Annotated in this window: 35 protein-coding genes and 1 pseudogene; 18 read left to right on the plus strand and 18 right to left on the minus strand. The window is 61.7% G+C overall.

All coding sequences use genetic code 11. The annotated features are described in order from the left end of the window. On the plus strand, positions 1 to 1165 hold a 1165-nt coding region (locus AC0L3D_RS27775), incomplete at its 5' end, for a molybdopterin dinucleotide binding domain-containing protein (RefSeq protein WP_473646469.1). A 91-nt stretch (positions 1166 to 1256) separates the two neighbouring features. Beyond that, positions 1257 to 1742, plus strand: coding sequence for a hypothetical protein (locus AC0L3D_RS27780; protein ID WP_473627021.1), 486 nt, complete (start codon positions 1257 to 1259; stop codon positions 1740 to 1742). Between the two features lie 28 nt (positions 1743 to 1770). On the opposite strand, the gene AC0L3D_RS27785 is transcribed toward AC0L3D_RS27780, so the two are convergent. Continuing rightward, the gene (locus AC0L3D_RS27785; RefSeq protein WP_473627022.1) at positions 1771 to 2802 is read right to left on the minus strand and encodes a hydroxyacid dehydrogenase; all 1032 of its coding nucleotides are present in this window, start codon (positions 2800 to 2802) and stop codon (positions 1771 to 1773) included. Between the two features lie 262 nt (positions 2803 to 3064). Between AC0L3D_RS27785 and AC0L3D_RS27790 the strand changes: the two genes are divergently transcribed. Next, positions 3065 to 4501 (plus strand): aldehyde dehydrogenase family protein, encoded by a 1437-nt coding sequence (locus AC0L3D_RS27790; RefSeq protein WP_473627068.1) that lies wholly within the window; start codon positions 3065 to 3067, stop codon positions 4499 to 4501. Positions 4502 to 4660: 159 nt separating this feature from the next. Here the strand turns inward: AC0L3D_RS27790 and AC0L3D_RS27795 are convergent, their stop codons facing one another. From AC0L3D_RS27795 to AC0L3D_RS27805, 3 genes are all read right to left on the minus strand, one after another. Next, positions 4661 to 6004: a glucoamylase family protein gene (locus AC0L3D_RS27795; protein WP_473646470.1), complete on the minus strand. Its 1344-nt coding sequence runs from the start codon at positions 6002 to 6004 to the stop codon at positions 4661 to 4663. Between the two features lie 51 nt (positions 6005 to 6055). Continuing rightward, on the minus strand, positions 6056 to 6808 hold the full coding sequence (locus AC0L3D_RS27800) for an SDR family NAD(P)-dependent oxidoreductase (RefSeq protein ID WP_473627025.1): 753 nt from the start codon (positions 6806 to 6808) through the stop codon (positions 6056 to 6058). A gap of 209 nt (positions 6809 to 7017) precedes the next feature. Then, a complete protein-coding gene (locus AC0L3D_RS27805) occupies positions 7018 to 7947 on the minus strand; it encodes a TIR domain-containing protein (protein ID WP_473646472.1) in 930 nt (309 codons plus the stop codon). Positions 7948 to 8407: 460 nt separating this feature from the next. Here AC0L3D_RS27805 and AC0L3D_RS27810 point away from each other — a divergent pair, with 460 nt between their 5' ends. Continuing rightward, positions 8408 to 9670, plus strand: a complete 1263-nt coding sequence (locus AC0L3D_RS27810) for an O-antigen ligase family protein (protein ID WP_128168407.1) — start codon at positions 8408 to 8410, stop codon at positions 9668 to 9670. A 134-nt stretch (positions 9671 to 9804) separates the two neighbouring features. Here AC0L3D_RS27810 and AC0L3D_RS27815 read toward each other — a convergent pair whose 3' ends face one another. From AC0L3D_RS27815 to AC0L3D_RS27825, 3 genes are all read right to left on the minus strand, one after another. Then, on the minus strand, positions 9805 to 10563 hold the full coding sequence (locus tag AC0L3D_RS27815) for a class I SAM-dependent methyltransferase (protein ID WP_077376849.1): 759 nt from the start codon (positions 10561 to 10563) through the stop codon (positions 9805 to 9807). Positions 10564 to 10767: 204 nt separating this feature from the next. Continuing rightward, positions 10768 to 11994, minus strand: a complete 1227-nt coding sequence (locus AC0L3D_RS27820; RefSeq protein WP_473646477.1) for a polysaccharide biosynthesis/export family protein — start codon at positions 11992 to 11994, stop codon at positions 10768 to 10770. Positions 11995 to 12148: 154 nt separating this feature from the next. Beyond that, positions 12149 to 12823, minus strand: coding sequence for a sugar transferase (locus AC0L3D_RS27825; RefSeq protein WP_473627027.1), 675 nt, complete (start codon positions 12821 to 12823; stop codon positions 12149 to 12151). 557 nt (positions 12824 to 13380) lie between these two features. On the opposite strand from AC0L3D_RS27825, the gene AC0L3D_RS27830 reads away from it, so the two are divergent. From AC0L3D_RS27830 to AC0L3D_RS27865, 8 genes are all read left to right on the plus strand, one after another. After that, on the plus strand, positions 13381 to 13701 hold the full coding sequence (locus tag AC0L3D_RS27830; RefSeq protein ID WP_245277567.1) for an exopolysaccharide production repressor exox: 321 nt from the start codon (positions 13381 to 13383) through the stop codon (positions 13699 to 13701). A gap of 408 nt (positions 13702 to 14109) precedes the next feature. Next, entirely contained in the window at positions 14110 to 15123 is a 1014-nt protein-coding gene (locus AC0L3D_RS27835; protein ID WP_128244486.1) for a glycosyltransferase family 2 protein, read from the plus strand. 267 nt (positions 15124 to 15390) lie between these two features. Beyond that, positions 15391 to 15789: a hypothetical protein gene (locus tag AC0L3D_RS27840; RefSeq protein ID WP_473627028.1), complete on the plus strand. Its 399-nt coding sequence runs from the start codon at positions 15391 to 15393 to the stop codon at positions 15787 to 15789. Positions 15790 to 15934: 145 nt separating this feature from the next. After that, positions 15935 to 16804, plus strand: coding sequence for an endo-1,3-1,4-beta-glycanase ExoK (gene exoK, locus AC0L3D_RS27845; RefSeq protein WP_473627030.1), 870 nt, complete (start codon positions 15935 to 15937; stop codon positions 16802 to 16804). Positions 16805 to 16865: 61 nt separating this feature from the next. Continuing rightward, entirely contained in the window at positions 16866 to 18197 is a 1332-nt protein-coding gene (locus AC0L3D_RS27850) for a UDP-glucose dehydrogenase family protein (RefSeq protein ID WP_128244485.1), read from the plus strand. A 90-nt stretch (positions 18198 to 18287) separates the two neighbouring features. Beyond that, the gene (locus AC0L3D_RS27855) at positions 18288 to 19748 is read left to right on the plus strand and encodes a GMC oxidoreductase (RefSeq protein WP_473627031.1); all 1461 of its coding nucleotides are present in this window, start codon (positions 18288 to 18290) and stop codon (positions 19746 to 19748) included. Beyond that, positions 19745 to 20194 carry a hypothetical protein gene (locus AC0L3D_RS27860; protein ID WP_091592804.1) on the plus strand — a complete coding sequence of 150 codons (450 nt, stop codon included), beginning with the start codon at positions 19745 to 19747 and terminating at the stop codon, positions 20192 to 20194. The genes AC0L3D_RS27855 and AC0L3D_RS27860 overlap by 4 nt, the downstream gene beginning before the upstream one ends. A 79-nt stretch (positions 20195 to 20273) precedes the next feature. After that, a complete protein-coding gene (locus AC0L3D_RS27865; protein ID WP_473627032.1) occupies positions 20274 to 21353 on the plus strand; it encodes a glycosyltransferase in 1080 nt (359 codons plus the stop codon). 125 nt (positions 21354 to 21478) lie between these two features. On the opposite strand, the gene AC0L3D_RS27870 is transcribed toward AC0L3D_RS27865, so the two are convergent. Next, complete coding sequence (locus AC0L3D_RS27870) at positions 21479 to 22501, minus strand: phosphoribosyltransferase family protein (RefSeq protein WP_023796740.1); 1023 nt, start codon at positions 22499 to 22501, stop codon at positions 21479 to 21481. Between the two features lie 38 nt (positions 22502 to 22539). Then, positions 22540 to 24036: a lipopolysaccharide biosynthesis protein gene (locus tag AC0L3D_RS27875; RefSeq protein ID WP_353682530.1), complete on the minus strand. Its 1497-nt coding sequence runs from the start codon at positions 24034 to 24036 to the stop codon at positions 22540 to 22542. Positions 24037 to 24240: 204 nt separating this feature from the next. Between AC0L3D_RS27875 and AC0L3D_RS27880 the strand changes: the two genes are divergently transcribed. The 6 genes from AC0L3D_RS27880 to AC0L3D_RS27905 all read left to right on the plus strand — a co-directional run bounded on the left by AC0L3D_RS27880 (position 24241) and on the right by AC0L3D_RS27905 (position 31926). Beyond that, positions 24241 to 25410 carry a glycosyltransferase family protein gene (locus AC0L3D_RS27880; protein WP_473627034.1) on the plus strand — a complete coding sequence of 390 codons (1170 nt, stop codon included), beginning with the start codon at positions 24241 to 24243 and terminating at the stop codon, positions 25408 to 25410. Between the two features lie 28 nt (positions 25411 to 25438). After that, complete coding sequence (locus tag AC0L3D_RS27885; RefSeq protein ID WP_473627071.1) at positions 25439 to 26431, plus strand: glycosyltransferase family 2 protein; 993 nt, start codon at positions 25439 to 25441, stop codon at positions 26429 to 26431. Further along, positions 26431 to 27381 (plus strand): glycosyltransferase family 2 protein, encoded by a 951-nt coding sequence (locus tag AC0L3D_RS27890; protein WP_473627035.1) that lies wholly within the window; start codon positions 26431 to 26433, stop codon positions 27379 to 27381. The genes AC0L3D_RS27885 and AC0L3D_RS27890 overlap by 1 nt, the downstream gene beginning before the upstream one ends. Next, positions 27371 to 28345 (plus strand): glycosyltransferase family 2 protein, encoded by a 975-nt coding sequence (locus tag AC0L3D_RS27895; RefSeq protein WP_473646474.1) that lies wholly within the window; start codon positions 27371 to 27373, stop codon positions 28343 to 28345. Before AC0L3D_RS27890 ends, AC0L3D_RS27895 begins: the two co-directional genes overlap by 11 nt. Before the next feature lie 51 nt (positions 28346 to 28396). Beyond that, a complete protein-coding gene (locus AC0L3D_RS27900; protein WP_023796734.1) occupies positions 28397 to 29293 on the plus strand; it encodes a UTP--glucose-1-phosphate uridylyltransferase in 897 nt (298 codons plus the stop codon). A gap of 251 nt (positions 29294 to 29544) precedes the next feature. Further along, the gene (locus AC0L3D_RS27905) at positions 29545 to 31926 is read left to right on the plus strand and encodes a polysaccharide biosynthesis tyrosine autokinase (protein WP_128172944.1); all 2382 of its coding nucleotides are present in this window, start codon (positions 29545 to 29547) and stop codon (positions 31924 to 31926) included. A 298-nt stretch (positions 31927 to 32224) separates the two neighbouring features. Here the strand turns inward: AC0L3D_RS27905 and AC0L3D_RS27910 are convergent, their stop codons facing one another. The 9 genes and pseudogenes from AC0L3D_RS27910 to AC0L3D_RS27950 form a co-directional block, all read right to left on the minus strand. After that, a complete protein-coding gene (locus tag AC0L3D_RS27910) occupies positions 32225 to 33307 on the minus strand; it encodes an acyltransferase family protein (RefSeq protein WP_473627037.1) in 1083 nt (360 codons plus the stop codon). 131 nt (positions 33308 to 33438) lie between these two features. After that, the gene (locus AC0L3D_RS27915) at positions 33439 to 35346 is read right to left on the minus strand and encodes a propionyl-CoA synthetase (RefSeq protein WP_473646476.1); all 1908 of its coding nucleotides are present in this window, start codon (positions 35344 to 35346) and stop codon (positions 33439 to 33441) included. Between the two features lie 197 nt (positions 35347 to 35543). After that, positions 35544 to 36530 (minus strand): dihydroxyacetone kinase subunit DhaK, encoded by a 987-nt coding sequence (gene dhaK, locus AC0L3D_RS27920; RefSeq protein WP_128168336.1) that lies wholly within the window; start codon positions 36528 to 36530, stop codon positions 35544 to 35546. Positions 36531 to 36565: 35 nt separating this feature from the next. Continuing rightward, on the minus strand, positions 36566 to 36997 hold the full coding sequence (locus AC0L3D_RS27925; protein ID WP_023796729.1) for a hypothetical protein: 432 nt from the start codon (positions 36995 to 36997) through the stop codon (positions 36566 to 36568). 8 nt (positions 36998 to 37005) lie between these two features. Further along, positions 37006 to 38592, minus strand: coding sequence for a phosphoenolpyruvate--protein phosphotransferase (gene ptsP, locus AC0L3D_RS27930; protein WP_473627039.1), 1587 nt, complete (start codon positions 38590 to 38592; stop codon positions 37006 to 37008). Further along, positions 38576 to 38878, minus strand: coding sequence for an HPr family phosphocarrier protein (locus tag AC0L3D_RS27935; RefSeq protein ID WP_287171369.1), 303 nt, complete (start codon positions 38876 to 38878; stop codon positions 38576 to 38578). Before AC0L3D_RS27935 ends, ptsP begins: the two co-directional genes overlap by 17 nt. A 21-nt stretch (positions 38879 to 38899) precedes the next feature. After that, entirely contained in the window at positions 38900 to 39289 is a 390-nt protein-coding gene (dhaM, locus tag AC0L3D_RS27940) for a dihydroxyacetone kinase phosphoryl donor subunit DhaM (protein WP_123146397.1), read from the minus strand. After that, on the minus strand, positions 39286 to 39888 hold the full coding sequence (gene dhaL / locus AC0L3D_RS27945; protein WP_473627073.1) for a dihydroxyacetone kinase subunit DhaL: 603 nt from the start codon (positions 39886 to 39888) through the stop codon (positions 39286 to 39288). Before dhaL ends, dhaM begins: the two co-directional genes overlap by 4 nt. Positions 39889 to 39971: 83 nt before the next feature. Continuing rightward, positions 39972 to 40551 (minus strand): annotated as a pseudogene (locus AC0L3D_RS27950) (TOBE domain-containing protein); the annotation flags it as partial.

Genomic DNA, 40551 nt, shown 5'->3' on the forward strand with positions numbered 1-40551 from the left:
CGGGGGGGGGGGGGTGGCCGCCCCCCGGGGGGGGGGGGCGCCCCCCCCCCCCCCCGCCAGCCCCCCCCCCCCCCCCCGCCGCGGGGGGGGGGGGGGGCGCGCCCCCCCCCCCCCGGGGGGTGTTCAAGCTGGACATAGCTCAGCCAGCACCCGCTTCTTCGCCAACGGCAACTTCTACACACCCGACGGCAAGGCGCGCTTCATCCCGATCCGTCCAGTTCCGCAAACCCGCACGAACGAAAAATTCCCGCTGGTGCTCAACACCGGGCGGGTTCGCGACCACTGGCACACCATGACGCGGACGGGAAAAAGCCAGCGGCTGTCGCAGCACCTGGCCGAGCCGTTCGCCGAAATCCACCCGGCGGACGCGCAGCACTTCGGCATTGGCGATGCCGACATCGTCCGCGTCTCAACCGAGCATGGCGAGGTGCTGCTTCGTGCGCTGGTGACGGCGCGGCAGCGGCCAGGCTCGGTCTTCGTGCCGATGCATTGGACGGACCAGTTTTCCGCGCGGGCTCGTGTCGATGCGCTGGTGGCGCCCATCACCGATCCGATTTCAGGACAGCCGGCCTCGAAGAATGTTGCCGCCCGGGTGGAACGCTTCGCTGCCGTCGCGTTCGGCTTCGCGGTGCTTGCCGAACGGCCAGCCTCGATCGACGCCGACTATTGGAGCCTCGCCCGCTGCGCCGCCGGCTGGCGTCTCGAGCTTGCGCTGGAAGCCGACCGGGACTGGCCGGGTTTCGCGGCCTCGCTTTTCGGGGCGGACGCGCCAGGCGAGACGCTCGCCTATCATGATGTCGCCGGCGGGCACTATCGCTTCGCCCGCTTTGCCGGCAGCCGGCTGACTGGCGCGCTCTATCTTGCGCCCAGGCCGGTCGCGGTGTCGCGCGGCTGGGCGGTCGAGCAGTTGAGCGCGGACCATGCCGATCGGCGCGGGCGACTGGCGATCGTGGCGGGGCGGCCGGGCGGCAACAGCGTCGATCGCGGCGCCATCGTCTGCTCCTGTTTCGGGGTCGGCGCCAATCAGATCGCCGAAGCGGTGCGCGGAGGCTGCGTAAGCGTCGAAGCGATCGGCGCCACTTTGCATGCCGGCACCAATTGCGGCTCCTGCCGCGCCGAGATCAGGACCATCATCGAGGCGCGGCGCCTTCACGCGGCGGAGTGAGGGCGTCCAAAGCGCGCCGCGACGCTTACCAGCAATTTACAAACCGTGGGCTACCAACGTCCTTATCCGATTCGTTCCGAGCAGGACCATTATGAGCAAAGCCCTCACTTCATTCGCATTGGTGGCCGTATTGACGGCTTTGCTGATGGCACTCAGCCTGGCGGTGGCCAGGCATGGCTATCCCTTTGGTGCGATTGGCGCAGAACGCCTGGACGACGTCGCCGATGCCGGGACGTTTATCCCGCTCGCGGGCGTGTACTTCTTCAGCGCGCTGCTGATGATGATCCTGCCGATCAGGGTCGCCGGCATCGTCCTGACACATGCCGCGGATGCGATCTTCTGGACAGTCATCGTGTTGTTCGCGGCCATCATTGGCGGCCTCGCCGCCAGATGGGCTTTCGATCGAAGCAATGTCCTGCCGGCACTGCTGAATTGGCGGTTCCTGTTTGTCGTGGCCGTCGTCGGCTGCCATCTCTTCATGAACGAACTGCGCCGCAATATCCTGCTGAGAAGCCTGTTCTTTGTCGTCTTCGCCGCAGCGATGCTCGCCTGCCTGTTCTGGTCGTTCACCATCTGAGAAACTCGCAGCCGCTGGGCCTGACGGCTCAGTTCTTGTCGACCGGCTTCGAGCGCATGCGCGAAACGGTCTCGCGTTCGGCCCGCTTCGAACGCATTGGCGGCAGGCCGCGGTCGATCAGGTCCATGTCTTCCAGCACCATGTCGCCCATGCGCTTGAAAGCGATGTCGAGCGCGCCGGCCCGGTGGGCGGAGCGCAGGAAGCCGGGCAGCGTGCGGACAGGATGATCCTGCGCCAGCGGCTCTTGCGGAAACACATCGCTGGCGGCGACGATGTGACCGCTGCGAACTGCATCCATCAGCGCCGGAAAATCGACCACGCCGGCGCGGCTGAGCAGGATGAAGGCGGCTCCTTTGCGCATCCTGGCAAAGGCTTCAGTGCCGAGAAAACCCTGGTTTTCGCTGGTCACCGAAGCGACGACGAAGACGAAATCGCTACTCGACAAAACCGTGTCGAGGGAAGCCGGCTCGACGCCGTTCTCGATCAGGATCGAGGGCGGCAGCCACGGATCGAAGACCTTGGTCCGCGTGCGAAAGCCCGACAGCAGCCGGTTGAGCGCACGGCCGAGATCGCCGAAGCCGATGATACCGACATCCGCGCCGGAGAGAAGCCGCGCCGCCCGGTTACCCTCGCCGCCCCACAGCTCCTTGCCCTGACGAAACGCAAGATCGGCGTCGACGATGTCGCGGGCGAGGTTGAGCGCCATGGCAAGACCGAGCTCGGCCACCGGCTCGGCAAACACCATGCCGGTGGTGACGACATGGATGCCGCGCGAAAACAGCGTTTCATACGGCATGTTGTTGATGAGGTTGCTCTCGACATTGAAGACACAACGCAGCACTGTCAACCTTTCCAGCGTCTCCGGCGCGATCGGCGGCTGGCCGACGATGTAGCGCGCCTCCGCGAGCACATCGTGTGGCAGGGCCGCGACGCCTTCTGGCGACGTTTCGACGATACGGTATCTGGCGCGGAATCTCGCCAGTGCCTCGGGCGTGAAAATCAGGTCGAGCGTGCGTGGCTCGGGCGCGCTGATCACCAGGGGCAACGCGCTGTCGGACATGGCAGCCTCCTCCTGGCGCGATCCGCGTCGCGCCGCACTAGAATCATGGTTTACCACCTCGACACCCAAGCAGGCTTGCCGGGCTTCGCCTGCCGGGTTTGTGTTTGTCGCAGGTTTTTATCGGAAAACCATCGAACACTTTTCCGAAATCTGCTTAGCACATGCCTGTCGAGGAGCAGAACTTTGCCGCTGGCGGCCTTGCGGTGTGGCGGCTGGTGGTCCAGATAGACGGCAATCGAAGGACAAGGAAGACAGCGACATGATCCCGTTTCGAAAGAACCTCATCGATGGCGAGTGGGTGGGCGATGCCGGCTCCCGCAACATCAACCCTTCCAATCTCGACGACGTGGTCGGCGAATATGCGTCGGGCGACGCCGAGCAGGCGCGGCAGGCCATCGCGGCGGCGAAAGCGGCATTTCCTGCGTGGTCCCGATCGGGCTTGCTTGCACGCCATGCGGTGCTGAGGAAGGCGTCGGACGAGATCACCGCGCGGAAAGATGAAATCGGCCGGGCGTTGGCGCGCGAGGAGGGCAAGACGCTGGTCGAGGGAATTGGCGAAACCGTGCGGGCCGCCCAGATATTCGATTTCTTTGCTGGTGAGACGCTGCGCCTGTCGGGCGAGCTGGTTCCAAGCGTGCGGCCCGGCGTCGGTGTCGAGATCACACGCGAAGCGGTCGGCGTCGTCGGCATCATCACACCGTGGAATTTCCCGATCGCCATCCCGGCGTGGAAGATCGCTCCTGCCCTGGCCTACGGCAACACCATCGTCTTCAAGCCGGCCGAGCTGGTTCCGGAGAGCGCCTGGACCATTGTCGACATATTGCACCGCGCCGGCCTGCCTAAGGGTGTGCTCAATCTCGTCATGGGCAAGGGTTCGGTAGTCGGCCAGGCCATGCTCGACAGCCCTGACCTCAATGCCATCACCTTCACCGGCTCGGTCGGCACCGGCAAGCGCGTGGCTGCCGCCAGCGTCGAGCACATGCGCAAGTACCAGCTCGAAATGGGCGGCAAGAACCCGCTCGTCGTGCTCGACGATGCAGACCTTGCCGTCGCCGTCGACTGCGCGATCAATGGCGCATATTTCTCGACCGGCCAGCGCTGCACGGCGTCGTCCCGCCTGGTCGTGACGAACGGCATCCATGACCGCTTCGTCGATGCGATGAAGGATCGCCTCGCCAAGCTGGTCGTCGGCGACGCCCTCGATGCGAAAACCCAGATCGGACCCGTCGTCGACCAGAGCCAGTTGAAACAGGACGAAGACTATATCGCCATCGGCCGCCAGGAAGGCGCCGATCTCGCCTTCGGCGGCGAGCGGCTCGATCGCGAAACCCGCGGCTTCTACCTGCAACCGGCGCTGTTCACGCAAGCCACCAACGCCATGCGCATTTCACGCGAGGAGATTTTTGGGCCGGTCGCCAACGTCATCCGCGTCAAGGACTATGACGAGGCCTTGGCGATGGCCAACGACACGCCGTTCGGGCTGACGTCGGGCATCTGCACCTCGAGCCTCAAGCACGCCACGCATTTCAAGCGCAACTCGGAGGCCGGCATGGTGATGGTCAATCTGCCGACGGCGGGCGTTGACTTCCACGTGCCTTTCGGCGGACGCAAGGGATCGAGCTACGGCCCGCGCGAGCAAGGCCGCTACGCAGCGGAATTCTACACTACGGTAAAGACCGCCTACACGTTCGCCGGCTAAGTAAATCAAGCCAGACGAAATCGAACGGCCTTCCCGGCGGGCGCGAGTTGCCGGGAAACGACAGCGACCACTGGGCGCTAATGCATGTCGCGCACATGCATGAAACAGCAACCTAAAGCGCGTCGCAGGAGGCCGGTCAAACGCGGCGCGTTTTAGCCGTCATTCAGCAGGGTCCTTGCGAGAAGGGCTCGCCGGCTGCGACAGCCAGCCGCCGGAGAACCCGGCCTTGCACAGGCCGCGACGGATATGCGGGCTCGACCGCATCAGCTCCCAGATCAGCCGCGAGCGGTGGTTTTCAATCATCAGCACGGCGATGCCTTGGTCCAGTCCATAGTGCGCATCCGATATCCAGCCGCTCGGCCCGAACTTCCGCCGGTTCGCCAGCGTCGGGTTGAAGCCGCTCGGCATCCTGAAACCGTCGACCACCTCAGGGTGGCGTTCTCTGAGGTGGCGCAGCGCAGGCAGGCAGATTTCCGGTGCGAAGGGCAGCGATGCGAGATACGACCACGGCGCAATCGTTCCGTCATCGGGGCCGAACGGTGCGCCACGCGCCGCATAGCCGGAAAATTTGCGCGGCCGCCGATCGATCCGCGCGCGGAATTTGCCGGGTCCGTCACCCGCCGAAAGTCCCCAAAGTGCTTCGCCGTAGCCGTCATAGCCAGAGGGGTTGTGCCGCGCATAGGCCCGGTGAAGGTAGGTCGCGCGGCGGCTGTTTTCGAAATAGTCCGAGTTCTTGTCCCGCATGAACGCATCCCGGATGCCATCGAAGTCGATCCAGGCATGCGAGAATTGGTGCATGAACAGCGGGCCGCCATAGAGCACGTCGTAGCCGTAGATGTTTTCCCACTGATATGTCGCCGTCCAGCCGGCATAGCTGTCGTCCGAGGCGGGTTTGTCGGGGGCGGCCATTGCCAGGACGTAAAGGATCGTCGCTTCGTTGTAGCCTTCCCAGCCATAACGCAGAAAACCGCTCTTCGGCTTCCAGCCCTGTCGCAAGATCGGTCTGCTGCCTTGAATCCATCGCCAGTCGACGCGTCGGTAGAGCATTTCCGCCAGCTCGCGGATTTCGGTTTCGTCGTCAGTGTCGCCTGAGAAATAGGCGCCAGCCGTGAGCACGCCGGCCATCAGCAGCGCCGTGTCAACCACTGACAACTCGCATCGCCAGGCGCGCAGGCCGGTCCGCATGTCGAGGAAATGGTAGTAAAAGCCTTTGTGGCCGGTGACGTCGTCGCCATCGCCTTGCCGGCTGTTCCAGAAGAAACGCAGTGCGGCAAGCGTCAGGTTCACGGCTGCGTCTCGTGCTATCCAGCCGCGCTCGACCCCGACCGGATAGCAGGACAGGGCGAAGCCGACGACCGCGATGCTTGCCGGCCAATTTGGCCGCGACGTGTCGGCAACCAGTCCGGTTTCCGCATTCACGGTTTCCAGAAAATAGCCGAAGGCGGCGCGCTGGAAGCGGTCGAGCAGTTCTTCGTCGGACTGTGGAGGTTCGATCCTAAGCAAACGACGGGAACTCCAGTCTGGCGTCCGTGGTTGCAAATCGTTCCAGTTGCTTCAATAGGTCGCCCGGCCGCCGGAAACGTCGAAAACGGCAGCCGTCGTAAAGGAACATTCCTCGGAAGCGATCCACGAGATCAGCGCCGCCACCTCCTCGACCTCGCCAAACCGCGCCATTGGTATTTTCGACAGCATGAAATCGATGTGCTGCTGGCTCATCTGCTGGAAGATCGCGGTGCGCACCGCTGCCGGCGTGACGCAGTTCACCGTCACCTTGGTCTTCGCCAGTTCCTTGCCCAGCGACTTGGTCAGGCCGATCACCGCCGCCTTGGAGGTGCTGTAGGCAGAGGCATTCGGGTTTCCCTCCTTGCCGGCGATCGAAGCGATGTTGACGATCCTGCCGTAATTGCGCTCGAGCATGTGCGGAACCAGCGCCTTGTTGCAGTAGAAGACGCCGTTGATGTTGATGTCGATGACCCGATGCCAATCCTCCACCGAATAGTCCCAGGTCGTCATGTTCGGTCCGGTGATGGCCGCGCTGGTGACCAGGATATCGACCGCGCCAAGGGCTTCGATCGTCTGCCGGGCGGCCTGTGCGACCGCTACAGGATCGGCGACGTCGACGGTCACGCCGTGCAAGTCGGCGATGACAGCCTTGGCCTGCTCGATCTGGGTGGAGTTGCGATCCCAGACGCAAACGCGCCCGCCCTCTTCAACGATTCGTTGCGCGACGGCCAGGCCGATGCCTGAGGCGCCACCGGTGACCACGGCCGATCGTCCGGCAAACCGTCCCGCAAAACGCATTGGCATATGGTCTCCCTCATTTGCCCGCCCCGACGGGCGCTGGCGACACCGCCGGCGGCGAATGTGAAGTCAACAGCGGAGAAGTTCAAGCCGGGGACTGGAGCCTCGAACAGGTTCATGGCGGGCCAGAAGCAGGCGGTTGAGAGCCGCTCTTGGCTATACGACCTGTCCATTCGATGCTGCCGTCGCTGCAAGGCGACTTCCACGCGCACAGTTCAAACGTTCTTGATCGACTTCCAATGGCTCAGCCGCTCCGCGATCAACTCCACCCGTCGCTGGTTGTCGCGCCCGTCCAGGATGCTCAAGTCCTCCGGTTCGGCGCGCAAGTAGACGCCTGAGGTGCGCGCGTTCAGTTTTGGCTGTGTGTCGGCGCGTGTGGTAAAGTACCCGGACGCGCGATCGGCGGACTCCAGCCGGATCTCTCCCGTCCCGTACAACTGCGACGCGTTCGCATCCAAGGGCCGTTCTCCATTCCAAAAGTAGAAGATGCCGGCAGGCTCCTTTCTCTCCTTTACCGCCTCGCTCCAGTATCTGGCTGACAGGCTGCCATTCTCTTGCCATGAGCGGCCGGCCAACTCCAGCGCACCATCGCGGTCTCGCGAGATACGCAGGAGGCTCACGGCGGAAGGTTCCTTTACGGTCCGCTCCGACAGGGAAAACTGCCACCAAAGGCCCTCTATTCGGGCGACGCGGCCTTCATTTTCAATAGCTTTTCGCAGCTTTTGGTTGACCGCTCTCATCTCCGCGGCGGTCGCCGCTTCGCCATACCTCACGGATGTCAGGCCCAGGAGATCGCTTGGAAGCTTGGAACCGTTGGCATGAAGGATAAACGTTCGGCGCATTCCAAGGACTCCGCCAAAAAGGCCGGCTTCGAAGACGACATTGTCTCGCGGAGAAGCTTGAGCGGATACAGAAGCAGATGATGCTGGCAGGCTTACACTCGTCCAGTCGTCCTGGGCGAAGACGAAAGCGGCGAAGTCGACCTCACGCGTAAGCTCGAGGAGGCGCCCCAGGGTGGTTGTCCCCGGATTGAAGGACGTCGTCCAGGGTTCCACATGCGCGATCTCTCCAAGACCGCGTGTCAGCGCCTGCAGCAGTTTTTTCTGCTTCCCCGAGGAGCCCAGGAAGATTCGAGGTTTGTCCATCCGTTTGCTCCAACCCAGCAGACCGGGGACGACCAGGGCCTGCCAGTTGTTGGTGTGGCCATCGTCTGGTTGCCCCCGAGATAGCGTACGCGGAGGGCCTCATTCATTGCAACGGATGCAACGAATGCCGACTGCCATTTTTCGGTCCGGTGCTGAAAAGAACTGCAAAAACAGTTCCGCGCGGTGGTGATGCCGAGCCTCTCGTTAAATGCGGCGGCGATGGTTTTTGACGGCGCCGAAGGCGATGCTCAGCCCTGCGCCGGGATGTTCGGCTTCTTGCCGCACGCACCGCCTGTCGTGGCCTTTTGCCGCCGTCCCGGGGCGCCTTAGGACTGTTTTTGCCTGATTTGGGTGACACGCTGCGGGGGATGGGTTATATTGCAGTGCACAATAGAAGCGTTCGCGCATGGCGCGGCGGCGAATCGGCATTGAACTGCATGGACGGGAATTCGCTACCGAGATGAAGATTCCAAAATCTCTGTTGGTCGACCCGGAGAAGAGCACGGTCTACGGCGCATTTGCTGTTGCCATCTCCATTTGGGCGTTCTCCTACTCCTCGGTTTTCGGCCCGATCCTGATCCTGGCCTATTATGCGGTCTGGCTTCCCCTGGTTCTGGTAGACTACCGGCGGCTGTTGCGGCATGCCTCCAGCGCGTGGCTGCCGTTGGCGTTTGCATTCTATGTCTGCCTCTCGGTGTTCTGGTCGGATGCCCCCGGCATCACGTTGAGGACGTCAATCCAGTATTGCTCCCATATCGCCTGCGCCTACATCGCTGCGCGCACCGTCAGCGTCCGGACGTTGACGATAGGCTCACTGATCGGGATTTTTGTCGTCCTGCTCTATTCGCTCAAGGTCGGGGGATATTCCTATGATATGCTCGACGGGACGTACAATTTCGTCGGCGCATTCAGCTCCAAGAACCAGCTCGGCTTTGTCGCCTCCCTTGGCATCTATTTTTGCATTGTCTTCCTGGTCTTTCTCAGGCGCGGCCGGATAAGCTTTATCCTGACGGCGCCCATCTTCGTCCTATCGGCCTATCTTCTGATCATGGCGCATTCCGCCACCTCGACGGCTTCGATACCGGCAGTTCTCGCTCTGGTGGCTCTGCTTGCCATGGCCAAGAAGCTTCCACTCCGCTACCGACGGGTGATTTTCGTGGTCGGCGCATGCGGGCTGGTCGTGGTCACCGCGGTTGCCTTTGCAGGACTTCTGGATTTCGTCCTTGGCGCCTTCGGAAAGGATTCCACCCTCACCGGACGGACCTATCTCTGGGAGCAGGGCTGGGAAGCGGCGCAGCAGGCGCCAGTCCTCGGCGTCGGCTACGCGGCCTATTGGGTGCAGGGGTTCGCCGAGGCCGAGCGGCTTTGGAACGAATTCTACATCACCACCCGAAGCGGCTTCCACTTCCACAACACCTATATCGAAGCCCTCGTCGAGCTAGGTTATGTCGGGGCGACGATGATTTCGCTGATCATCGTGCGCACGCTATGGGGCCATATATCGGCCCTGATATTCAGGACATGGCAAGCCGAGTCGGTGATTCTTGGCGGCGTGATGGTGCTTCTGCTCATCCGGTCCTTCGTTGAGATCGACACCTTCAACCCCTACATCATGGGCTCCTTCCTCCTGTATTACAGCTACTTCAGGCTGGTCAGGGTGCATGTCGCCCGTCCCAGATGGACCGCGGCCGACCTCGCGGAACCAGAAACCGCGGGGCGCTAAGCAAAGGGCTAAAATATTACCTTGATTTTTGGTGCCGCGCACAAAAACGCCGCCTGACAGCGCCAAGGCCAAGCATCATTTCATCTCACAGGCAGCAGGCGAGCCTCGCCCGAGTTGGGTTTGCTGCCTATTGATCAGGCCCTGAGGGTCAGGAGCGCATACCATGCGAACCGCTTCACAAAGGGAAGCGTCAAAAGTACTGAATCGACAGCTTTGCCAACTTTGTAGACGGTCTCCGAGATGGTTCGCGGCATCAGCGCGCTTCCTACGGAGCACAGGCCGAAATAGTCCACCTGGACATTGCTGAAATAGCGGCGGGCCAAAGCGAAGTCCGAAATTAGCAAGGGATGTTCATCAGCGGTGCGGATGAGGGGTGTCCGATTTCTGTAGGCATTCAGGAGCGGATTGTGTCCCATCGGCTCGTAGAAGGACGCCACGCCGTTCGGCTTCAGGACACGGACCACATCGGAAAAACACCGGTCCAGGTCCAGGTGATGGATGATCCCGCGTCCATACACCAGGTCGAACTTGTTGTCCTCGAACGACATGGCTTCCGCATTCATCGCCAGGAATGTAGCGTTCGTGCTTCCAAGCGTGCTCGCCCGTTCGTTCGCCTTGTTTACTGCTACATCCGAAATATCGATCCCCGTCAGAGATCGGCAAAGATCGGGCAGGTGCAGGGAATGCAGAGACCACCCCCCATCGGAGCAACCGTACTCGAGCACGTCTGCGTTTTTCGAAAGCCGTTTTATCTGCTCGTCTTGACGTTCAGCGCCGTGACGAATTGTTCGATACCACTTGTCCAGGCTTCCTCTTGGATCCTCCTCCTGACTGAATCTGAGATTGTGAAATTCTCTTTCTCGACTGACGATTTCGTCCCTTTCACTGTGCATGACGAAGTCCTCCTCGGATTTAAGTTGCAACTAAAGCACAACATCTCCTTGCGCTGCAATTACTCACGTCCCGAGTTGGCGGTAGGCCAGCTTGTCGGGGCGGCGAGCACAGTGTCGACGAGTTCAAGGTCGAACTCGTCCGGGTCGAACTCCTTGCAGATCGAATCTGTACGGCGCGGTCGGATCGGCCGATCGCTCCAATGCCTACTGGCTTGCCATTGGCACCAGCTTCACCTTGATCACGTCCCCAGGCAGCACGGGCGTATCTTCGCTGGCAGCGATTTCGCTGGTCTTGCCGTCGACAACCCGAACCAGGCCAAACGACATCGTTGGCTCTTCGCCGTCGCGATAGCGTTGTAGCGCCGGGCTCCCCGACATGGCTTCGGCCATCAGGCCGGTGTGCATGTTCATCTTGAGCATTGTTTCGCTGAGATCGGCTTCTGCCTGTTGCCGGCCGGTGGCGAGATCCGCATTCTGGGTGTTCTCCAGGTCGATGGCGTCCTGGTCGGCCTTGCTGATCGACTGCCTGGCGGTGAGGATAGCCGTTTCGTAATCCAAGATTTTTCCTTCCAGGTCGGCGATCGTTTGCTGCGAAGTCAGAACCCGAGTGTTGACGACAAGGCCCTTTTGCGCAAGCGAACCGATGCCGCTGAGCTGTTCCTTTGCCAGGTCGACCTGCCGCTGCTGGTTGACGATCTTTTTCTGCAGCGAATCGATCTCGCTCTGCAATAGCTTCTTCAAATCGTCGAGCGCCTGAAGGCGCAGTTTGAGATTCTTTTGATCGGCCGTCAGGATCGCCATCTCGTCGGCAACGATGCTTGCCAGCTTCGGATCCTCGGCCACCTCCTTCGGCACGTCGAATGTCGGCTTGTCGGCAATCTGCGCTTCGATGCGCGCGCGCCGAACGATCAGTCGGACCCGTTGGTCCTGGAGAACGTCAAACTCGCCCTTGGCGTTGATTATGTCGCGGGCGTACCGCTGTCCTTCGGGGGCCCGCCGGACGCCGCCGGCGATGGTCATCGCCCTCAGGACGGTCAGGCCGGGCACGTAGGGATACTGGCCCGGCGTCTGGACCTCCCCGGAAATGTAGAACGGCCTGTACTGCGCCATTTCGACGGAGGCTTCCGGCCGGTCGGCCAGAGCGAGCTTGCGCTGGAGCGCCTGGCTGATCGCTGCCGCGATCTCGGATGTGGTCTTGCCGGATGCCGGCATTTCGCCGGCGAACGGCACGGACAATGTTCCAGACGGGCCGACCGTGTATTCTCCGTTGACGGCCGTCCAGTCGCGGAACGTGCCTTCAACGGTCTGCCATTCGGCCACGCGGATGGTCAGCTTGTCCTGGGATCCAAGCCGGTACTCGTCGGCCGCGGCGAGTTGGGGAACGGCGAGCGCCAGCGCGAGGCAAGTGGTCTTAAGCCGCATCCGTCGCATGCGATTGCTAACCGTGCCGGCCCAGGAGATGTCGAAGATGTTTGTTTTCAACTGTACGTTTTCCGATTCGCTTTAGCCCGGCCCGATGAAGCTTGCTGCAGAATGCTTGGCGTCTGGACAGTCACTCCTCCGCACACAACCGGCTCCCGGCCCGTCAATAGCAGCCCCGCGACATCCAGACGGCAGGCACGGTCTTGATGATAATGCGAATGTCCTCGAACAGCGACCAGTTCTCGACATAGTGGCGATCGAATGCGACGCGGCTGTCATAGGAAACGTCATTGCGGCCGCTGACCTGCCAGAGCCCGGTCAGGCCAGGGCGCGATTTCAGGTAATAGACGGCCGAACTGCCATAGATTTCGAGCTCGTCGCGCACCACCGGGCGAGGACCGACAAGGCTCATGTCACCCTGAAGGATATTGATGATCTGCGGCAGTTCATCGAGGCTGAGCTTCCTCAGCACGGCCCCGACACGCGTGACGCGTGGATCGTTCTTGAGCTTGCGGGTGGCTATCCATTCGGCCTTGGCCTCCGGGTTGGCGGCAAGGTATGCCGCCAGCACCTGTTCGCCTTTCTGTACCATAGTCCGAAACTTGAGGCACGGGAAAATCCGTCCTCCCCGCCCGATCCGGCTGTGACCGTAGAAAATCGGGCCGCCGTCGGAAAACTTGACAAGCAGCGCGACCATCACAAACAGCGGACTGAGAGCAACCAGGCCAATCAGTGAACCGGCGATATCGAAGCTGCGTTTAAGCAGGCCGCCGATTGGTGGAAAGTCGATACCGGCCTGCGGAAAATTCGCGTCGGCCGGCTTGGCTACGTCCCTCATGCGTAAACTCCATACGTTGAACGGATGGTTTGCCGCACGATATCAAAAAAATGCTGCATCGCAACACACAATTCGTTGAGCGCCTGAAATAATCGCGTCATGCATTGGTTAAATAATAAACCGATCCTGCGCAAATTTTGGCCTTTTATGGCGCGTTCATGACAAATTATGGGCAACCTTGAAAAATTTAGTGCCTTTTTGAGGCTGATTTTGGGCGCATCGCTCTTTGTGCCGCGTGCTTGAGAAATATCGCGCTGTAGCTTTGTAAAATATAGCGCGCTGTTATAGTAAAATACTGGTTAATATTGTTGTTCTTACTGAAGTGAGTCCAGACCGGGTGATTGGTCGTGATACCGGGGTGTGCGTCGCAACATGGCAGAGTCGATCCCCCGAACTTATGCAAAATAATTTGCGGCTGGCCTTGCCCGCTATTGCACACCTTAATAGAGTTGCAAATTGTTTCTGTCAGAGTATGGACAGCGTGGGAAGGCTGGAAGCAACCGGCCAAAAAAAAGCGGGTGGCCTCAACCAACTCGCATGGCGAAGGGAGGCTCGGGATGGTCAATCATCGATTTTTGCCCGAGCAGGTTGACGGGCTGTCGGGTATGTCGCTACCAAAATTCATTATCGGCATGATTTTCGCGCTGGCGATCGTGGTCGCCTGGTCTTATCTCGACGGCGCTTCGCTAGGCGCAACGCTACTTCGCGCTATAGCCTGCGCCATTGTCATTCAATTGGGCTACTTTCTGCTCGTTTTCGCCATGGTTGCCAGAAATACCCCGACGTCGGCTGACAAGATTCGCGACGTCGAACGAAGGCTGAGTTCGACCGAAGCGGCCGATGGCGAGAAGTTCAGTGCCAGGAGAAGCCTCCACTGACCTGACGGCAGGTAGCGTCGGGGTCCCTGGCGCACTGCTCGCCCGACAGCATCCTGGGCAACCGACTTGTGATTTCCCCTTCAGCCTCGGATCCTCTGACTCGGCCACCACTGCCTAAACCCTGTCGATCGACCTGGTGATCAGCGATTCGAGTGCGCTGACCCCATCCAGAATGCGCAGGGACGGTGTGCGAAGCGGCCCGCCTATCCGCTGGCATTTCACCGCCCGTCGATTTGCGCCATGACGACCCCGAAAGGAAAGACTGGACGGAGCGTGTGATTTTCACGATGCTTCGCACTCGCAGCATAAGCGCCGGCTGATGTTTCGTACAGCCGCGCAGTCAGTGAGAACGAGAGCTGCATTGGGGGAGAAAATTCGGAGCTACCTGTGCAGTCGAGAGGCGAATTGATGACAGAACCGGAAGTCTGCGTGATCATTGCTGCTCGCAACGCGGCGCGGACAATTGCGGTTGCCATCGCATCGGCCTTGCGCGAGCCGGAGGTGGCCGAAGTCGTCGTCGTCGATGACGCCTCCACTGACGATACCGCGAAAGTCGTTCGGGCGGCCGACGATGGCAGCGGCAGGCTTTCCGTCATCCGGCTCGACGTCAACGGCGGTCCTTCCTTGGCCCGCAACGCCGCGATCGCCAGCTCCAAATCGCCGTTCATCAGCATTCTGGACGCCGACGATTTTTTTCTCGAGGGCAGATTTCGCGAGTTGTTCGCCAGCGCCGATTGGGATTTCGCTGCCGACAACATCATGATGATCAGGGACGATGCGGCGACCGACGTTTCGAAAATCACCGCTCCGCGGTTTGCGGCCGATCCGGAATTTCTCGATTTCGAGCGCTTCATCGAAGGCAACATCTCCAGTCGTCGTGTGCAGAGAGGTGAGTTGGGTTTCCTCAAGCCGGTGATCAGCCGCGCTTTTCTGGACCGGCATGGGCTGCGCTATGACGAAAACCTGCGGCTGGGCGAAGACTATGAACTCTACGCGCGCGCAGTTGCTTGCGGGGCGCGCTTCAAGGTCATCAGGTCCTGCGGCTACGGAGCGATCGTTCGCGCGGATTCGCTGAGCGGCCAGCACAGGACGCAGGATCTCAAGCGTCTGGCCGACGCGGATCTGGCGCTGCTGGCGATCGACAGTTTGCCGGAAGGCTCCAAGGCCGTGCTCAGAAAGCACGAACGGCAGGTGCGCGACAAATATCGGTTGCGAAACTTCCTCGACGTGAAGAACGAGAGAGGGCTGACAGCGGCTGCGGCCTACGCCCTGGCCAGCCAATCCAATCTCATCCCCATCGTTCGCGGCGTGGCCGCCGACAAGCTGGATGCGCTGTTTCGCCGCGCCGGCTTTGGCTCGAAACAGCCTGTGCCGTCGCGGCGCTTTCTCATGGCCGCAACCAGCCCGGTCGGCGAGGCTTGAGCTGGTCCGCCGGCGCGCCACACCGATCATGTCAACAGGTCCTTACCCTGCCTTAAAACGATGCGAATTTCCGATTCGCCGCACTAGGTGGTTGCCTACTCGCTTTGGGAATGGCATGTATGTTGCGGTGCAGCAATTTTGATTGGCTGTTTGAATCGGCCGAAAATGTCCGCCTGTGAGAGGAGCTGGACGATGCGACAAGAACTTTTTTTGGCCCGGCCGGGCACAAGGGACAGCTTAGGCCAGCTATGACAGGAAACTGAGCGCATGGCCTCCATATTTGGCTTCAGATCAAGGGATCCGGCTCGAGACAGGCAGACCGATATCTCGCGCCTTGACCGCCTGGCAAAGCTGCTTGACCAGATCGCAGCCGAGATCGAGGCGGAGAAAAACGGGCTTGAGAATCGCTACCGGACAAAGGCCACCAACGCCGCCTTCCTGGTCGAGGCGATCGAAAATGGCGCGGCCTCCTCCAGTAGATCCTCCGAGGTCAGCGAACTGACGAAGTCGATCCTGAATTACGAGCGGCGCATCGCGGCGCTCGCCCGCCAGAACGAATTGATGAAGGGTCTCCGGCATTCGCTGGATGCTATCTTCGACGAAAGCGCCCAACCTGGCTCGGCCAACAAGGCCGATTTCGCCAACCCGGCCGCCGACGCGGGGTGAAATTTCAAAGAGCCTGGGTGGCGCCACTGGGCAAGAAGCAGGCAACCGGGGAAGCTACCGGCAGAAGGTCAAGATCAGCTCGTTTCGTCATGGTTTTGAACATCGATTTGGGTTGGGGGGGCGCACAGCACAAGGTGAGTTTGGTATGAACGCGGATTCGAAAAGCACGTCCACCCGAGCAACCGGCGACCGGCCGTTCACGCACATGATGAGGCAAGGGAAACTGAGGCAGCTATGTTCGGGCGGAGCGTTTCTGCTGGTCGCACTCGGCAGCCTGGTTGCGGGCCCGACCCCTTCCCGTTCGCAGGACATCCCGACTGCGCCATCGTTCGTCGATGATTTCACCAGCTTCGACCGGGCGCGTTGGTACATTGCCGACGGCTGGGCGAACGGCAAGTATCAGAACTGCATCTGGTCCAAAAAGCAGGTCAAGCTTTCCAATGGCATGCTGACGCTCGGTTTCGAAAAGCAGAAAATGAAGGATCGCGACTTTGCCTGCGGCGAGGTCCAATCCAAGCAGCGCTTCGGCTATGGCACCTATGAGGCGCGGATGAAAACCGATTCGGGCTCTGGCATCAACGCCTCCTTCTTCACCTACATCGGCCCCACCGATAAGCAGCCGTGGGATGAAATCGACTTCGAGGTGCTGACCAAGGACACCTCCAAAGTGCAGGTCAACGCCTACATCGCCGGCAAGGGCAATAACGAGAAAGTGGTGGATGTAGCTGGCGGCACCGACAAGGCTTTTAACGATTACGCCTTCGTCTGGGAGAAGGACCGGCTGCGCTGGTACGTCAATGGCGAGCTGGTGAACACGATCACCGATCCGGCAAAGCTGCCCAGCCATGCGCAAAAGATATTTTTTAGCCTCTGGGGCAGCGACACGATGAAGGAATGGCTGGGGCCGTTTTCGGATCCGGGTCGCAAGCTTACCTTGCAAGTGGATCGCATCGCATTCACGGCGCTCGGCCAGCCATGCCAGTTTCCGGAATCGCTGGCATGCAGCATTAAATAAAGACCAATCTGAACCGGCCGGGCCGAAAGCGCTCCGAAGTCTTGAACAGGAATGAAATCAAATGAATTTGACGGTCTTTGGAATCGGCTATGTCGGTCTGGTGCAAGCGGCGGTGCTTGCCGAAGTCGGCCATCAGGTATTATGCGTCGACATCGACGTGAAAAAGGTGGAGCGGCTCAATCAGGGCCTCATTCCGATTTTCGAGCCCGGGCTCGAAAACCTCGTCAAGGAGAACCATGCGGCCGGCCGCATCAAGTTCACCACCGACGCCGCGGCCGCCGTCAAGCATGGCCAGATCCAGATGATCGCTGTAGGCACGCCTCCGGGCGAGGATGGTTCGGCCGACCTCAAATATGTGCTGGCCGTTGCCGAGGCGATCGGCCGGGAGATGGATGCGCCCAAGATCGTTGTCGGCAAGTCGACCGTGCCGGTCGGCACCTGCGAAAAGATTAAGGCCAGGATCGCCGTGACGCTGAAGGCGCGGGGCCGCGAGGATCTTACTTTCGACGTCGCCTCCAATCCGGAATTCCTCAAGGAAGGCTCCGCGGTGGCCGACTGCATGAAGCCCGACCGCATTATCGTTGGCACCGGCAGCGAGGACACCGAGGCGGTGATGCGTGAGCTTTACGCTCCATTCAACCGCAACCACGAGAAGATGATCGTGATGGATGTGCGCAGCGCCGAGTTCACCAAATACGCGGCCAATTGCATGCTGGCGACCAAGATCAGCTTCATGAACGAAATGGCCAATCTGGCCGAGGAACTCGGCGCCGACATCGAGGAGGTCCGCAAGGGCATCGGCAGCGATCCGCGCATTGGCTACCACTTCATCTATCCGGGCCTCGGTTATGGCGGCTCGTGCTTCCCCAAGGACGTGCGCGCCCTGATCAAGACCGCCGAAGGCGTCAAATTCGATGCCAAGCTGCTGCGCGCCGTCGAGGAACGCAACAACGAACAGAAATCGGTCCTGTTCGATAAGGTGAACCGCTATTTCAACGGCAATCTGAAGGGCAAGACTTTTGCGCTGTGGGGCCTGGCGTTCAAGCCCAATACCGACGACATGCGTGAGGCGCCGGCTCGGGTCTTGATGGAAGCGCTCTGGAAGGCCGGCGCCAAAGTGCAGGCTTACGATCCCGAGGCGATGCAGGAATGCCAGGCCGTCTACGGACTGCGCGAGGATCTGCTCTTGTGCGGGACCAAGGAGGCAGCGCTGCGTGGCGCCGATGCGCTCATGATCGCCACCGAGTGGAAGAATTTTAAGGCACCGTCGTTCGACGCGATCAAGGATGCGCTGTCCACGCCGATCATCTTCGACGGTCGAAACCTCTACGACCCCAAGGTCATCGCTCGCTACGGCATCGAATATCACTCGATCGGCAGGATGGCGGCGTGAGATCAGGCGGGACAGGCCGGTGGCCAGGACATCAAGGACGATCGCGAAGGCTTCGATGAACGCGCTCGTGTCAACAAGGGGTCTTCTCTGATGGTGCTGGGCATCAGGCCGGAACAGATCGCCAACGAGCATTTCGATCTTGTCGCAGTCGGTTCCGGTTTCGGTTCGGCCTTCTTCCTGCATGCGTTCGCCAAGCAGCGAAAGGCACGCATTCTGGTTCTGGAATGGGGCGGGCACAACACGCATGAATGGCAGCTCGAGCAGAACGTCAACACCGACATCGAGGACAAGACCACCTACAAGACCAACTCTGACAAGCCGTGGAATTACACCATCGGATTGGGTGGCGGAACGAATTGCTGGTTCGCCCAGACGCCGCGCTTTCACCCGAACGACTTCAGGCTGAAAAGCCTCTACGGCGTCGGTAACGACTGGCCGATCAGCTATGACGAGCTCGAGCCGTTTTACTGCGATGCAGAGGACGTCATGTCGATTTCAGGCGACCGCGACATGGCGGCGATGATGCCGCGTTCCAGGCCATTTCCCCAGCCACCGCATCACATGTCGACGCCGGACCGGATGATGAAAGCGGCGCAGCCGGACCAGCATTTTGTCATGCCGACAGCCCGCGCGCGCGTGCCGACCGCGCAACGGTCTTCTTGCTGCGCCAACTTGCGGTGCGGATTATGCCCGGTCGATGCCAAATTCACCGCCAACAATGGCCTGATGCACGTCTTCGAGCATCCCGACGTTTCCGTCTGCCTTGGCGCTGAAGTGCGCCGGCTCGACCATATCGGCGGTTCGGTCCGTTCGGTCGCATTCGTGCATGAGGGCAAGGAATATTCGGTCAGCGGCGATCTTTTCATACTGGGCGCCAATGCCATCCAGAGCCCGGCGATCATGTTGCGGTCCGGCCTGTCGGGCGAATTCGTCGGGCGCGGCCTGCACGAATCCTACGGATGGAATTTCGAAGCCTATCTCGACGGTGTCGATAATTTCGACGGAAGCACCATCACCACCGGCTTGAATTTCGGCCTTTATGACGGCGCTCACAGATCGGACCATGCGGCGGCGCTGGTCTATTTCGAAAACCGCTGGCAGCACGGGATGCGCCCTGAAAAGGGACGTGTCCGTCAGACGCTTCCCATCATCATTGTTACCGAAGACCTGCTCGACCCGGAAAATCTCGTGATTCTCGACGAGGATGAAAACGCCTTCGTCAGTTTCGCGGGAGCATCCGACTATGCGGTCAAGGGCATGGCGCGGGCAAAGGAGAAATTAGCGGCGCTTCTGGCGCCGCTGCCGGTCGAAGAGATCTTCGATCGCGGCATCCGGCGCACCGAGTCGCATGTCCAGGGCACGTTACGGATGGGCTCGAGCCCGGCGGATTCGGTGGTCGATCGGGACATGATCCACCATCAGCTCAGGAACCTGGTTGTCGTCGGCTCAAGCACATATCCAAGCTGTTCCTGCGCCAACCCGAGCCTGACGGCGGCAGCCCTCTCCCTGCGGGCGGCGAGCCGGATAGCAGGAAAGGAAATGGCCGGATGACCAAGGTTTCGCGACGCGCGGCACTGGCCATCATGGCTGGCGGAGTTGCTTCGACCGGCATCGCCTACGCCACCGTTTCCTCGCTTTCGGACGAAGACCTGGTGCGCGTCACGCTCGAAAGATATTTCGGCAGGCTGAACATGCGCATCGAACATTTGCAGCAGTTCGTCCTGGAATTCCAGAAGCGGAACCCCTGGATATTTCCAAACACAAAGCTGGGCGATGCTGTCACTGTGCTTGAGGCGCTGAAATTGGGCGCCGCACGCCGGTTTCTGCCCGAACAGAAAAAAGAGGACCTGAGGCATTTCGACCGCTGGGTCATTGCCGAGTTCCATATGCTGACCGACTACGCCCGGCGCAGTTCGCCAGCCGACCCGGTCCGGTTCACCGGATGGCAGCCTTGTACCAATCCGTTCGCCAATTTGGAGACGCAGCAGGATGCTTGAAGCGGGTCGCAAGCCAGCATCCGTAAATAAGCGTGCGTCATTGCCCGTAAACTTGAGAATGCGACAAGGAGCCGAAACCATGAAAGTGCTTTTTGCAGGCGGTAACGGTTACACGCCCCAGTTCAGCGGCGGTGTCCAGTCCAGCACCCATCACCTTGCCGAACAGTTGCGCGAGCACGGGCATGAGGCTTCGGTGCTCGCCGCCCTATTCGGCCAGGGCGTCTTCGGCTACAAGGCGCGCGCCAAGATGAAGCTTTTGAGGCAGCGCGCTGTCATCGACAGCTTTCCGGGCTATCCGGTCGTGCGCGCCTGGTTTCCCTGGGAGGCGGCGGGTTTCGCCGTCGAAAAGCTGAGGCCGGATGTCGCCGTGGTCCAGTGCCACAAGTCGGTTCCGATCGGCAAGGCGCTGCAGGCCGAAGGCGTGCCGCTGGTCGTCTATCTCAGGAATGTCGAGTTCCACGAATTGGGCGGCGATCTGCGCGAGCTGCATTCTGCGCTCTACATAGCCAATTCCGAGTTCACGGCGCGCACCTACAAGGCAAAATTCGATATCGATTCGACGGTTATACCGCCGACCATCAATCCCGCGCTCTACCGCACGCCGACGACAGGCGAGTTTGTCACGCTGATCAACCCCTATGAGGAAAAAGGTTTCGAGCTTGCGGTGCGCATCGCCGCCGCCTGCTCTGAAATCCCGTTCCTGTTCGTCGAAAGCTGGAAGCTTGACGATGATCATCGGGCCCGGATCGAGCAGACGATCGCGCCGGTCGGCAACGTCACCCTGGAGAGCCGGACCAACGACATGAAGACGGTCTACGGCCGCACGAAAATCCTGCTGGCTCCCAGCAAATGGGAAGAGGCCTGGGGTCGGGTGGCGTCGGAAGCCCATTGCAGCGGCATTCCAGTCGTCGGCTCGCGTCGTGGCGGCCTGCCCGAAGCGATCGGCTCCGGTGGCGTGGTGCTGGATTACGATGCCCCACTCGCCGACTGGGTGGCCGTGGTCAGGCGTCTGTGGACCGACAGCCAGGAATATGGGCGGCTTTCAGCGGCGGCGCGTGCATTCTCCGAGCGCCCGGAACTCGATCCGGCGGGTCAATTCGCGACCTTCTTCTCGATGCTGGAGAGGGCGACACAACAGCCTTCGCGGCAAGCCGCCTAACGCATGTCGCCCAAAAGCATGCCCTCGGGCCTGACCCGGGGGTGCGTAGCGGTTTTGCGACAACGACCGCATAAAAAAAATTACAGCGCGCGTCGCGTGACGCGCTTTAAGTCCCGAAACCGGGTTCAAGCCGGTCGTTTGACCCGGCTTTTGAGCGTCTCGTAACCGCGTTCGCCAAGCAGCGTGCGCGCGACGGTCTTGATTGCCGTCTTGCGCCCGTCAGGCGAACTGATTTGCCTTAACCTACCCGGAAGGTTGCGCGCCGCCTGTCCAAGTGCCGGAAGTGACAGCGTGTCGGGATAAATTACCAGATGCGTTTCAACGCACAGCACCGGCTTGCCGGAAAGCTCGGCGATCTTGAGGGCCTGCTGGTGCTCGCTTTCGATGAACAGGATGGCATCGGATTTGCGGTAGAAATCGGCTTTGAAACTGCCATGCACGCCAAGCCGTTGCCGTTCTGCCTTGCTCGGCAGGTCAAGCATGATCAGCTTGTCGTATTCTATGCCGTGCTTTGCCAGCCATGCTTCGGTAAGCGCGCGGTATTTCTCGAGCCGGCTGGTGACGAGCCAGCCGATCTTGCGGGTCGGGCCAAACAGAGGCAGCGCTTCGCCCAGGAATTTCTCATAGGCGGGGCCGTCGTCGTTTTCTGCTTCGGTCGGGTCCAGGCAAAGCACGCCGTCAATGTCGACGCAGCTTTGCGCGAGGAATTTGTGGTGCATGAAGTTCCATTGGAACATCCTTGGATGCGGCACGACCTCGAGGACGATGTCGGTTTCCTCGTGTTGGGGCAGCAGGCCGAACACCGCGGCAAAGGTGAAGTCCGCCTTGATGCCGGCGGCCTCTACCCGGCTGCGCGCCTCTCTCATGGCAGCGCCGCCGCTGACGCTGTCGTCGATCACCAGGACCTTGCGCATATCGGTCGCCTGGCGGTCGAGCGCGGCGCGGCGTTTGGTGACGCCCGAAGAATAGATCTTTCCGGCTAGGAAACTGTCCAGGTCGGTCATCGGAATGTTCGCCGTTAGGCTGAGCAGGGTGGCGGCGAGAATGCCGCTTCGCGGGACCCCGACCACCAGGTCGATGTCGCGCGGCAACCGGTGAAGGTTCCTGACAATCGCGTCATTCATGTCGGAGATCGATCGATAGTGCATGGGATCAGACCTGGTCCTCGTATGGATGTCCGTGCAAGTTACTTTGCCTCGCTTGGCGCTGCCTTAGGCGCCCGTGCCGGCAACAGTTTTAGGGCCTCCCGCAACGCCTCGCGGCCGGAAGCAAACGCCAGCGCGGTCATGACCGTGATCATGTAGGACAGCGCCACCGCGCTCGCCATCGCGAAGATGTGCTGTTGCGGCAGCAACGGCTTGGCGAACCAGATCGCGGCAAGCGCCAGATGCGCGCCAAGCACGAAGGGCGTTGCCGCGCGAAGCATATGGCTTGCCCGCAGCGGCCCGGTCTTTCCGATATACAGCCACAGAAAAGGCGTTCTGAGATACTCGCTGACCGCATAGGCGATCGCCACGCCCAGCGCGCCATAGGGCAGGCCGATCAGGAAGGCCAGCACCGACGTCAAGGCTGTTATGATGCCCCAGCGCATGAAATCGCCCGAGCGGCCCTGGCTGATGAAAAGCCATCCCGCCGGGTTGTTGAGCGGCTGCAGCAGCCCGGCAAAACCGAGCGCCAGGAAGATGCTGGAACTCTGCCGCCACTGCTCGCCGAGCACGAACGGTATCAGCACGTCGGCCATGGCGATGGCGAAGGCAACACCTGGAAGTGCGACCAGCAATATCAGCGGCATGACGCGAAGGTAAGCGCTGCGGTAGCGATCCGGCTCGTCCTTCAGCCTGGAAAGAGCCGGCACCATGACCTTCGACAGCGGGTTGGTGATCTGGCTCAACGGAAACAGAAGCAGCTTGTAGGCGCGGTCATAGAGTCCAAGCTGCGCTTCGCCCCAGTATTTTCCGATCAGCACATTGTCGAGATTTCGGGCAAAGAAGTTGGCGAAGTTGAACCCGGTGATGCCGGCGCCGAAATTGATCAGCTCGCTAATGCCGTTGACCTTGCGCGGCAGGCTGGGGCGCCATCGCGAGTTTGCCCAGTAGCAAAGCGTGGGCAGTACGGCTGCTGTCAGGGTGCCGGCAAAAAGCGCCCAATAGGAACGGTCTATGAAAGTCCAGGCGATCGATACGGCGAGGCCGACAATGGCACTTGCGACGTCGATGATGGCCAAGCGGGCGAACTGCATTCGGCGTGTCAGCAGCGCCAGATGCTGGGCGCCCAGCCCATAGGCTATGATCTGCAGCCCGAGTGCTGCCACCAGGCCTGACACCCGCGGTTCGCCATAGAAGGCGGCGACCAGAGGCGCCGCGCCGGCAAGCACGCAGGCGAGCAATGCGCTAACCGCGACATTGACCCAGAAGAGGTAATTGACCTCCTCATGCTTGATTCCGCTTTTCTGAATCGTCGCCTGGGTCAGGCCGAAATCCTGGAACAGCGCGATGAAAGCCAGCACAGGCGCGCACATCGCCACGACGCCGAAGTCCTGCGGCGAGAGCAGGCGCGACAGCACGATGACGGAGACGATCTGTGTCGCAACCCGCACCGATTGCGCCAAAGCCGTAATGATAGCGCCGCGTCCGACCGATCTGCGGAGAGAGCCCTCTGGCGGGTCGAATGCATTGGCTTGCAAATTCAGGGTCCCTGATTTCGTGCCGGTCCGGAGTCCCGACCCATGCCCGATGCTGCCACCAAACTACGGCAATAATTTTGCAGCGCAACAAAAAACGTCGACACAAAAAACGTCGATCCCTGCTATGCTGCACCAAAAATGTTGCGATGCAGCACGAGCTGTACTAGGATTCTTTCGGGTGGGCCAACAGCGGTCGAGTTTTTCATGCTGCATGTCTTGTACTTGGTGCACGACGTCTCCGACCCGGCAGTGCGCCGGCGGATCATAATGCTCAAGGCAGGCGGCGCCCAGGTCACACTGGCGGGCTTTCGCCGGTCAGCAAGCCCGATCGCCGAGGTCGAGGGCTTGCATCCGATCGATCTTGGCGCAACGCGCGACGGCCGATTCGCCCAACGGCTGGCAGCGGTCACCAAGGCGGCGGTTTCGATCGGGTCGAAACTCGGTTCGATGCCGAGACCCGACCTCATCATCGCGCGCAATCTGGAAATGCTGGCGCTTGCCCGGCGTGCCAAATCGGCATTCCAGGCAACCGTGCCGATCGTCTATGAGTGTCTCGACATCCATCGTCTGATGCTTCGCGACGATTTTCTGGGCAAGGCGATGCGTGGCGCGGAGCGCTATCTGGCCAGGGATGTAAAGCTGCTAGTCACCAGTTCGCCGGCCTTCATCGCAAACTATTTCAAGCCGTTCGGGCAGATTGCCGCGCCGGTCGAACTGCTCGAAAACAAATATTTCGAGCCTGCCGCGGTTTCGCTGAATGATCGCGCGGCGGCGGAGCCCTTCGCTCCGCCTTGGCGGATCGGCTGGTTCGGCGCGCTCCGATGCCGCCGCTCCCTGGAGTTGCTGGCCGAATTTTCCCGACGACTTGAGGGCCGCTTCGAAATCGTCCTCAGGGGCCGTCCGGCGCTTTCCGAATTTCCGGATTTCCACGGTTTCGTCGACTCTGAGCCCTGGCTCTCGTTTGGCGGACCCTATCGGAATCCCGAAGATATGGCGACGATCTACCGTGAGGTTCATTTTTCCTGGGCCATCGATTTTTTCGAGCAGGGGCTGAATTCTGAATGGCTGCTGCCCAACCGCCTCTACGAGGGCTGCCGCTTCGGCGCCGTGCCGATCTCGATGGGCCACACCGAAACCGGCCGGTTCCTCGACCAGCAGGGAATCGGTGTTCTCTTGCCTCAAGCCACTCCCGAGGCACTCGAGGCTGCCCTGGGCGAGTTGGAGGAGCATCGTTTCGGGAAATTGCGGGCGCGTGTTCTTGCCCGCAATCCGCGAACCTGGAGCCACGATCGCAGCGATTGCCGGGCGCTCGTCGAGAAGCTTCGCGGATTGACGGTCGCGCCCGGTTCATATGCTGCCGAGGCACTGGCTTAGGATGGCTAGGGAAGGAGATGGGTCGATGATGCAGACCGAAATGCCGTCCAACCTGATCGTGATTCCGTGCCTGAACGAAGCGGCTCACATCGGTGCGCTTGTTCACGAGCTTCGACCGGCCGCCGAAAGGCTCGGCGCCCGGATCATCGTTGCCGATGGCGGTAGCACGGACGGCACCAGGGCGATCGTCGAGGAGATCGCCAGGAAGGATACTATGATCATCCTTCTTGACAATGAAAAGCGCCTCCAGAGCGCGGCGATCAATCTCGCCATCGCCAGGTACGGCGATGGGGCTGAATATTTCATTCGCATCGACGCGCATGGCGGCTACCCTCCGGATTATTGCGATCGGCTGGTCGAAGAGGCGCTGGCCACCGGCGCTGATTCGGTCGTCGTCTCGATGCTGACCAGCGGCAGCGGCGCAGTGCAGAACGCGGTTGCGGCTGCACAGAATTCCAAGCTCGGCACGGGCGGCTCCAAGCACCGGCATCTCTCGGCGGGAGAGTGGGTCGACCACGGTCACCATGCGCTGATGCGGATTTCGGCGTTCAAGGCGGTGGGCGGCTATGACGAGACGTTCAGCCACAACGAGGATGCGGAGCTCGACTACCGGCTGCGCAAGGCCGGCTACCGGATCTGGATGAGCGGCAAGACGCAAATGATCTATTACCCGCGCTCGTCGCTCGCCGGCCTCTATTTCCAGTATCTCGGCTATGGCCGCGGCCGGGCAAAGAACGTTCTCAAGCACCGCATGATACCGAAGGTCCGGCAGGTGGTGCCGCTCCTGGTGTTCCCTGTCGTCCTCCTCTCTGCCTTTTTCTTCGTGCATTGGCTGGCAGTCATGCCGATTCTGGTGTGGGCGTCGGTTTGTCTCGGCTATGGCGTGTGGATTGCGATCAGCCAGCGCAATCCGGACAGCGCCCTTGCCGGGATTTCGGCGATGGTCATGCATTTCGGCTGGTCCGTCGGTTTCTGGCTGCAACTGCTTGGACCGCGATTGCAACGTAGAAGGGTGGCGTGATGGGTGTGGCCGAAAAAAACCGCAGCGTCGACGTCTGCGTCTGCACGTTTAGGCGGCCGGAGCTTGCCGACACGCTTCGCTCGGTAGCCGCCCTGGACGTGCCTTCGGGATTCGACATCCGCGTCATCGTCGCCGACAATGATGACGGGCCAACGGCCGAACTGCTGGTGGCGACGCTGGCGGAGACGCTGAAGCTGCCGATCAGCTATCGTCATTGCCCGGCACGCAACATCTCAATCGCCCGCAATGCTTGCCTCGACGCCAGCACGGCGGATTTCGTCGCCTTCCTCGACGATGACGAAACGGCATCGTCGAGATGGCTCGTCGAACTGGTTGCAACGGCGGACTTGAGTGGCGCTGCCGCCGTGCTCGGGCCAGTGCGGGCGCGCTATCGGCCGGATGCGCCCAACTGGATGCGCCGCGGCGATTTTCACTCCACACTGCCCGTCTGGGTGGGCGGCGAGATCCGCACCGGCTACACCTGCAACGTCCTGCTCAGTATGGGCGCCGACAGCCTCCGCGGCCGGCGATTCAGCCTGGCGCGTGGCCAGACCGGCGGCGAGGACACCGAATTCTTCGACCACATGGTCAAGGCCGGCGGTCGCATCGCCTTTTCGCCGCAGGCCTGGGTCGATGAAGTGGTGCCGCGCGCCAGGGCGGCCTTCGACTGGCTCCGTCGCCGCCGGTTCCGCGTCGGGCAGACGCATGGGCACCTGCTGGGGCGCGACGCGCATGGCCTCGCGCTGGTCAGGCAAGTCGGCCTCGCCTCGGCAAAGGCGGTTTTTTGTTTCGCATCGGCAATCCCGGTCGCCATCAGTCCCGTGCGCAGGAACCGCAGCGTGCTTCGCGGCATCATGCATGTCGGCGTCGTGAGCGGTCTTGTCGGCGTGCGTGAAATCCGCCAATACGGCCTGCCCTCGCCGCAGGAAGGGGGCAAGCGTGCAGCCTGACGTCACCTTTGTCATTGCCGCCTACAATTCGGAGCTGACCATCGAGCGGGCGATCGCCAGCGCCATCGCCCAGCGCGATGTCAGCGTGGAGGTGATCGTCGTCGACGACCAGTCGCGCGACCGGACGCTCGATCTGGCGCGATCCTACCCCGAAGACATCGTCCGCGTCGTCGCACTTGAGCAAAACCGCGGTCCAGGCGGCGCCAGGAATGTCGGCCTTGAGCTTGCCCGCGGCAGGTGGGTGGCGGTCCTCGATTCCGACGACGCGGTCTATCCCGGGCGGATCTGCACCATGATTGACCGCGCCGAGAAAGCGGGCGCCGCGATCGCAGTTGACAATCTCCAGGTGGTTCGCGAGGACGGTGTTGCCGAAGAGACGATGTTCCCGGCCGACTATCTCGAGGGTTTGAGTGAAATCTCGCTGGCGGACTATATTGCCGGCAATGTGGTCTTCGAATCCAGGTTCAATCTCGGTTATCTCAAACCGATCTTCCAGCGCCGGTTTCTGAACGAAAACGGGCTTCGCTATGACGAAAGCCTGATCATCGGCGAGGACTACATCTTGCTGGCCAGTGCTCTGGCCAAGGGCGGCAAGTGCGTGGTCGAGCCGACGACCGGCTATGTCTACCATATCCGGACCGGCTCCATTTCCCGCGTGCTCGAACCTCATCACGTCGAGGCGATGCGTAAGGCCGACCTCGTTTTCGCCAGAACCCATTCGATGGACGCAAAGGCCGCAGCCGCTTTCGCAAGGCGCACGCGCAGCCTGCGCAAGGCGGCGTCGTTCCTTTCTCTGGTCCAGCACATCAAGGCGCGGTCCCCACTCAAGGCGGTGTGGACGGCGCTCAGCGATCCGGCGGCGGTTTGGCATATGGGCATGCCGATCGCCGTTCGGCTGCGAAGGGTGGCGGCGCAATTTGCCGTGGGTGCGGGGGAGGTGAAGGGTGCAGCAGCTGAAAAATAGTTTTCGCGGCCTGCGACAGGTTGAAGTCGATCTCCTCAGAAGGAATATGCAATGAAGAAAGTCAGGAAGGCAGTCATACCGGTAGCGGGGCTTGGAACGCGATTCCTGCCGGCGACCAAGTCGATGCCGAAGGAAATGCTGCCGGTCGTCGACAGGCCTGTCGTGCAATATGCGGTGGACGAGGCGTTCGAAGCCGGCATCGAGCACATTGTCTTCGTGACGGGCCGCAACAAGGCGGTCATCGAGGATTATTTCGACCTGCATCCAGAATTGATCGGAACTTTGGAGCAAACCGGCAAGACGGCGCAGCTTCAGGCGCTGGAAAGCCTGCTTCCCGTGGCTGGTGCGACGAGCTTCATCCGGCAGCAGTCACCGCAAGGTCTGGGCCATGCGGTATGGTGCGCCCGGGAAGTCATCGGCGACGAGCCCTTCGCATTGCTGTTACCGGACATGGTGTCCTTCGGCGGTCGCGGATGTCTCGCTGAAATTGCGGACCTCTATGCGCAGACCGGCGGAAACGTCATCGCCGTCGAGCGCTGCGACCCGACCGAGACCAGCAAATACGGCATCGTCGGCTGCGGCGCCGATGTCGGCTCGGGCTTCGAGGTCACCGCCATGGTCGAAAAGCCGGCTCCGGCGAATGCGCCGTCGAACTACTACATCAACGGCCGCTATATCCTGCAGCCTGAAATATTCGGGCTGCTCGGCAATCAGCAGCGCGGCGCCGGCAATGAGATCCAACTGACCGACGCCATGGTCCGCCTTGCGCAAAGCCAGGCTTTCTTCGCGCAGCCCTTCAACGGCCGGATGTTCGATTGTGGCTCGAAGGAAGGGTTCATCCAGGCCAATGTCGCCTTCGCGCTGGCGCGCGACGACATGAAGGGACCGATCTTCGAGATGCTTCAGGAGTTCGTCCGGTTGCATGAGCGCCGGGTGGAAGCCGCATAAAGCCCATTTTTTGGGAGCAAGCATATGAATGGTGACGCAAGACATGCCGATATGTTTGACTGCCCAGGTCTCGCGGTGGCTGGCATGAAGCTTGCGTTGGGCATATGCTGATGCTCCCGCTCTAGCGCCTGCAGACGAGAGCAGCGGACCCGAGTGGAGACAGGGTTTCCGAGGCTCAAACAAAAATAGAGCGGCGGCGCGTTCGACTTGAGAGACCGCCGCTCTAGATGCAAACTTGAATTGGACCGAAGATGAATTATGCCAATTTTCCTCTCGACAAGAGGAAACCATTGCCGAGTTCGGACCCAGTCAGCGCCGACGATTTCATCGATGTCGAGCGCCTGCTCGGCATGGCAGCAAGGCAGGCAAAGGTGGTTGCGGCATGCGCTGCCATCGGACTTTTTCTGGGCGTGCTCTATTTGCAGACCACGCCTCCCACCTACATGGCTACGAGCCGTGTGCTGATCGATGAAGGATTGAACAAGGTCGTTGACGAGGTCTCGGCGGCGTCGGTCAGCATGCAGACCGACTCCGCCATTCTGAGCCAGATCGAAATACTCCACTCGGCGAGACTGGCGGCGGTGGTCGTCGACAAGCAGAAGCTCGATCAGAACGACGCTTTCATGAACCCTCCGACGTCGGCCGTGTCGAAGGCTGCCGGTTTTGTGCGCGGCGTGGTCCGGTATTTCCGTCCCAACCCCGCCGTGGGTACGGCCGATGTTACTCAGCTTGACCCGGCGACGCGTGACGCGATGATTGCCTCGTCGCGGCGCGATTACGCAATCCTCAAACTGCAGGACGAGGTGCAAGCCGAGCGCATCGGTCGCAGCTATGTGATCTCCATCGCCTACCAGGCCACGGACCCCGCACTTGCGACCGCGGTTACCAAAGCCTATGCCGACGCCTATCTCGCCGATCAGCTCGATGCGAGCTTCGATGCGACCGAGCGGGCGGCGGTCTGGCTGCAAGGTCGGCTGACGGAGCTTCGCGAAAGCTCCCACGCAGCGGCGCTCGCCGTCGAGAAGTTCAGGGCCGAACATGGGCTGGCCGTCGATGACGGCCAGTTGATCAGTGACAAGCAACTGTCGGACCTCAATGGCCAGCTCATTGAGGCGCAGGCCGACACCGCCCGCGCCAGCGCCCGCTACCAGCAATACAAGTCGATCGTCGAAAGCGGTTCGGACAACGCATTCAGGGACGCCGCGATATCCGCCGACCAGCCGAGCAACTCGATCATTTCAACGCTCAAGACCCGCTATCTCACTGTCGCCAAGCGGCAGCAGGATATCGAAGCCAATTTCGGGGCTGAGCATCCCCAGGCGGTCGCACTTGCCAAGGAAAGGGCCGACATATCGGCGCAGATATTCGGCGAGCTGAAGCAATTGACCGAAAGCTACCGCAACGAATACGAAGTCGCTCTCGCGCGCGAGACGGCGCTCCGTGCAAATGTCGCGTTAGCGGCTGGCAAGAGTTCCATCGACAACCAGTCGCAGGTCAAGCTGCGCGAACTGGAGCAGAAGGCAACGGCGCTCTCGACGCTCTATCAAACGTTCCTTGGCCGCTACGAGGAAGCCTCCCAGCAGCAGTCCTTCCCGGTCGGCAAGATCCGCGTCATCTCGGACGCGACGCTGCCGAAGTCCGCGGCAACCCCGCGCACGTCCATAGTGCTGGGACTTTCGCTCGTGCTTGGCGTGATGTTGGGAGCCGGGGTTGGTGGCCTGAATGAGTTCAGGGAGCGGTTCTTCAGGACCGGCGAAGACGTTCGCGATCGCGTCGGCCTCAAATTCCTTGGCTACCTGCCGATCATTGGCAGCAAGGTCGCCAAGGACGACAAGCGCGATGACGGTCAGGCGGATATCAAAACCGCCCAATCAGCGTCGGCGGCTGAAAGACGCGCGCGCATGCGGGTGAGCATCGACGCCCCGGCATCGATGTTTTCCGAGACGCTGCGCAGCGCCAAGATTGCCTTCGACGTGGTGATGGAAGGGCAGGGCAGCCGGGTCATCGGCGTAATCTCGGTCCTTCCCGGCGAGGGCAAGTCGACCGTGGCGGCGAATCTGGCCGGATTGCTTGCCGCCAACGGGTCGAAAACGCTGCTGGTGGACGGCGACCTGCGTAACCCCGGCCTCAGCCGCAGCCTTGGCATGGAAGCCGAGCAAGGCCTGATGGAAGCGGTGGTGAGCGGGCAGACCTGGCAGTCCGTCGGCAAGATCGACCGGCAGACCAAGCTGGCGATCGTCCCCGCCGTGCCGCGCGGTCATTTCTCGCACACAAGCGAGCTTCTGTCGTCGGCCGGGATGCGGCGTTTCATCGACAATGCCAAGGAGACCTTCCAGTACATCGTCGTCGATCTGCCGCCGCTCGGCCCCGTGGTCGATGCCAAGGCCTTTGCGCCGCTTGCCGACGGCTTCGTGCTCGTGACCGAGTGGGGGCGCACGCCGCGTGCGATGGTGCAATCCATATTGAGTTCGGAATCCTATATCGCCAACAAGATCGTCGGCGTCGTCCTCAACAAGGTCGATTTGAAGAAGCTGGCGAAGTATGGATCGATCGGCGGCTCGGAAAAATTCTTCGACAGATATTCGTCATACTATCTGGAGAAGTCGGAAGCGCGGACGAAGGTGAACAGCTGAGGCCGGTCTGTAGGACCGATATTGAGCAGATCGTCGTCTTGCGCCGTCAGGCCGATACCGGGCCGAGGCCGTCGTGAGCGAAGACGAATGCCCCTCGAACAGACCATGACAGGCAGCCTGTGCACGAGCCGGTAGGGTCGGTGAAGAATGACGTTCCTTAGGGTGCCGGTCGATTTCCTCGCTTGATCAGGTCGCCGAGCCACGACGGGTCGCGCAAAAGCGTTCGCACCCTGCTTTGTGCCGGACATTCCACCGTAGGACGTTTGCAGCCAGGAACCGGCGTGACGACGCTGGCGCGTTACGCCGCCTTGAGACGGTAGCGGAAGATGGTGTGGTCGAGCAGAAGCCGGATGCGCGGTTCGGCCTCGATCGCAATCAGCCAGCTCGCGGCGATCATGGTCGCCCCGACGATGACCACCGAAAGCAGGTATGGCACTCCCGCACGCACCAAGGCTCCGAGAATGGCTGCGCCGACGACATTATGGATCAGATAGAGAGGGTAGGTCATCAGGCCGATCCGGCGCCAGCCGCGCCAGGACAGATCGAGCCGTAACGACCACGCCATCAGCGCCATGGCAGCGAGGAACAGGACGATCGGCGGCCCGTAGGGCATCGCGGCTTCGACCTTGATGCTGCGGACGTCGACAGCGCTTATGATCTGCAGCACGCCGCCGGCCAGGAACAAGGCGCAGAAGACAAGGCGGGCGGGCGTCACTGCCTTGAAACGCATCAGCCAGAACAGCACACCTGTCGCGAAAAAACATCCGTGATGCACCAGGAGCAGGTCGAGCCAGCGCGCCTCGGCAAGGTCCGTCCAGTCGAATGGATAGTACAGGCACCAGAAAATCGTGCTGATAGCGCCGAGCGCAACTGCCACCGCTTCCATCAGGTCGAAGCGGCCGAGCCGCAGCAGGATCCAGACGATGGCGTAAAAGGCGATCTCGATGCCAAGCGTCCAGTAGACGCTGTCGACCCAGGGGTTGAACGGAACGAACAGGACGGTGCGTATGAGCGTGGTGACTGCGTCCGTCGGCCAACTGAGATCGACGAGAAGCAGCACCATCGCGGTGACCGGCGCACAAATCCAGACGGCCGGCGCCAATCGTTTCACCCTTGCCTCGAAAAACCGCAGCGGTGTGGAATGCTCGGCGCTGAAGGCGATGACGAAGCCGCTGATGACGAAGAATATCTGGACGCCGACCCATCCGAATTGGACCAGTCCGCCTATTTCCGGATGCGGCGGGATGCCGCCCGTCGCACGCGCCGAAACGCCCTCGGGGAACGCCCACACCCAGAAGCCGTAGTGGTAGACCATCACGAGGACAGCGGCGACAAAACGCAGGATGTCGACGCCGCCGAATGTTGTTTTTTGCTGAGCCATGCCGTGCCTCGGAATGGCCCCCCACGCAAAGGTTTAAGGGCTATTGCTGCATTGCACAACAGACGATTGCAGTGCAGGATGAATTCGTATTCGTCCGAAGCCGCGATCCGCCTGCCGCGCTCCGAAAGCAGCTAAAGCCCGATTCCGCGTCCCTGCAGCGCTGCGGTGATTTCGTCGAGAATGACCGGATCGTCGATAGTCGCCGGCATTGTCCAGTCTTCCTTGTCGGCAATCTTCTGCATGGTGCCGCGCAGGATTTTGCCGGAGCGCGTCTTGGGCAGGCGCTTGATCGTGACCACCGTCTTGAAGGCGGCGACCGGGCCGATCCGCTCGCGCACCAGCGTGACCACCTCGGTCTCAATAGTGGCGCTGTCACGCGTGACACCGGCATTCAGCACGACGAAGCCGAGCGGAACCTGGCCCTTCATCGCATCTGCGACGCCGACGACAGCGCACTCGGCAACGTCCGGATGCGCGGCCAGCACCTCCTCCATGGCGCCGGTCGACAGCCGGTGGCCGGCGACATTGATGATGTCGTCGGTGCGGGCCATCACGAACAAATAGCCGTCCTCGTCCATCATGCCGGCATCCGCCGTCTTGTAGCAGCCGGGGAATTCCTCGAGATAGGCTTGGCGAAACCGGTCATCGGCATTCCATAGCGTCAGCAGGCAGCCGGCCGGCAGCGGCAGCTTGACCACGACATTGCCCAACGTGCCGCGCGGCACTTCGTGGCCGGCATCGTCGAGCACACGGATGTCGTAGCCGGGCATCGGCACTCCGGGCGAGCCGTATTTCACCGGCAGTAGCCCTAATCCGGCTGGGTTGATCGTCATCGGCGAGCCCGTCTCGGTCTGCCACCAATGGTCGATAACCGGCACGTTCAATTTCTGCTCCGCCCATTTGATGGTTTCCGGATCGGCGCGCTCGCCGGCGAGGAACAGCGTGCGGAATTTCGACAGGTCGTATTTCGGGACGAATTCGCCCTTGGGGTCCTGTCCCTTGATGGCGCGGAATGCGGTCGGCGCGGTGAACAGCGCGACCACGCCATGCTCTGATATCACCCGCCAGTAGGTTCCGGCGTCGGGCGTGCCGACCGGCTTGCCCTCGAACAGGACGGTCGTGCAGCCATGCAGCAGCGGGCCGTAGACGATGTAGGAATGGCCGACCACCCAGCCGACGTCGGAAGCCGCCCAGAACACCTCGCCCGGCTTGACGCCGAACTCGTTCTCCATCGACCATTTCAGCGCAACCATGTGGCCGCCATTGTCGCGCACGATGCCCTTGGGCTGGCCGGTCGTTCCGGACGTGTAGATGATGTAGAGCGGATCGGTGGCGAGCACCGGAACGCAGTCGACATTGGCGCCCGCGGCCCGCTCGCGGGCGACGGCGTCGGCATAGTCGATGTCATGGTTCTCCTTTAGCTCGCAGCGCAGCTGATCGCGCTGCAGGATGAGGCAGGCTTCGGGCTTGTGCCGCGACATCTCGATCGCCTTGTCGAGCAGCGGCTTGTAGGCGACGACCCGCCCGGGCTCCAGGCCGCAAGAGGCGGAAATGATCAGCTTCGGTCTGGCGTCGTCGATGCGTGTGGCGAGCTCGTGCGAAGCAAAGCCGCCGAAGACGACCGAATGTACGGCGCCGATACGGGCGCAGGCAAGCATGGCAAACGCAGCTTCCGCCACCATCGGCATGTAGATGATGACCCGATCGCCTTTTCGGACGCCGCGGTTCTTCAGCACCGACGTCAGCGCGATCACCTCGCGTTTCAATTCGGCATAGGTGAATTTCCTGACCGTGCCGGAAATCGCGCTGTCATGGATCAGCGCGATCTGATCGGCGCGGCCACCCGCCACGTGGCGGTCGACGGCGTTGAAGCAGGTGTTGCAGGAGGCGCCGCCAAACCAGCGCCCATAGACGCCGGCATTCGCATCGAAGACCGTTTCGAACGGCGAGAACCAGTCGATGGCCTTGGCCGCATCCGCCCAGAATTTTTCCGGATCGCGTTTCCAGCCGTCATAGACCTCGTGGTAGCGTGACGCCATCCAGCTTTCTCCCAGGAATGTTTCTGTCCTTGGAAATAGCGTATGCTGTTTTTGCAAGCACGTGCAAATTCGTCTTGGCGACCTCGCTTTGGTCGAAATGGACGTGACCGCCGCTTTATCGCCGCAACCGGCCAGGTCGTAGAAAGCGCCTGCTTGCTTAATACTGTTGCTATAGCCGTGGCGCGGTGTTGGCCGTGCTACATCCCCCGGCGCAGCGCAGCCGTATGCACCGGTGCGTCCCACAATGCGGTCGTCTCATCGTCGAACATGGTCAGCGTGATCGAGCAGCCGGCCATGTCGAGCGATGTCACATAGGACCCGACCAGTGAACGGGCGACCGTCACGCCGTTTTTCTCGAAGATTTTCCGGGCGCTGTTGTACATCAGGTAGAGCTCCATCAGCGGCGTGCCGCCGAAGCCGTTGACGAAAAGCAGCGCCGGGCCTTTTGCCCTGTCACCGAGATCGCCAGATATCGCCGCGCAGATCTCCTCGGCGATGGCGTCGGCGCTCTTCAACGCGTCGCGGCGGCGCCCGGGTTCGCCATGGATGCCGACGCCGAATTCCATCTCGCCGTCGCCGATATCGAAGGTCGGCCTGCCGGCGGCCGGTACGGTGCAACTGGTCAGCGCAACGCCCATCGAGCGCGTCGCGCCATTGATGCGTTCGCCAAGCGCCTTCAACGGCTTCAGCGCCATGCCTTGCTCGGCCGCGGCGCCGAGGATCTTCTCGACCACCAGCGTGCCGGCAACGCCGCGTCGGCCAGTGGTGTAGGAGGAGTTCTCGACCGCGACGTCGTCATTGGTCACCACTTGCATCACACCCTCCGACATTTCAGCAGCCATGTCGAAATTCATCACGTCGCCCTCGTAGTTCTTGACGATGAACAGGCAGCCGGCACCGGTGTTGACCGCCTCCGCGGCCGCCATCATCTGGTCCGGCGTCGGCGAGGTGAACACCTGGCCGGGGCAGGCGGCATCCAGCATGCCATGCCCGACCAGCCCGCCATGCAGCGGCTCGTGGCCAGAGCCGCCCCCGGAAATCAGCGCTACCTTGCCGGGCTTGAGTGTCCTGCGGCGCACGAATTTATGCTCGTCGCCAAGCACAAGGATGTCGGCATGGGCGGCAACGAAGCCGTCGAGGCTTTCGGTCAGCACCGTGTCCACAGAATTCAGAAACTTCTTCATGGCCGTCTCTCCCGAAATAGCTGAACGTGGCGCGACTATGTCCCGCCCTTGCCGGCGATGCTGGTGATCTTCTGGATGAAATCGTTGACCGCCCTGTCGAGCGCCGCGTTCTGTTTGTCGTCGCCGAAATCGGGAACGATCAGCGAAACATGCCGCGTCTTGCGCATGCCGGATGCCAGCGACATTTTTCCCGGATGCGCCTGATGGTAGGCGGCAAGAAAATGGTCGCGTTCGGCCGGGCTGAAATGACAGACGGCGAAAATAGCCGGCAAATGTTTTGACGGGATCGGGATCGAGTAGGCCGGACTGGAAATCTGGGTGACGAAGCTGCGATGCTTGCCCAACGCGTCGGCGAGGCGCTGGCGCATGCCGGACGGGCGCTGGTCGAGGACCTGCGACAGGATCGTCTTATAGGCGCGGATCGCCTCTTCGGAACCGGCTTCAGGCGTCTTCTTGGTTTCGGCCATGCCGGTGCCTAGATCGAGACGTCCGCAATGGCCACCTTGGCCATTGCGAGCTGGGCGGGAACCACGGAAAGGTCCCGCAGACCGGCCTCAATCAGCGCCGGGATCGCCGCAGGATCGCCGCCGGCGTCGCCGCACAGGCTGACCGGAATCTTTTGCGCGCGGCCGAACGCCGCAACCGAGGCGATCAGCCGAAGCACGGCCGGGTTCCTGATCGAATTGAGATGCGCGACCGAGGCATTGTCGCGCGCCGCCGCCATCACATACTGGGTCAGGTCGTTCGAGCCGATCGAGAAGAAGGCGACCTCGGCAAACGCCTCAGGAGCGATCGCCACCGACGGCACCTCGACCATGATGCCGAGCGGCGGCATTTTTTGCGCGACGCCGCGCGCGGCAAGCGCGGCCTGCTCTTCGGCGAAGAGCGCGGCTGCTCGCTGATACTCGTCCCACACGGCGACCATCGGGAACATCACCTTGAGATTGCCATGCAAGGCGGCGCGCAGCAGCGCCCTGATCTGCACCCGAAAAACCTCCGGTCTCGCCAGCGATAGCCTGATGCCGCGCAGGCCGAGAAACGGATTACCCTCCTTGACGGTGAAACCCGGCACCGGCTTGTCGCCGCCGGCGTCGATGGTGCGGATGGTCACCGGTCTGTCGCCGGCCCATTCGAGCACCTTGCGGTAGGCGCGATACTGCGATTCCTCGTCCGGCAGCGTCTTGCCGAACAGGAACTCGGTCCGCATCAGCCCGACGCCATCGCAGGTCGAGACATCGATACCATCGACATCGGACGGATCGGCGATGTTGACCTGCACCCGCACCGCAGTGCCGGCTTTCGTCACCGCCGACCGAGCCAAAAAAGTTTCCGCCCTGTCGCGACGTGCCGCGAAAGACGACGACGATTGCCGGAACGCCTCGACCTCTGCCCTTGTTGGCCTCAGCACGATGCCGCCGTGCTCGGCATCGAGCAGGGCGACGCCGGCAAGATCAGCCGGCGAAGCACCGAGCCCCACGATCATAGGCACGCCGCGCGAGCGCGCCAGCATGGCGACGTGGCTGGCGGTACTGCCTGCCTTCAGCGCAATGCCGCCGCCGGCGCTCCAGTCGGTTTCGAGAAAGCGCGTCGGCGCGATGTCCTCGCCGTAGAAGATGGCGCCTGTCGGCGCGGCAGCCGCGCTGTCCGCTGTCAGCGCGCGAAGCACCTGGTCTCTGATGTCGCGCATGTCGGCGGCGCGTGCCCGGAAATAATCCTGATCCGACGTTTCATAGCCGACAATTTCGGCGTCAAGCGCCTGCCGCCATGCCGCATCGGCCTGCTGGCCGGCGGCAATCGCGGCAAAGGCCGGGCCGGTCAGCGCATCGTCCTCCAGCATGGCGAGCTGGAATTCGAGAATGTCGGCGGCATCGCCGTCGGTTGCCTGGATCAGCTTGGCAAGCCGGCCTGTCGCTGTGCCGATTGCCGTTTCGAGCGCGAGCCTCTCGTCAGCGGCGGTCGCTTTACCTTTATAGCGCGCGACGACCGGGTCGAGGTTGAACAGCGGCCCTTCGGCATAGCCGGCCGAAGCCGGGATCCCCTGCAGCTTAAGCGGTTCGGGCATGGTCCACGCCCTCGTCGAAGTCGCGCCGCACCAGTTCGACGAGCGCGCCGACCGCCTCGCCGGCACCGTCGCCCTTGGCTCTGATATGCAGCACCGTGCCTCTCGGCGCCTTGGCCGCCATCACCTTGACGATGCTCTTGGCGTCGAACCAAGGACCGTTGGCGGCGAGCGCAACTTCGACTTCGGCCGAAAACGTCTTGGCGAGCTTGGTGAATTTCACCGAAGGGCGCGCATGCAGGCCGACCTCATGGGTGATCAGAACGGTGGCTTCTGCGGATGCGGACATTGAGTCAAAATTCCTGTTCATTCACGATGGCGACAATTCGTGTGCCGTCGCCACCACTTCCCTGAGCGAGGCGCCGCCGGACGCCTCCGTCGCCGCCATCACCGCGCCCTCGACGATCGGCGCGTTGCAGACGATGATCTTGTGCGCGCGCGGCTCGCCGATCATCTCGACCGCCATCTCGCTGTTGGTTTCGGCGCCGCCAAGATCGACAAGTATAGCGACACCTGCCTCCGACCAGGCCTTGTTGATCGCGCCCATGATCGCCTCGACATTGGTTCCCAGCCCGCCATGGCCGTTTCCGCCGCACCATGCAAGCGGCACTTCGTCGCCGACCATCTGGCGCACCATGTCGGCCGTGCCCTCGGCGACCAGCGGTGAATGCGATACGATGACGATGCCGACATTGCTCATGCTTGCCCCTCGATGGTCTCGGTGACAGCCCGCACCAGAAGCGCGGTCGAGCGTGCCCCGGCATCCATATGGCCGATGGAGCGGTCGCCGAGAAATGAGGCGCGCCCGCGCAAGGCCTTCATCGGCACGGTGGCATCGGCAGCACTGTCCGCGACATCGGCGATTTCCGATCCGGTCTTTCCCTGTAGCAGGGCGTCATGCACCGGTTGCAGCACGTCGAGCATGGTCTTCTGCCCGACCTGCGACTTGCCCCTGGCTGCCACCGCCTCGATCGCCTTGCCGAACGCCGACATCAGGTTGGCGCGATCTGGCTCTGCGGAAATTTCCTTGCCGAGCGCCATGAACAGCGTCCCGAACAAGGGGCCCGAAGCCCCGCCGACGGTCATTACCAGCTTGGTGCCGATCGCCTTCAGAGCGTCCGGCAGCGGCTTTGTCGCGAACGTGTCGGCCTCGGCGCGCACTGCCTCGAAGCCGCGCTTCATGTTGAGCCCATGGTCGCCGTCGCCAATCGCCTGGTCGAGCCTGGTCAGCTCTTCGGCGTGAGCGGCAATCGTGTCGGCGGTGACGGATATCAGCGTCTTCAGGTCGAACTTGTCCATCGTCCCGGTCTTGTCCAGTGTCGCAGTCTTGTCCAGTGACCCGCTCTTTTCCAGTGTCCCGTTCTTTTCCAATGTCCCGGGGCTCATCGGTTTGCAATCCTGTTTCCGGCCTGGTCGAAGAACAGCGGCGCCCGGTAGCGGATAATCACCCTGTCGCCTTTTTCCAATTGGATGTCGGGGTCCGTCAGCGTCACCAGCTTTCTGCTTCCCACCGTCACATGCAGGTGGTTCTGGTCGCCCAGATGCTCGACCCAGTTAACAACGCCGTCGGCGGGGCCATTCGATGCCTTGCCGATCGACAGATGTTCTGTACGCGCGCCGATCGTTTTGGTTCCCGCCGGCATGTCGCCATCCGGCAGCAGGCCGGTCGGCAACAGATTGATCGCCGGCTGGCCGAGCCTTGCGGCGACATGAAGGTTCGCCGGCTCCGAGTAGATGGTGCGCGGCGTGCCGATCTGCGCCAGCACGCCGTCGGCAAGAATGCCGATGCGATCGGCCATCGTCATCGCTTCGATCTGGTCGTGCGTGACATAAAGCATGGTGGCGGCCGCCACCGCCGGGAAGCCCGTCAGTTAGAGCCCGAGGTAGGGGCGCAGCGTTGCATCCAGCCGCCGCAACCGGGCCTCCCAGAAAAAGATCGACGGCGTTCGCCCCCACCCCCCC

It is taken from the genome of Mesorhizobium sp. WSM4837 (genome assembly GCF_055811435.1).

Excerpts from the sequence above, each read along its gene's own strand:
- AC0L3D_RS27780 (WP_473627021.1), top strand. The coding sequence starts at position 1,257 with ATGAGCAAAGCCCTCACTTCATTCGCATTGGTGGCCGTATTGACGGCT.
- AC0L3D_RS27785 (WP_473627022.1), bottom strand. The coding sequence starts at position 2,802 with ATGTCCGACAGCGCGTTGCCCCTGGTGATCAGCGCGCCCGAGCCACGC.
- AC0L3D_RS27800 (WP_473627025.1), bottom strand. The coding sequence starts at position 6,808 with ATGCCAATGCGTTTTGCGGGACGGTTTGCCGGACGATCGGCCGTGGTC.
- AC0L3D_RS27805 (WP_473646472.1), bottom strand. The coding sequence starts at position 7,947 with ATGGACAAACCTCGAATCTTCCTGGGCTCCTCGGGGAAGCAGAAAAAA.
- AC0L3D_RS27810 (WP_128168407.1), top strand. The coding sequence starts at position 8,408 with ATGAAGATTCCAAAATCTCTGTTGGTCGACCCGGAGAAGAGCACGGTC.
- AC0L3D_RS27815 (WP_077376849.1), bottom strand. The coding sequence starts at position 10,563 with ATGCACAGTGAAAGGGACGAAATCGTCAGTCGAGAAAGAGAATTTCAC.
- AC0L3D_RS27820 (WP_473646477.1), bottom strand. The coding sequence starts at position 11,994 with ATGCGACGGATGCGGCTTAAGACCACTTGCCTCGCGCTGGCGCTCGCC.
- AC0L3D_RS27825 (WP_473627027.1), bottom strand. The coding sequence starts at position 12,823 with ATGAGGGACGTAGCCAAGCCGGCCGACGCGAATTTTCCGCAGGCCGGT.
- AC0L3D_RS27830 (WP_245277567.1), top strand. The coding sequence starts at position 13,381 with ATGGTCAATCATCGATTTTTGCCCGAGCAGGTTGACGGGCTGTCGGGT.
- AC0L3D_RS27835 (WP_128244486.1), top strand. The coding sequence starts at position 14,110 with ATGACAGAACCGGAAGTCTGCGTGATCATTGCTGCTCGCAACGCGGCG.
- AC0L3D_RS27840 (WP_473627028.1), top strand. The coding sequence starts at position 15,391 with ATGGCCTCCATATTTGGCTTCAGATCAAGGGATCCGGCTCGAGACAGG.
- exoK (WP_473627030.1), top strand. The coding sequence starts at position 15,935 with ATGAACGCGGATTCGAAAAGCACGTCCACCCGAGCAACCGGCGACCGG.
- AC0L3D_RS27850 (WP_128244485.1), top strand. The coding sequence starts at position 16,866 with ATGAATTTGACGGTCTTTGGAATCGGCTATGTCGGTCTGGTGCAAGCG.
- AC0L3D_RS27855 (WP_473627031.1), top strand. The coding sequence starts at position 18,288 with ATGGTGCTGGGCATCAGGCCGGAACAGATCGCCAACGAGCATTTCGAT.
- AC0L3D_RS27860 (WP_091592804.1), top strand. The coding sequence starts at position 19,745 with ATGACCAAGGTTTCGCGACGCGCGGCACTGGCCATCATGGCTGGCGGA.
- AC0L3D_RS27865 (WP_473627032.1), top strand. The coding sequence starts at position 20,274 with ATGAAAGTGCTTTTTGCAGGCGGTAACGGTTACACGCCCCAGTTCAGC.
- AC0L3D_RS27870 (WP_023796740.1), bottom strand. The coding sequence starts at position 22,501 with ATGCACTATCGATCGATCTCCGACATGAATGACGCGATTGTCAGGAAC.
- AC0L3D_RS27880 (WP_473627034.1), top strand. The coding sequence starts at position 24,241 with ATGCTGCATGTCTTGTACTTGGTGCACGACGTCTCCGACCCGGCAGTG.
- AC0L3D_RS27885 (WP_473627071.1), top strand. The coding sequence starts at position 25,439 with ATGCAGACCGAAATGCCGTCCAACCTGATCGTGATTCCGTGCCTGAAC.
- AC0L3D_RS27890 (WP_473627035.1), top strand. The coding sequence starts at position 26,431 with ATGGGTGTGGCCGAAAAAAACCGCAGCGTCGACGTCTGCGTCTGCACG.
- AC0L3D_RS27900 (WP_023796734.1), top strand. The coding sequence starts at position 28,397 with ATGAAGAAAGTCAGGAAGGCAGTCATACCGGTAGCGGGGCTTGGAACG.
- AC0L3D_RS27905 (WP_128172944.1), top strand. The coding sequence starts at position 29,545 with ATGAATTATGCCAATTTTCCTCTCGACAAGAGGAAACCATTGCCGAGT.
- AC0L3D_RS27910 (WP_473627037.1), bottom strand. The coding sequence starts at position 33,307 with ATGGCTCAGCAAAAAACAACATTCGGCGGCGTCGACATCCTGCGTTTT.
- AC0L3D_RS27915 (WP_473646476.1), bottom strand. The coding sequence starts at position 35,346 with ATGGCGTCACGCTACCACGAGGTCTATGACGGCTGGAAACGCGATCCG.
- dhaK (WP_128168336.1), bottom strand. The coding sequence starts at position 36,530 with ATGAAGAAGTTTCTGAATTCTGTGGACACGGTGCTGACCGAAAGCCTC.
- AC0L3D_RS27925 (WP_023796729.1), bottom strand. The coding sequence starts at position 36,997 with ATGGCCGAAACCAAGAAGACGCCTGAAGCCGGTTCCGAAGAGGCGATC.
- ptsP (WP_473627039.1), bottom strand. The coding sequence starts at position 38,592 with ATGCCCGAACCGCTTAAGCTGCAGGGGATCCCGGCTTCGGCCGGCTAT.
- AC0L3D_RS27935 (WP_287171369.1), bottom strand. The coding sequence starts at position 38,878 with ATGTCCGCATCCGCAGAAGCCACCGTTCTGATCACCCATGAGGTCGGC.
- dhaM (WP_123146397.1), bottom strand. The coding sequence starts at position 39,289 with ATGAGCAATGTCGGCATCGTCATCGTATCGCATTCACCGCTGGTCGCC.
- dhaL (WP_473627073.1), bottom strand. The coding sequence starts at position 39,888 with ATGGACAAGTTCGACCTGAAGACGCTGATATCCGTCACCGCCGACACG.